The following is a 57,671-nucleotide window of genomic DNA, read 5'->3' on the forward strand; positions in this document are numbered from 1 at the left end:
TGTCTGGTGACAATAGCATTGTGGTCCCACCTGATCCCATCCCGAACTCAGAAGTGAAACGCAATCGCGCCGATGGTAGTGTGGGGTCTCCCCATGTGAGAGTAGGTCATCGCCAGACGCCTAACAAACAAAAAAGCCCTAGCATTTAGCTAGGGCTTTTTTGTTTGTTAGGCGTCTGGCGAGAACGACTTAACATGCAGCCCAAAGCTGCTTACGCAGTGCGGGCCCCTCAGCTCGCAGCCAAGCTGCTTCGCGCTACAGCCATCTATCAAGCTGTGCTTGATGAGCAGATGTCTTTCGCCTGTGGAGATATTGAGAATGGCTCGACCCGTTTGTTTGGTCAGATTCATCCAGTCTCTGGAGCACAGAGATTTAACCCAACCGGTATCCTCAATAAAGGTACTCGTGGCTTCTTTGGGTTTGGAACCTATGGATTTTGCTTAGCCCCACCCCATTCATCCTGCTCGTGATATCTACTACCCCTTATTCAGGCGAAAGCCGCTTTGGATTGTTTGCCCTTAGCATTCCTTGGTTATTTAAGCTTCCTACCTGCATTACCAGACAGCGTCTTTGAGCACGAAAACAATTTTGAAGTTAGACTCTTTGCCTGTAAGTTAATTTGCCGTTAGCATTAAGCGTTATGTGTGCCTTCTTGTCATGAGCATCAAGGATTTCATTTGTGAAGATGCCAAGGCCTGCCATGGCCTATGTTGTTCCTTTTTGTGTATTTTTTATTTATCTCTGTCTTGTTGCCGGGGAGTATTTCTATGAGCGTCAGTCACTGGAGTCTGAGGCTGCTTCGGTTCAGATAGAACAGCTCAAGAAAGAGCTGTTCAGGATGCAGCATCTTGTTGAGAAGGCTGTAGGTAACCACAACCTGGATAGCGTGGCTGAAGAAATATCTCTGGCGGCAACCGACTTCAATATAATGGTGTATATCCTGCTTGATGACACCAGCCTTATTCGCCACGCCAATCATGTAGTCTGGCGCGACAGCCGGGCTTTGCAGGTTATCGATGGCTATTCTATGGAACTGCAGCGGCAAGTGGTCAACTCAGGTAAACCCTTGATATTTGCCAATCCGGATCGACTATCGATACAAGCCTATTACCCTATTGCAGCAGAAGCACCCGTGGGCTTTGGTGAAAAGGTCGAGCTAATCTACCTGGAATATGATTTGTCACCGGCAATGGCTAAGGTGACAGATGCTCTCAATGTACGTTTTATGCGGGTTTGGGGCTTGGGAGCCTTGTTCGTTTTGGGCTTTATGCTGGTGTTGCACTTTATGCTGATCCGCCCTTTAAGAAGCCTGGTTTGGCAGGCCCGGAAAGGTGAGAGCAGTTCTTTTCATATAGATAGTCCGTGGCTTTTCAGCGAAATACGGGTGCTGCAGGATTATTTACATCAGAGTCAACAGAAGTTGCAGCGAACCCTGAAACAATTGAGAGACAATGAACAACGCTGGTTATTTGCGGTGGAAGGAACCCGCAATGGGATCTGGGATTGGAACATCGCCAGCGGCGAAGTTTTTCTGTCGGACCGCTGGAAAGAGATGATAGGTTATGGCCCTCATGAGCTTGAAGGGCTTTATTCTACTTGGGAAAGTCGACTTCATCCCGATGATAGAGAGGCGGTGCTGTCGTCTCTACAGGCCTACCTCAATGGTGAAACCGAGGCGTTTGAGAGTGTTCACCGTCTGCGCCATAAAGAGGGGCACTATATCTGGGTGCTGGACAGGGGAATGTTGGTTGAATGGGATGAGCAGGGGCGCCCTTGCCGGATTATCGGTACCCATGCTGATGTGTCGGATGATGTACGTAATCAGCAAGCTCTGGCCCATTTAGCCAATCATGATGCATTGACTAACTTGGCTAACCGTCGCGCCTTGATGGACGCCTTGTATGAGCAGCAAAAGCACTGTCACAACAGCTTGCAGTGTGCAGCGCTGTTTCTTATCGACTTGGATAATTTCAAAACCATTAATGACACTCTAGGACATCACTTGGGAGATCGGCTGTTGATACAGCTGGCCGCTCGTTTCTCGGGCTATTTTACTGCCAATACTTTGGTTGCCAGGTTAGGGGGAGATGAGTTCGTTATCCTGGCAAAAGACCTGACCCAAGACAAAACCACAGCGGCAAGGCGGGCCTTGGCGTTGGCCAGTGAGATCAGGCAGTTGGTTGCCAGACCCTTTAATATCAGTGACAAGCAGCTGCACGTTTCTGCCAGCATTGGTGTCTGCCTGTTCGATGATCAGGATGATATTGATGCCGAGGAGCTTTTGAAACGAGCCGATATGGCTATGTTCCAGGCCAAGGAAGGCGGAAGAGATAACTGCATGATCTATAACTCCGAGATGGAGGTTAAGGCTCACCAGAATCTGCTGATCCAGAATGAGCTGCGCTATGCCATCGAGCGGCAACAACTCTCTTTGGTTTATCAGCCAATAGTCGATTCCCAGGGGCAATTGACAGGGGCAGAGGCGTTATTACGCTGGCAACATCCGCAGCAGGGGAATATTTCGCCGGCGGACTTCATTCCCATTGCGGAAGGCAGCGGCCTTATCAGTGAGATTGGCCATTGGGTCATTCTTGAAGTTTGTCGCTTCATTCGTGAGCAGCAGGCCAAAGGCATAAAAGTGCCTAAAATTGCCATCAACCTCAGTGCCAGGCAGTTTAACCAGCCTGAGTTTGTGGAGCGCCTGATCGCCTTGTTGAAGGCCCAGGGGATTGCTACGGATGCATTGGAGCTGGAGTTGACTGAGTACGCCCTGTTGGCCAACTTGTGCATCATGAATACCCGAATCGATCTGTTGAAGAAGGCTGGGATATCTGTGGCGATAGATGACTTTGGCACAGGTTACAGCTCGTTGAGTTATTTACAGAACCTGCCTCTATCCAGACTAAAGATAGATGCCTCTTTTGTGCAGAAGATAGGCTCAGGGCGTAGTGCGGATGCTATAGTCAGGGCCATAGTCGAAATGGCCCACAGCCTGGAGCTGAAAGTGGTTGCAGAAGGGGTTGAAACAGCTCAGCAAAGAGCCTTTTTGAACCAGCTCGGCTGTGACAGCTTCCAGGGATATCTGTTCAGTCAGCCTCTGTCTGAGACTGAGTTCGCGACTCTGTTGCATGCGCCAAAGCATGAGTTACTGTGTGCTGCGCCAGGAAGTTGAAAATAGTACTCAGCACCTGCTCACGTATTGCATCGATTTCAATAAAGAGTTCATGCCTGGCTCCCGTGATCTTTTCCAGTATTACCTCGGGGCCAATTGCAGCGATTTGCGCCTGGTTATCGACGATAGTGTCCTGCTCAGCTTGTAGAATGAGGATCGGGACCTTGGACTCCCTGGCTGCGGTGATGGTCTTCTCGCAAGCATCCAATGCTTCTATCAACCACTGATTGGTGGGCGAGCCCAGTTGGATCTCCGGACGTTGCCGGCATAAATCCAGTAAGGCCTGATACCGGCTTTCGCTGTGGGTCAATTGATTATCTTTAAACTCGAGTGGACGATAATCATGGCCGGATAATACGTAGTTGGGCTCGGTATGCGGACCATAACTATTGAGTTTCCCCGCCAACCAACGTACGAAGTTGCGCGGCATTGGCAAACGGATCCCATACATGGGGGCAGAGAAGGCCGCGGCAGTAAATCTCTGGGGATATTGCTGCAAGTACAGAGTCCCTATCGCTCCTCCCATGGAGTGGCCTACCAGAAAATACTGTTCATATTGGTTTGAAACTACTACTTGCTCAACGAAACAGTGCAAATGATCCACATAGTCCTGAAACTCATCTATGTGCCCTTGGTGAGGATTGGCGGTTAGCCTGCTGGATAGCCCTTGCCCAATGTGATCCAAGGCGTAGACACTATAACCTTGCTGATAGAAGTCATGGATCAGCTCCCGATACTTGAGATAACTCTCAACCCGGCCATTGCTGATGACGACGGCCTGTTTCGCCTTTGGGTGGCAAATATAACCGTAGGCCAGCTCTTTACCGAATCCCACTGCCAGCTTGGCATGGGTGACACCTTGCCAGAAAGTCTCCAATTGAGACTGGGTTGAAGCGGGTTCTGTGTTGCGGGCCTGGGTCGTTACCATCCAATATTTCCTGATCTAAAAAAGCCAGTGCTCAAAGGCACTGGCCGAGTGTATCAGAAACAGGGCTTCATTGCTGTGAGGCGATAAAATCGGCTATCTGTTGTTCCAGCACAGACATGGGCACTGAGCCCTGTGCCAAAACTGCATCGTGGAATTGGCGGATATCGAACTTTTCCCCCAGGGCGTCTTCTGCCTGCTTTCGCAGACGTTTGATAGTCAGCTCGCCAATCTTGTAGGCCAGCGCCTGCCCAGGCCAGGAGATATATCTGTCTATCTCTGTGGTGACATTGTGCAGCGACAGAGCCGTATTGCCGACCATAAAGTCTATTGCCTGCTGACGGCTCCAGCCTTGGGTGTGCATACCTGTATCGACTACCAAGCGAGCGGCGCGCCACATCTCGTAAGTCAGGCGTCCAAAGTTGCTGTAGGGATCCTGATAAAAACCCCCTTCCAGCCCCAAATATTCACTGTATAGTCCCCATCCCTCGCCAAAGGCCGAGATATAGCTGTAGCGGCGAAAATCGGGCAGTTGCTCCAACTCCTGATTGAGGGAAATCTGCAGGTGGTGACCCGGAACAGCTTCATGCAGGGTGAGTGCTTCCAACTCATAGAGAGGGCGCTTATCCAAGGCATATGTGTTCACCCAATAAAAACCCGCCACAGTCTCCGAGTTGGAGCCGGAATAGCGCCCGGTTGTATATTTGGGGGCAATTTCTGCCGGTACAGGGGCTACGCCATAGGGTTTGCGTGGCAGCTTGCCAAAATAGCGTGGCAACATGGCGTCGGCTTTTTTGGCAATATAGGAGGCCTCTTTGAGCAGTTGCTCCGGCGTGTTCACATAAAAGCGTTTGTCGGTGCGCATAAAATGCAGAAACTCGGCAAAGCTGCCTTTAAAACCGGTTTGTTTGATGATCTGTTCCATCTCGGCGCGGATCCGTTTTACTTCACTCAGCCCCAGTTGATGGACTTGCTTAGGCGTCATATCCAGAGTGGTGTAGTACTTGACCCTGTTTTCATAAAAGGCCCGACCATTGGGCAGAGCTGATGCGGCAATGCTCTGACGGGCGCCAGGGATATATTCCTCGGTCATAAAGTCGTAGAAGGCTTGATAACTCGGTAACACATGCTGCTCGACACTGACGTACCCGGCATGGCTCAGTTCCTGTTTAAGATTGGCAGAAAAGTGTTCTGGAAACGTCTCAAACGGCTTGAAATAGCTGCTTTGCTGCACTGGTACCATATAGGCCTGAATACTCTGTTCAAACCCTCTCAGCACAGATTGCGGCTGAGTGATGCCCTCGGCAAGCCCTTGGCGCATCCAGTGTATCTGTTGCTGGAAATAGCGCGGCAGAGATCGCAGCTTCTGCAGGTAATGACGGTAATCGGCTTCTGTCTTGAATGGCCCGGAGGCCATAGAAGCAATATAAGCATGAAAGCCACTCTCTGAGGTAATCGGCAGGTAATGGGCCTTGAACCTGAAGCTATCCACGCTCTCCTGCAATTGGTATTCGAGAATACTGGCATTGATGGCGGCTTCTTTGCTCAGCTGTTCTCTGGGTATGGCCTTTAGCTGTTGCAAAAGTGCTGAATTGGCCGCCGCATCGGCCGCTAGAGCTTCTGCTGACAAGTCTGCTAACTTACCCGCGGCTGAGTCATCGCCAAACTGGAAGGCCATCTGTGGGCTTTCTGCCAGCCTTTGCTGCCAGGCATCGGCTATTAACTGCTGGAGTTGGCCATCGGCTTGGGATAGTTGCTTGCCTATTTCTGGCGTGTTGGCTTCATGAGTAGGGTGTTGGCAGGCGCCCAAGAGTCCGGTGAGCAATAGGGGTAGCAGGAGTTTTTTCATTTGATTTTGTTCCTTTTTTATCCTTGAGAACGGATTATGCCTCAAGCTTGGTGGCAGCCCCAGCCATTCGAGCTCACCTTTTGGTAACAAAGCCTGTCTGCAGACTAAGAGGTGTTAACAAAAGGCGTGTTACACTTAAGCGTCCCCAGACCAAAAAATAACTAAATTGGCGGGGTAGTTCATACAGGGGTTATTTTTATGATTGATACTTTAATTCCGTTGGTCGATTTACATCGCCATCTGGACGGTAATGTCAGGGTTGAGACCATATGGGAACTGGGTCACCAACATGGCATTGCCTTGCCGGCGGCCTCGCTTGAGGCCTTGGCACCTTATGTACAGATCCAGGGTAAAGAATCCAGCCTGGTGGCTTTCTTGAAAAAGCTGGACTGGATGGTTGCCGTGCTGGCCGATTTGGATGCGGTAAAGCGGGTGGCCTATGAAAATGTCGCCGATGCGGCATTGTCCGGGTTGGACTATGCCGAATTAAGGTTCAGCCCTTACTACATGGCAATGAATCACAAGCTGCCGATAGAAGGCGTGGTGGAAGCCGTTGTTGATGGCGTAAAAGCCGGGCTCAAGGACTATCAGGTTAAGATAAAACTGATAGGTATTCTGTCTCGTTCATTTGGTCAGCAGGCTTGTACTCAGGAGTTGGATGGCTTGCTCGCGCACTGGGAGTCTCTGGTCGCGGTTGATTTGGCCGGTGATGAATTGGGCTTCCCCGGTGAGTTGTTTAACGAGCATTTTAAGCGGGTACGCGATGCCGGGCTTCAGATAACGGCTCACGCCGGAGAAGCCGCCGGTGCCCAAAGCATGTGGCAAGCCATCAAGGAGTTGGGGGCGACTCGCATAGGCCATGGGGTCAATGCTATTCATGATCCCAAATTGATGGAGTATCTGGTGGAACACAAGATAGGTATCGAGTCCTGTCCCACCAGTAATCTACATACTTCCACTGTGAGTAGCTATCAAGAGCATCCGCTGCGAACCTTTATGGAAGCCGGTGTGCTGGTTGGCTTGAATACCGATGATCCAGGCGTCAGTGCCATAGATATCAAGCATGAATATCGTGTGGTTAAGCAGGAGATGGGCTTCACCGACGCTGAGTTGGCCAAGCTGCAGCGTAATGGCGTGGAGATGGCCTTCCTCTCAGACAGCGAGCGCCGGGAACTTTACGCCGCTAAAGCATAAAAGTTTGGTTAAGACACAAAAAAGCCGATGAATCATTCATCGGCTTTTTTATTCTACTCAGGGTTAAATTACCCGGGAGAACTGTTGCTGACGTGCCTTTTCTCGGAAGTAGACATCGAAACAGATACAGATATTACGGATCAACAGGCGCCCGGTTGGGCTGATGCTGATCTGACGGTTTTCAATGTTAACCAGTTTATCGTCGATAAAGGTTTGCAACAGCTTGAGATCTTCGGCGAAGTACTCTTCAAACTGGATCCCCAGTTGTTGCTCCATCTTGGCCATATCAAGCTCAAAGTGGCAGATAAGCTGCTTGATCACCGCGCGACGGATTTCATCATCACGATTGAGTTTACAGCCTTTCCACAGAGCGTGGCCCTGCTCATCTATGGCTTCATAGTAAGGGCGAATATCTTTCTGGTTCTGCGCATAACAGTCACCAATCTGACTGATGGATGACACCCCTAGTCCAAGGAGGTCGCACTCTTCCTGGGTGGTATAGCCCTGGAAGTTACGGTGCAATCGGCCTTCTCTTTGCAGCTTGGCCAGCTCGTCATCGGGTTTGGCGAAGTGATCCATGCCTATGTATTGATAGCCGGCGCCGGTCAGGGTCTCAATAGTCTGATGCAGCATGTCCAGCTTCTGTTGTGGGCTGGGCAGGTGCTCATCTTTGATTTTTCGCTGGGCCGCGAAGCGGGCCGGCAAATGAGCATAGTTGAATACAGACAGACGGTCTGGAGACAGATCCAGAATTCGCTGAATGGTTTCGGCAAAGGTTTCCGGTGTTTGATGAGGCAAGCCGTAAATCAAATCGACGTTGGTAGAGACAAAGCCCATCTCTTTGGCCTTTTTGATCAGCGCAAAGATGAAGTCTTCATCCTGTTCACGGTTAACTGCTACCTGAACCTCTTTATTGAAGTCCTGCACTCCTATGGATATACGGTTAAACCCTGCCTCTTTGAGGGCATCCAGCATAGACAGTTCGATTTCTCTAGGGTCGACTTCAATAGAGTATTCACCCTGCTCGGCAAAGTTGAAGTGACTCTTCAATAGTGACGATAACTTGATGATTTGCTCTGGGTTAAGGAAAGTCGGTGTGCCGCCGCCCCAGTGCATCTGAGTCACAGTGTAGTGCTTGAACAGAGGCGCCCGCTTGACGATCTCGGCTGCCAGGTACTCTATGTACTGATCGGCTTTGTGCTGATGACGAGTGATTACCTTGTTACAGCCGCAGTAGTAGCAAAGCTTGGCGCAGAAAGGGATATGGATATACAGAGACAGTTTGTCGCTTTTGCTGCCGGCTATGGCCGACAATAGATCGCCTTCGGTGAATGAGTCGTCAAACTCCAGCGCCGTTGGGTAGGAAGTATAACGGGGACCGCTGTAGTTATATTTCTCGATCATTGATTGATCCCAGCTGATATGAGTGGGCTGCTTCAAGGCGTGTCCTCCGACAGTAAATTAGCAATGAGCGAAGTATGCAGGGTTATAGCTCAAATAACCTTGATCCAGGTTGTAAAAATTACATGTACACAACTGGACGTTAGGGAATATCCATGAAAACGCTTTCGATGTCTGTTGTCTTATTGAGGTTTTGTGCACCGACTCACGCCGGGGAAGGGATTCAGCGGGCTCGATAGCTACTCGGCTGAATAGATAGAGGGTTATTAACCCACTATCTATTAAACTGACATGTTTGGGCCAAGAAGGCCATATGGGCAGAAGGTTTGAAGAGCGTTAGTGTAGAAAGCGCTGCCGACTGCTGAGAAGCAAGCCGGCAGTTGAAACCTTAGTGGGTTGGCTTTAGCTGAAACTCGGAGAGTTTCTTGGCATCGGCCAATATGCCTTGTTCCAGCTCGGCTTCAGACTTCATTCTGGCCAGGTCGAGCCGCATCCGTTCTTGCTTGGGCAACTGAGCCCTGGCCTCCAGAATTGGATGATCCTTGATGCGCTCAAAATGCATAAACACATCCGGGTAATCACCACTGACTCTTTCTGTCAGCGACAGCAGATCGAACAGTTTAACGATTCTGACCACTCCTTCAGACAACTCACAACGCTCTTCTGTCATTGCGGCAGCAATATAGCGAATATCGGCAAGCAGGGATGCCTGTTTAGCTTCCATAACCGCCTTTTGCTCAGCCATCGCTTGTTCTCTGGCTTGAGTTTGTTTCCTCAGACGCAGCAGCAACACTGTGGCATAGGCACTGAGGCCTATGATGATCAACATGGCTAAGGTGATAAGGATAAACTGCATCCCGGCCTCCGTTAGTTGTCTTGGTATTGTTTCAGAAGCTCAGCACCGGATTCGAATTTCTCCAGCAATTCGTCATCGCTATGACCCTTGCTTGGGGCTTCATCGGCCTGATCCAAATCGGTAATGCCAAGTTTTTCCATCAACTTCTCTATCTTGGCCAATTGCCGCTCCAGCCATTGCTGGTCATCGGCGGCCAGTTCCCGTCCTTCTTCCAGCTGATCCAGCAGCTTATTCAGGCGCGGATCTTCCTCCAGTTGCAGCAGCAACTGTTCATCGGTCAGTTTGGGTTGTTTGGGCTGTGCAACCTTTTCTTTGACTATATCCAGAGCGACAGGCTTTTTACTGCCAAGGCGGATATCTTGTTTGTCAGAGCCTGCCCGCTTTTGCCCCTTTGGAGCAGCAGGGTTTTGGCGGCTGCCCGCCTTATTGCCTGAATCCTGTTTCTTACGGGCCGGAGCGCGCTCAGATTTCTTGGTTCTGGGGGCTAGTTTGGGGTTGTTCTCGCCGACTTTACGGGTCTTTTTACTACGGGACATAATTCTCTCGATAAAAAGTAGTTGGTTGCGTCCGAACCGTGCCGGGTTCAGTCTACAAGCGGCGGTTCTGCATCAAGGTCGCGTGTTATAGCAGATCCTGATGTTTTTTGCATCAAGATGAAGTCCTGCGCTGCAAATATTAGCTTAAATTTACCCAGAGATGCCAAGTAAGCAAAAGTCTGCTGCTGGTAGAAGCTGACATGAGTCGGATTGTTCTTGTAATGCCATTTGGCAAACGCCGTCAAAGATGTCAGTAGCGGAGTGGATATGGCCAGCCAACCCCCTGGTTTCAGCAGCGTTTCGATTAAGCTCCACTCTTTGGCAGGGGTTCTGAAGTGCTCGAACACCCGAAAACAACAGATAAAATCATATTGGTGGTGTAGTAGCTGGTGGTCTGCCGCAAAAAAGGGATCGAATTGTTGTAAATGGTGGCCGGCGTTGCTGATCTGCTGCAGTCCTTCTTCGCTTAGCACCCGGCCGAAGTTGAGACCAAATAGCGGCGCGGGTTGCAAAGATTGAAGTTGTTCCAACAATGGGTGGATAAAGCGTGCCAACTGCTTTTGCTTTCCTGCTTGGCGGGCTCTGCCGTAACGCTGTTTCTCGGCATCGGGTAACAAATAACTGCTGGAATCTGCAAACAACAGCCGACATTCGGGACAGAGATAAAAACCTCGTTTCTTATCCTGAAAGCTGAGTTCAGCATGATCGTTATGACACAGTGGGCAACGACGCATGGACTAATTAATATCTGCTCAACGGTGGTTAATAAATTATGCCATAAAAAAAGGCGGCAGTATGGCTGCCGCCTTATGATGGTGCTAACTAACACCTGATTCTGATTTCAAGTTTCCTTACTTGCTATGCGACTTTCCCGGTCGATATCCTTCTTTTTTTGACAGCTTTCCCTGCAGCTTTTCTCGTTATCGGTCTTCCAGACACTTTCTTGGGTTTCCTGCAAATAGCGATAGCCAAATTGGCTCATCATTATCCAGTCGTCTTCTGTGACGCCTAACAGACCATCCTTGTCTACTAAGTACCTTCCAGTGATAACAAGCTTCCAGCCAGTGCATCCAAAGCGCGTTGCTTCCTGTGCCAATGTTTGAGTCCTGCAAACATCTTCCTGTTGGAGCAAGTTCCCCTGTTAATTCGTAAGGACAATGCTAAAAAGCGGTTTGGCAAAATCGCCGGTTCCTTACTTTTATTGACCTGGATTTCAAACTGAAATCTCGACTCGTTATTATTATTTGCGAGTGGTCTTAGTAGTCTTATTGTTATTGGATTGCTTTATTCTTATATCTTGAATGTAAATTATACCGAAACCTGAATGTTGTTGGTAAAGTTTTTATACAAACAGATGGGTTTATCTCGGTACGGGCACATTAAACCTAAATCTGTGATCTGTGTCAAGCATTAATGTTTTCAGTTTACGTAAACGTAAACTTTATGGCTTAAGAAAAGGGTGAAACGTCACCCCTTTCCAAGCTACAGCAAAAATTACTTCAGGCTGGAGATGTACTTGGCCAGCGCTTCAATGTCTGCATCATTCAGCTTTTTAGCTGTGTCCTGCATCATTCCGTTTAAGTCGTTATGACGGCTCTGATCACGGAACTTATTCAACTGGATCTTGATGTAGTTGGCGTGCTGCCCAGCAACTGCCGGGAAACCGGCCAGTTCACTGCCTTTGCCTTCAGGACCGTGACAAGCGGAACAAGCGGCTATGCCACGAGACATATCACCACCCTTGAACAGCTTCTCGCCGGCATCAGGAACATCCTTAACTTCAGCAACCTGCAATGTTTGGCTGGCAAAATAAGCTGCAACATCGGCAATATCCTGATCGCTCAAGGCTACCGCCATGCCGCCCATGATAGGATCCATACGGCCATCTTTGCCACCGGTTTGGGCTGCACTACGAAACTCCCGCAGCTGTTTTTGCAGATAGGTTGTGTGCTGACCAGCCAACTTGGGATACATGTCGATCATGCTGTTGCCATCAAGGCCATGGCAGGCAGAGCAGACAATGGCTTTGGTTTTTCCCGCTTCAGCATTACCTTCAGCAATCGCAGGTGAAGATATGGCGGCGACTACAGACAGCGCAAGGGCTAACTTTTTCATGGCGTTCCAACTTCTTTCGTTAAATTATTGTCCTGAGCTTACTAGGGTGACCCGCAAGCGTGGTAAAATACAAATAATGTGATCGGGCTAATATTTTACACGAAAACGTGGAAAAGTAAGCAAGTCTTCAATATTTATGCTATCACCCAGCAAAATTCCGGAGTCAGAAGTGACAGCAACTCGTATCGATTTTCGCAAGACAAAATTCCTTATCAGTGCGCCTGATATTGCCCATTTGGACAAGCACTTACCGGGCGACACCGGCGTGGAAATCGCCTTTGCCGGTCGCTCAAATGCCGGTAAATCAAGCGCTTTGAATGCTTTGACCGAGCAGAAAAACCTTGCAAGAACCAGTAAAACTCCAGGTCGTACTCAACTGATCAACGTGTTTGAGCTCGATGAGCAGCGCCGTTTGGTGGATTTACCCGGCTATGGTTTTGCTCAGGTACCACTGGCCATGAAGCTCAAATGGCAAGAGTCGCTGGGTGAGTATTTACAAAAGCGTGCTTGCCTGAGTGGTGTGGTGGTGCTGATGGATATTCGCCATCCGTTGAAAGACTTGGACTTGCAGATGATTGAATGGGCTGTTGCCAGTGAGATCCCTGTGCTGGCACTGCTGACCAAGGCTGATAAGCTGCCACAGAGTGCCAAGATGAAGACGGTCAATGAGGTACGTAAAGCGCTGGCTGACTTTGGTGATTGGGTCAGAGTCGAGCCTTTCTCATCACTTAAGGGAACCGGGAAACCTAAGGTTCTGGCGATTCTGGATGAGTGGTGCCATCCAGCCTGGTTGGAGCAAGAAGAGAACGAACAAGAGTGATGGACTCAAACTATGCAAACGGCAGCCATATAGGCTGCCGTTTTTGTATCTGCTGTGTGTGCCGGGAGAATTCAGGACAAAAAAAACCGGCGACTCAGTCACCGGTTAAATTAGCTCTTTTGGGGAGAAGCTAAAATTTCAACAAGACTCAAGTACCATCAAACTTGGACTTCGATGGCTCTCAATGGCGGTAGCATAACGCGAACTGAATCAGTTTTAAAGTAATTACTCTAAAAAATATTGCAGACGAAAAAAAGCCCCAGCAAATGATTGCTGGGGCGCCAGAATTTGGCTGATCACTAAAAGTGAAATAAAGGTCTGAAAGATAGAACATCTTAACCTCTGTACCCTACGCCGAGAATAATACTGTATTTATCTCTAATGGGAAAACTGTTTTTTCAAAAAGACGACAATAATGTGGAGTCGATCACAAGAATCGTTGGCTAGAAAAGCGCCTTTTGATCTTTAAATTACAAAAATGAGCTTAAAAAGCAGGCTTTTAGCGCTGGTTTGTCGATTTTTTGCCAAAAATTGTTGTTTTTAGTTCAGGTAGGGTAGCTAATGACGGGAGCAGATGCGGATAATCATAGCCTTGTGTTCAAAACACAAAAAAGCCATCCCGAAGGATGGCTCTTGATGGAATAGATAGATTATCAGTGAGCCTGATCCCAGCTGTCACCCAAGCCGGCTTCAGCCAGCAAAGGTACATCCAGGGTAGCGGCTTCAGCCATGAGTTTGCAGATCTGGTGTTGTAGCTCTTCGGCTTTCGCTTCATTGACTTCAAACACCAATTCATCGTGAACCTGCATGATCATGGTGATTTCCCCCTTGGTATCAGAGGCTATCCAGTCGGCAACTTTGATCATCGCCTTCTTGATGATGTCGGCTGCTGTTCCCTGCATAGGAGCGTTGATTGCAGCCCGTTCTGCGGCTTGACGCCGCATGGCATTGCGATCACGGATTTCCGGCAGATACAGGCGCCGACCAAAGAGTGTGGAGACATAACCTTGCTCGGCAGCGAGTGCCCTGGTCTCTTCCATATACTTGAGCACGCCGGGATAACGCTTGAAGTAGGTATCCATATAGCTTTGTGCTTCAGTGCGGGGAATATCCAGTTGGCGTGCCAAGCCAAAGGCGGACATGCCATAGATAAGACCGAAGTTAACCGCCTTGGCCCGTCGGCGCTGCTCTGGAGTGACAGTTTCAAAAGCCACATCAAAGACTTCAGCCGCCGTTGCTCTGTGAATATCTTTACCCTCGGCGAATGCCGCCAGCAGGCCGGCATCCTGGGACAGGTGAGCCATGATCCTGAGTTCAATCTGTGAGTAGTCGGCGGCCAGAATCTTGCGCCCTGAAGGTGCGATAAAGGCCTGACGAATTCTGCGCCCCTCTTCGGTGCGGATAGGAATATTCTGCAGGTTAGGGTCGCTGGACGACAAGCGGCCGGTGGCAGCGTTGGCTTGATGATAGCTGGTATGCACCCGGCCGGTTTTGCCATTGATCATCAGCGGTAACTTATCTGTATAAGTGCTCTTGAGCTTGGTCAGGCTGCGATGCTCGAGAATGATCTTTGGCAATGGATAATCCAGCGCCAACTCTATCAATACCTCCTCGGCGGTTGATGGCGCGCCTTTTGGAGTTTTCTTGATCACCGGATAACCCAGCTTTTCGAAGAACAGCGCCTGCAGCTGTTTGGGAGAACCCAGATTGAACTTCTCTCCGGCTATCTCATAGGCTTTTTGCTCCAGCGCATCTATCTTTTGTGCCAGCTCATCACTCTGCTGCGACAGTTGCATACTGTCGATCAACACTCCGTCGCGCTCCATCTGTGAGAGCACCTGAATAAGCGGCAACTCAAGTTCGGTGAAAACGTTGGCTAACTCTTGCTCCCGCTCAAGCCTTGGCCACAGGTGTTGATGTAGCCTGAGTGTGATATCGGCATCTTCGGCGGCGTAAGGCGCCGCTGTTTCCAAAGGGATCTGGTTGAATGTCAGCTGCTTGGCGCCTTTACCGGCAATATCTTCGAAGCTGACACATTTGTGCCCCAGATACTTGAGCGCCAGGCCATCCATGTCGTGTCTGGATGCTACAGAATTGAATACATAGGATTCGAGCATGGTATCGAAGGCGACACCGGCCAGTTTGATACCGGCATTGGCCAGAATACTGATGTCATATTTCAGATTTTGACCGACTTTCTTTATCTCGGGATCTTCGAGAATAGGCTTGAGTTTGGCCAATACCCCTTCTCTAGGCAGCTGCTCGGGGGCATCCAAGTAATCGTGTCCCAGTGGCAGATAGGCGGCTTCTCCAGCCTTGACGGCAAAGGATAAACCCACCAGTTTGGCGTCCATATAGTTGAGGCTGGTGGTTTCAGTATCTACCGCCATCAGTTCGGCATCGGCCAGTTTTTTCAGCCATTTTTCCAGTGCGGTTTCTGTCAGTATGGTTTCGTATTCTGTCTCTATAGTGACTTGAGATGGAGTTTCTTCCTGAGTCTCTGGCGCTGCTGTGTTGGCCGCCTTGGGGTGCGGCATCTTGTTGTCCAGAACTTCTGCCAACCAACGCTTGAACTCCATCTCGCCGTAAAGCTGTGTCAGTTGGTCTTTATTGGGCTCGGTAATATTGAGTTGATGCCAATCCAAATCCAGCTCGCAATCTGTTTTGATAGTTGCCAGATCGTAGGATAGTTGCAGCATCTCAGCATTGTCGGTGATTTTCTTGGCCATGGTCTTGGCACCACGGAAGCCAAGTTCCGTGACACAATCCGGTTGCTGCAGTAGCTTGGCGACACCACCAGCCCCTGTCAGCATGGCCAACGCGGTTTTCTCACCCACACCAGGCAGTCCCGGGATGTTATCGGCCTTGTCGCCCATCAGTGCCAACAGGTCGATGATAAGCTCGGGGCCGACGCCAAATTTACTGGTGACCTCTTCCGGTCCCATTATGGTGTCTGTCATTGTGTTGATCAGGGTGACATTGTCATCCACCAGTTGCGCCATATCCTTATCGCCTGTGCTGATCAGAATGGCACGGCCTTCCTTACTGGCCCTGGAGGCAAGAGTGCCTATCACGTCATCGGCTTCAACCCCGGGAATACAAAGGAGTGGCAGGCCAAGAGCCTCGATGATGGCATGCAGGGGGGCTATCTGACTTCGCAGATCATCAGGCATTGGTGGCCTGTGGGCCTTATACTCGGCGTACATCTCGTTACGAAACGTGGGACCCTTGGCATCAAAAACAACCGCCATCTGTTGTGGCTTGTATTTGCCCAGCAAGCTGCGCAACATATTGACTACGCCATAAACAGCCCCGGTAGCTTCACCCTTGGAATTGGTCAGGTGAGGTGGTGCATAGTAGGCCCGATAGAGGTAGGAAGAACCATCCACAAGGACGAGGGGGTTTTCTGCTATTGTTGGCATAGTTTTGTTTCAATCTAAGCTGTCTTAAGTGCTGCTAAGCATGCCATATCAAGGCATTTTCGGCCATGACAAAATCACCCACAGCCTGTGGATAAGTCTGTGAGTGAAAAAATCAACATAGAGAAAGGCGGTAGAGAACAACATAAAGTTGTTTTTATAACTTGTTGATATTTATTTGTTATTTGTTTTTTTGTGAGTCAGGTAAAAGTTTTACTAAATCTTATCGGTTGTGGATTTTTTAAATTCCTTTTCCAGATTCGCACCTTGGTAGCGGTAAAAATCGCCTCTTAGCAGAGACGATGAATTAAGTTAGCATGATTTTTAATCAGATCAACCAGTTTGTAACTGGTTTGTTAAACCCAAATGACATAAGAGGGAATTTTTAATGAAAAAAATCGCAGTTCTTCTCAGTGGTTGCGGTGTCTTCGATGGCAGTGAAATCCATGAGGCGGTGTTGACCCTGCTGTCCCTGTCTCGTTCGGGCGTGGCTTACCAGTGTTTTGCCCCTGATATTCCTCAAATGCATGTGGTCAATCATCTCAAGGGTGAAGTCGTGGAGACTGAGCAGCGCAATGTGTTGGTGGAGGCTGCTCGAATTGCCAGGGGTGATATCAAGGCGACTTCTGAACTGAATGTGGCTGACTTCGACGGCCTGATCATTCCCGGAGGCTTTGGGGCCGCCAAAAACCTCTGTAACTTTGCCGTGAATGGCAGCAATAGTGAGATTGCCGCTCCGGTACGTGAATTTATCAGCCGTTTTATCAGTGCAGGCAAGGTGGTGGGCTTTATCTGTATCGCGCCTGTGATGATCCCGGGCCTCTATGGTGAAGGGGCCAGAGGTACCATAGGGACGGACGCTGAAACCGCAGCGGCCTTTGTTGCCATGGGCGGTGAACATCAAAATGCCAAGGTAGATGAAATTGTGGTCGACAGTGAGCGCAAGATAGTCAGCACCCCAGCTTACATGCTGGCAGGTTCCATTGCCGAGGCCAATAGTGGCATTGAAAAGCTGGTGGCCAAGGTGTTGGAGCTGGCCTAAGCCCTGTCCAAGTTACTTTGATCCTATTCAAGAGGGAGCCTGAGCTCCCTCTTTTTACTGTTGCCGGCTGTGCAGAGTGACTTTGGTGTGTACAAACCTGAGCCACATAGGATTATCTTTTCCCGCGGTTGTCGAGCCAGCCTTGGGCCAGCCCGACCAAGAGTCCACCCAGATGCGCGCCGTTGGCTATCGAAAGGCCAAACACATCCATAAAGCCAAGTACCAGCCACAACAGCATAAAACCCATCAAGGCCGGTGGCAGACCTATGCCTTTCTCTGGGCTCATGCGGCCGCTGACCCAGGTATAACCCACCAGGCCATACACAACCCCGGAAAGACCGCCGAAGTTGGGACCACTGAGATAGAACTGCACTATATTGGGCAAAGTGCCGGCGACCAACAGCAGAGTCAGTAAAGGAGCAAGACCGATACGGTTTTCTATTTTGCCACCCAAGACCCACCACCAGAGTAGGTTAAAGGTGATATGCAGCGCCGAGAAGTGCAGCAGGCTCGGGGTAAACAAGCGCCAGAATTGGCTGAAACCGGCATCCGAAGTGGCGCCGAAGAAGGCCAGGGCTTCGAATACCTGATTGCCGTAGCCCAGGTTCATGGCTGCGAAGATAGCTATGCAGACCAGTAGAATGATCAGCGTCAGCGGTCCGGCGCCGGTAATAAATTGACTCAGCAGTTGCAGCGATGGCGCGCCATAGTCAAAGCGGATTCGGTTGTCGCCATGATCCCAAGAGGCCTGCAAGTACTTGGGGTTTAACGGATCTTGGACAAAGTCGAGAAATGCTTTGCGCCCCTTGGCTTGGTCTGTGTCCTCGATAACATGGATGGCCACTCCCTGTTCCAGATGTGTGATGCGACAGGGGATCCCTTCACCCTTGAGGTAGTCTATCAGCGCCTGGGCAGCACGTTCATTGGGGAGGCGGCCGATTTCCATGCCTCAGTCCCTCGGCCAGGCAGCGAAACCGCCATCCAGGCTGTAGACCTCATCGAATCCTTGATGTTGCAAATATTCCGCTGCGCTTTGGCTGCTGATGCCATGATAACAGCAGACAACCAAGGGCTTATCCATATCAGCGTCCCTGAGATAGTCGGCCAGATTGTCATTGCCGAGGCGGACGGCTCCTGGAATATGGGCCGTCTCGAAACTGGCAGGATCGCGAATATCGACTATCTGCAACTCGGCATCTTCGGCCATCATTTGCTGGAGTTGAACGACAGAAAGGTGTTGGTAACTGGACATACTTTGCCTGTAAAAGAGGTGATGCTTGTTAACAGTGTGCATCAGGGCGCTGCATGAGTACAGCGCCCTGTTTGAGGATCAATCCCAGCTGAGAATGACCTTGCCGGATTGACCCGAACGCATGGCATCGAAGCCCTGCTGGAAGTCATCCACCTTGTAATGGTGGGTGATAATAGGCGCAATATCCAATCCGGACTGGATCAAACTGGCCATCTTGTACCAGGTTTCAAACATTTCCCGGCCATAGATGCCCTTTATCACCAACCCCTTGAAGATGACCTTGCTCCAGTCTATGGCCATATCGCCACCCGGGATCCCCAACATGGCAATTTTGCCACCGTGGTTCATGGTATCCAACATGGAGTGGAAGGCCGATGGTACACCGGACATTTCCAGGCCGACATCGAAGCCCTCTGTCATGCCGAGCTCACTCATCACATCTTCGAGTTTTTCCTTGGCCACATTGACGGCTCGGGTCGCTCCCAGCTTGCGCGCCAGTTCCAGACGGTATTCGTTGACATCTGTGACAACTACGTGGCGGGCACCGACATGGCGGCAAACCGCGGCGGCCATAATGCCTATGGGACCGGCTCCGGTGATCAGCACATCTTCACCGACGAGATCAAACGACAGCGCAGTGTGTACCGCGTTGCCAAAGGGGTCGAAGATAGCGGCCAGATCGTCGCTGATATCATCGGGGATCTTGAAGGCGTTGAAGGCCGGGATCACCAGATATTCGGCGAAGGCGCCTTCGCGGTTAACCCCAACCCCCACTGTGTTACGGCACAAATGAGTACGGCCACCACGGCAATTACGGCAGTGACCACAGGTGATATGACCTTCGCCTGACACTCGGTCACCAATATTGAAGCCACGAACTTCCTGACCCATATCTACCACTTCGCCGACATATTCATGGCCGACAACCATAGGAACCGGGATGGTCTTTTGTGACCACTCATCCCAGTTGTAGATATGCACATCGGTACCACAAATGGCGGTCTTGCGAATCTTGATCAGCAGATCGTTATGGCCCATTTCAGGTTTGGGCGCGTCTACCATCCAGATGCCTTGTTCAGGCTTGAGTTTACTCAGTGCTTTCATCATGTTACTCCATGGGATAGGTATCAGATGATACCCATCTCCTTACCGATTCGGGTGAAGGCTTCGATGGCCTTGTCCAGCTGTTCACGGCTGTGAGCCGCCGACATCTGGGTACGGATACGGGCCTGTCCCTTGGGTACTACCGGGAAGGAGAAGCCGATGACATAGATGTTTTCCTGCAGCAGGCGGTTGGCGAAGTCACTGGCCAACTTGGCATCACCCAGCATGACCGGCACTATGGCGTGATCGGCACCGGCCAGGGTGAATCCGGCTGCAGCCATTTTTTCACGGAAATAACGGCTGTTTTCCCATACCGCTTCGCGCAGTTCCTGGCCCTCTTTGAGCATCTCCAGCACCCGAATCGAAGCGCTGACGATGGAAGGCGCCAGTGAGTTGGAGAACAGGTAAGGGCGTGAACGCTGACGCAGCCAATCGACAACTTCTTTGCGGGCCGCTGTGAAGCCGCCGGAAGCGCCGCCCAGCGCCTTACCCAGGGTGCCTGTGATGATGTCGATACGCCCCATCACATCGCAATATTCGTGGGTGCCGCGACCGTTCTGGCCGATAAAGCCAACGGCGTGGGAGTCATCGACCATGACCATAGCGCCGTATTGGTCGGCGAGATCACAGATACCCTTGAGGTTGGCAATAACCCCATCCATGGAAAACACCCCATCTGTCGCTATCAAGATATGGCGGGCACCGGTATCGCGGGCGGCGATCAGTTGGGTTTCCAGGTCGTTCATATCATTGTTGGCGTAGCGGAAACGCTTGGCCTTACACAGGCGGACACCGTCAATGATAGAAGCGTGGTTCAGGGCATCCGACACTATGGCATCTTCCGGGCCCAGCAGGGTTTCAAACAGACCGGCGTTGGCATCGAAGCAGGAGGAGTAGAGGATGGTATCTTCCATGCCGAGAAACTCGGACAGATTGGCTTCCAGCTGCTTGTGAATGTCCTGGGTTCCGCAAATAAAACGTACCGAGGCCATGCCGAAGCCATGGTCTGCCAACCCGGCCTGCGCCGCCTTGATCAATTCAGGGTGATTGGCCAGGCCCAGGTAGTTGTTGGCGCAGAAGTTGATAACTTCTGCTTCGTTGACGCGAATGGCTGGTTGCTGCGGAGAAACTATTACACGCTCGCTCTTGTACAGGCCTTCGGCCTTGACGTCGGCAAGCTGTTGGTTGATCTGATCGTAGAATGAGGTAGATGCCACCTTAAGTCTCCTTGATTGGATTATTCTGTTTATTGGAGTGGTGGCATTTTAACCCTAAAGCCAATGGCCCAACACTCTTTTTTAAGCTGAGCCGACAGGGATAAATCAGATTAGGGCTAGTGCTTGTTTCAGATGAGAAAAACTAAGGAAGTCGAGAAGGAGAAAGGCACCTGAATGACAGATGCCCAAGGCTGCAGTGCTAGTCTTGCTGGTGAGCCAAAGTTTGGTAGTGCTGCTCCAGGCGCTCGAAGGTCGAGGTGGAACTGGGAGTGGCGTAGGCCTTGAAGATCATCAGTACCCTGAGCAGGCCTTCATAGAGTGAAGACTTGGTAATATTGGCTATGCTGGATTGGGTCAGCTGATAGCTGATCCAGAAACTGACTATCATCTTGATGGTATCGGCCAGGCTGGAGATCTTGTCTTGCTCCAGCTGCAGAAATCCATCCTGGCATAGTAGCTGCAGCACATGGCTAGAGCGGGTCAGCACCTTTTGCTGGGCTTCCAGATAGCGCTTTTTCAAGGCCTCATCGCGGCTGAGGATGTCGGCCAGGTTGGCGTACATAAAGCGAAATTGCCACAGGGTATAGAACATGGCATCGAAATAGCCAATCAACAACTCGACATCGACTTGCCTGTCTTCATAGGGTTGAAACCCCAGTTCCAAATGATTTTCATACTGGGCGAAGATGCAGCGAATAATGTCTTCCTTGTTGCGGAAGTGATAATAGAGATTGCCCGGGCTGATTCCCAGATGGGCCGCGATATGATTGGTGGTGATGGAGCGCTCGCCGTGTTCGTTGAAGAGTTCCAGACTGGCCTGGATGATTTTATCGCGGGTTTTCATCTGAGTCCTAAATGGTTGCGGCATCATCCGCAATCCGGCGAATGGCTCTTGGTTATGCTGCTTCGGGTATTATGCTAGCATTGTGACAATCCATCAGGCAAAACTCAATTATCCCGCCAATGAACCTTAGCCGTTACTCACTCTTGCTGTATCTGTTGTCGCCACTGTTGCTGCTCTACCTGGCATTTAGGGCCTTGAAGAGCCCGGATTATCGCGGCAGGTGGGGCGAGCGATTCGGCTTGTTCAAGGCCAGGCCGACAGACTTGTTGATCCACACAGTCTCCATGGGGGAAACCCTGGCGGCGGTCCCGCTGATCAAGGCGCTGATGCTAGCCAACCCTGATTTATCTGTCACGGTAACGACCACCAGTCCCACAGGTTCCCGCGAGGTACTCAAGGCGTTTGGCGACAAAGTACAACACTGTTATTTGCCGTTCGATCTTCCCTGGTGTGTGCGGCGTTTTCTGAACAGGCTCAATCCTTCGAACCTGATTGTGATGGAAACCGAACTCTGGCCTAACTTGCTGCATCAGGCCAAAAAACAGGGCGCCGGCATCATGCTGGCCAACGCTAGGTTGTCAGCCAAGTCGGCAGCCAAATACCAAAAGTGGGCCGATCTTAGCCTGCCTATGTTGCAATTACTGGACAAGATAGCAGTGCAGACCCAAGCCGAGGCCGAACGCTTTATCGCCCTCGGGGTTGCCGGCGACAAGTTGAGTGTTTGCGGCAGCCTCAAGTTCGACCTGCAACTGGATCAGCACAAGATAACCAAGGCCAGAGGGGAAAGGCAGTTGTGGGGACGCGCCTCGTCCCCGGTATGGGTTGCCGGCAGCGTTCATCCGGGGGAGTTTGCCGCCATGCTGGAGTGCCATAAACGCTTGTTGGCGCTGTGGCCTGAGGCTTTATTGATCATGGTACCGAGACACCCGGAGCAGTTCGATAATGCCGCCACGGCAATCAAGCAGGCCGGGCTTGCCTATGTGCGGCGCAGCAGCGGCCATGAGCTAGCTGCCGAGACTCAGGTGCTGCTGGGGGATACCATGGGGGAGCTGCTGGGGTTATATGCCTGTGGCGATCTGGCCTTTGTCGGCGGCACCTTGATCACCAATGGCGGGCATAATCCGCTGGAGCCGGTAGCCTTGGGCTTGCCGGTATTTGTTGGCCCTCATCATTGGGACTTTGCCGAGATAACCCGTCTGCTGCAAGATGCCGGAGCCTTGCAATTGGTTGAAGATGCTTCCTCGTTGGCGAGTGGCATAACGGCACTGTTACAGGACGGCGATGCGAGACGCCGCGCCGCCCAAGCCGGCTTGGAAGTGGTTAGCAGCAACAGAGGAGCACTGCAGAAGCAGTTGCAGTTGGCTCAGGCCTTGTTGTCAGGCACTCGCTGAGCCGCGGTAGCCTTCCAGCAGCCACTGCCAGTTCTCTTCGGCAAATTGCAGCTCGGGCTGTTTGCGTTTTTCCTTGTTGAAGGAGCGCAGCAGCCGACTGAGATTGGCCTGTTGCCAGCCATCGGCTGGGGTTCGCAGCTCACCTCGGTCAAAATCAATCAGATAAAAGCCCTGGTCGCTGCTGAGAATGTTTTTGGCGTTGAGATCGGCATGGTAGACACCGCGCTGATGAAAACGGCCAATCAAGGCACCGAGTTGTTGCCACTGTGGGCGGGACATAGCCTGTTTTTGCAGCAGAGCCACCAGATCCTCGGCACCATGAATGCGGCGGATCAGAATGTCGGCCCGGTACCAGAGCCCGAAGCGTTCCACTTTGGCGGCAATCGGCTCGGGCACAGGTAAACCTTCTTCAAAGAGTTGCTCCAAGAGCGCCAGTTCTGCCACGGCGCGGGTCTTGGTGAGGCCGGTGAACAGGTAGGCGTCTTTGCTGAACTTTTCCATCAAGCCACCGCGCCAATAGTGGCGCAATACCCATTGCTGTTTCTCATGCTCAACAAACCAGGTGGTGTAACGCCCCTTGGATGAGCCGACAATCGCTTGCTGTTGCCGCCAAAAAGACTCGTCAAACCAGGTTTCATTCAGGGCTTGTGGGGCGGCAAGGCTCAGTGCCAGGCAACCCTTGGCGGTGTTTTTAATCTGCATCGGCTATTTGTTCGTTATAAGCGTGGAACCTGGGTCTATTCTACATTAAGATCTGGGGTTTGCACCCAAGAAGCCGATTCTGTCCATGAGCCTTGACCCCGCGAAAATTCAATCTCTCTGTTTGCTGCGCCTGTCGGCGATTGGCGATGTTTGTCATGCCGTAGCCATGGTGCAGGCGATTCAGCGCCAGTACCCGCAACTGGCCATCACCTGGGTGATAGGCAAGATAGAATATCAGTTGCTCAAGCACCTGCCCGGAGTTGAGTTTGTGGTGTTCGACAAAGGCCAAGGCTGGAAGAGTTATCTCAATCTGCGGCGGGCGCTCAAGGGACGTCGCTTCGATGTGCTGTTGCACATGCAGGTGGCGCTGCGGGCTACCATAGCCTCATTGATGATCCCCGCTAAGGTGCGCATAGGTTTTGACCGGGCCAGAGCCAAAGAAGGGCAGTGGCTGGTGACCAATGAACAGGTGGCTCCGCTGGCAACGCCACACGTGCTGGAAGGCTTTATGGGGTTTGCCGCCAAATTGGGAGTAACAGATTTGAGCCCCAGTTGGCATATCCCGCTGCCGGAAGAGGACAAGGCGTTTGCTCGTCAGTGGGTCGCTGATGATGACAAGACTTTTATCATCTGCCCGGCGGCGAGTAAGGCCGAACGCAACTGGTTGCCGGAGCGGTATGCCGCCGTGGCCAACCATGCGTTTGAACGCGGGTTCAAGGTGTTGCTCTGCGGTGGCCCAAGTGCATTGGAAAAACAGCTGGCTGAGGATATCAGTGCCCAGTGTCAGCAGCCGCCAACTAATTTGATTGGCAAAACATCTCTGGTGCAGTTGCTGGCTGTTCTGGAGCGGGCCAGCCTGGTGTTGGCTCCGGATACTGGTCCGGCGCATATGGCGGTGACCCAAGCGACGCCGGTTATCGGTCTCTATGCTCATTCCAATCCGGGGCGCACCGGGCCATACACTTGGAAGGAATATGTGGTGAGTGCCTATGAGCAAGCGATAGCGCAGCAGTTCCCGGGCCATCAGGTTCCCTGGGGCACACGAGCCAAAGGTGAGCATCTGATGGAGTTGATCTCTGTGGAGCAGGTGTGCAGCATGTTCGATCGCGTGGTCGCCGACTTTCGTCTTTGAAGTATCAGTCTATGAATAAGCCTATGACAGCCCAATCCGCAGTAAAGTTTTTGTTTGTGCCCGTGTCTTCTGCCGAAGGCATGGGTGAGTATATGCGCTCATTGATCATCGCCGATGAAGTGAAGCGGGTTTGGCCACAGGCGGATATTCGCTTTGTTCTCAGCCGGGAAGCTCCCTACGCCAAGACTTGTCCCTATCCTGCAGATTTGCTGGCCCGGACGCCCACTAAGGAGGTCAAGGCGGTCAACGGCATCATGGATGAGTTTGCTCCCGATGTGGTGCTGTTTGACGCTTCAGGCCGTAAGTCACAACTGAGCCATGCCCACAACTTGGGTGCCAAGGTGATCTTCTTCAGCCAGCACAAGCGCAAGCGCAGCCGGGGTATGAAAATAGGGCGCGCCAGGGTCACAGACAGCCACTTGGTCGTACAGCCTGAGTTTGTTATCGGCCCTATCAGCGCCTGGGAAAGTATCAAGCTAAAGCTCATTGGTAAGCCGGAACCTGTGTGTATCGGCCCTGTATTTACCCCGCCGGATGAAGCGCGGCAGCAGACTTTGCTGCAACAGTATGGCTTGAATGAGGGCGAATTTTTGCTGTTCAACGCCGGTTCCGGCGGCCATAAACTCAATGACAAGCTGGCAGCCGATTATTTCTTTGCCGCCGCCGAGGCTTGTTACCAAGCCTCGGGTATTCCTGTGGTGATGGTGTTTGGCCCCAATTATCCCAAGGATTTACCGCAGGCTCCCGGTGTCATAGCTATTTCCTCGTTGGCCAATGCCGACTTTATCAATTTGCTGGTGGCTTCGCGCGCTGCGGTTCTCAGTGGCGGTGATACCCTGCTGCAGGCCATAGCGCTGCGTAAAAATACCCTGGCCGTTGCCGTGTCCAAAGATCAGCCTGCGCGAATTCGTGTCTGTTCAGACAAGGGGTTGGTGCTGCAGGCCGAGGCCGAACAGATGAGTTCGGCAGTACAGGCCCTGTTGTCGCCGGATATGGGGCAGAAGTTGCAACAAGCCATGGCCGCAGAACCGGACATGAACGGGCTACAGCTCACTATAGATGCGCTTAAGGCGTTGCTGGAGAATCAAGCATGACAGGCAGAAGAATCGCCATTGCCATAGACAGTCTCGCCGGTGGCGGCGCCGAAAAAGTAATGCTGACGCTGGCCACAAGCTTGAAGCAGATGGGACACGAGCCTCATCTGCTGGTGCTGCATAACGACTGTCACCACGAAGTGCCCGCCGCCCTGGCGGTGCATTTCTGTTTCGATGCCAAAGAGCGCAATATCGACAGTTTCTGGCGCCTGAAATCATCGGTTGCCAGAGTGCAGAGCTGGATTGCACAACTACAGCAGCAACATGGCACATTCGAGTTGTTTCTCTCCAATCTGGACAAGACCAACCTGTTGATGACTCGCGCCTGTGTGGCGCCACTCTACTGCATAGTGCACAACTCGATTGAAGAGGAGTTGCAAAGGCAGCGCAAGTTGGGGCCATTTGCCTACCTGAGTATGCTCAAGGCCAAGAAGGCGCTCAATGGCCAGAAATTGGTGACGGTTTCCAAAGGGATCGCCGGGGAGATAACGCAAGTGGGCCGGATCAAGCCCGCTTCGGTGCAGACTATTTACAATCCGTTTGAGCTGGACAAGATCCAGGCCTTGTCACAACAAGTGCCAGCAGATATGCCGACAGGGGATTATATGATCCATGTCGGTCGTTTTGCCCGGCAGAAACGCCACGATGTGCTCTTCGCTGCCATGAAGCAGATGAAAAACCCTATGCCATTGGTATTGTTGTGTAACAACAAGAAGAAGGCACTCAAGGCGGCGCATAAGTTTGGGGTCAGCGACAGGGTGATCATCCCGGGATTCCAGACCAACCCCTACCCCTGGATCAAAAATGCCCGTCTGTTGGTGCTCAGTTCCGACTATGAAGGCTTGCCAACGGTATTGATAGAATCACTGGCAGTGGGAACCCCTGTGGTGAGCAGCGATTGTCGTCATGGCCCGAAAGAGATTTTAACCGGGGAGTTTAGCCGTTATCTGGTACCCCGTAGGGAACCTGCTGCGCTGGCCAAGGCCATGGATGCGGCGCTGAATGATTATCCGGACTGTGCTTCGGCCGAGATACTGCAGCAAGTGGGTGCCAAGCGGGTTGCTGAGCAATATCTGGCATTACTCAACGGGCCTGACTCAGAGTAACAAAGATTAAAAAAAGGGCTGATTCTGCCCTTTTTATTTAGGATTGTACGAACGAAACCGGCCTGCTCTCTGGCGTGCAAGGGCTATTTGCCGGAACCCGTTAACCGAGTCTGAACTTGAGGTAGCTGAAAGGCATTTTCAGCATGCGTCGCCATCCCAGAGTACTGAACAGGGCCAGTTTGGAAGCCGGAAACTTAGGGTCACAATAGCGCTGGTAGAGCAGTTGCCAGTCGAGATGACTCATCTCGTTGGGGCGCTTGCTCTTGGGGATAAAGCGCTTTATCAGACCAAGCCCAATCTGCTCAGGCTCCAGCACCAGTAGATTGGAAGCCATAAATCTATCCCACTGCTCATCCATAGCGGCATCAAAATGGTGCCTGTGCTCCAGCTTGGGCCATGCGGGATCCAGGCGTCTCAGCCAGATATCACAATAAATCTGCTCTGCATGGGGGCAGGTCAAAGGGGCGCCATGATATTGCGCCTGGCCGCTTCTCGAAGGGTCGTATTCGAGATCGGCAAACAGTGGCAGGTCCCATATCTTCAACAGATCTTCCTTGAGCCCAAAGTGGAAAAAGTCACTCGGGTGCCTGACGACTCTCTGCCCTTCGGCATAACGCCGAAAGTAGCTGGTATTGACTACGACTCTTTCCTGGAAATAGCTGTCGACGGCATTGCGGACGGGATACTTGCCCTGGGCTGCCACAAAACCCTTGCCGGTCAGGAAATTGTCCGAGCGCAGTTTGACGGCATAGCGGGTTTCTACCCGTTTAAGCCCTTCGGCGGAGGAGACAATTTGGCGGTTGAAGTTGAGTTTTTGCGGTTTGCCGGCGGCATCATAGGCCACTATATTGCCACCCGGGTCCTGATTGAGCAGCAGCAGATCCGGCTCCAGCCCACTGCAATCCTGCCCCTCCCAGGTGGAGAGAATAATCTTGGCACCGGGCAGGTGCTCTCTGATGCTTTGCAAACACTTATGGGTAATGCCTGTTTCCTGGGCCCTTTCCTGGTAGCTTTGAACCGGGCCTTGCACTACCACTGTGATATCGCTGAAATTGATTGCCATAATTAAGCGTCTGAATTGTAGTCGAAAGGAGCCTGGCTAATCGGCTTGTGCCAGCAGGGATAGATATTCTTCAGGAACACCACAAAAAATCACTTCATCGCGTTCAATCAGATGGAAATGGATCTGCTTACCCTGACTTATCAGGTAGTTGTATAAAGGCGCTATATACAGCTCCTGCTTTTGCCACTCACTGGCGGGCTTGGCGGCCTCCTGGGTATAGGCTACGCAAAAATCGGCGGCATGGCGGAAGTAGTACAGACCTGTACTGCACAGATTGGAAATCGGCCTTTTTTCTGCGGTTTCAACGACGAGCGTCGAATCTACAGCGGCAGGTTTGGCGTATGACCAGTTACTGCCTTCACCCTTGAACACTTCAAGATAGCCGTCGCAATGCTCTGTGATGGCAGGAAAGCTAAAGCCCGGGCGGAAAGTATCGATATTGAAGATGGTCAGCGGGGTTTGCGGGTCGACATCCGTTAACCCCAAATAGACGGTTTCGGCCTGTCCTCGAGTCGCTTCCGTGAGCGAGACGATACGGTAATCTTTGATCCCCAGTTGCCGGCAGCGTTTTTCAACAAACTCTGGAGTGTTATAGACATCGCGCACGATAAATAGAAACGGCATGGTCGCAAAATAGCGGCTGAAACTTAGCAGCGCATGGTCAAATAAAGGCTTGCCATGGGCCGGCAGCATATATTTGGGTTCCTGGTAGCCGGCTTTGAAGAAACGGGAACTGAGTCCGGCCATGGGGATGACTATCATAATTGGGCTCCTGTGCAGCTTTGCAGGCGATCATACAGGCGATAGGCATTGCCGATAAAGCCCAATTGTCTGTCGGGTCTGTCATTGTGCAGTGGCAGCATGGACAGAAATAGCTGGATCTGCATGGCGTAGAGCTGGCTCTCGCTGACACCGAATTCACTGGCCATCAGTTGGGTGAAGTCGGCCATGATCTGTTCCCGTCTCTCCGTCACCGCAATATCGAAGTTGAGCGCTTGACCGTCGAGCTGCGCCCGAAAGTAGCCGGCGATAATGGAGTCGTACAGTCCCATCACTGAATGGGCCAGTTTGGCGATGTCGTAGAGGCTGTTGCCATATATGGTTTGCTGCTCGTCGCCGTCTATGCCGCGAGGATCTATCACCTTGATATTACAGGTGCGAAAGTCGTAGAGAATATTACTGAAGCAAAAATCACCGTGCAGCACATTGAGTTGACCACTGTCACCAGGAAGTTGCGCCTGAGTCGCTTCGGCCAGTTGATAGATGCTGGGCCTGAGTTGGCCGTTAAAAACGATGGGCTGGTGGAGATCCAGAGGCGTTTGCTTGGCAAACTCCTTGAGGCGTGAGCGGGTCTTGGCCATAAACAAGCCATCCAGGGTCGGCTTGGGTTGCGCCTTTTGACTGGCGGCATCCTTGATAAACTGGCTGCAGGCTCTGAGTATTTTACGCCAGGCAAAAGCCGGCAGTTGGCTGAAGACGTACAGCTCGTTGAGCGCCGTCAGATGCAGATATTCTATGCTGTAGCCAAAGGATTCAGTGGTTTCCTGGGTGCCGAGTAATTGTGGGATATAACTGCGCAGCGGCCCTGGTAGTTCAGTGTACCAGTTGGCCTCGGCAGCCAGTTTACGCTTTTTATGGCTGTATTTACTGACCACCTGTCCCTGAATCGACATCTCATTGAAGGCTCTCTGGGTGGTCATTCGGCTCTTGGACTGATAGTAAGTATGACTGTGGCCGAAGTCATACCAATGCTCGAAGCGCTCGGCGGTGAGGCCTTTTTCGGCAATATAGCCGTTGAGTCCGGCGATAAAGTCCCACTTGCATTGGGTGATATGGCGGATCAGGGCTCTTGGTGCAGAAAAACTGAAAAAACCATTGGCGATCAATTCACTGGATGATGGCTGATCACTATGGTGTTTATTGAGCATACCGGTATCCGGATTGAATTCGGCCCAATCATAGTTGTCTTCAACTTGGCTCAGGCCGAGCAGATCCGGGGTCTGTGGCAGGGCATCGAACAAGGTGTCTCCATGCAGCACATACAAGGGCTCGGTCGTGGCAAATTCCAGCAGATTGAGGGCATAGACTATAGACTCCCCCAGACTCAAGTGAGTCGGCAGGTACAGGAGTTCTACCTGCTTTTCTGCCAATGCCTGGGTATCATAGGGCCCTGGAATAAAACCCTCTGGCAGTGTCATCACCACTCTTGCGCCCTCGGGAAGCAGGGCCAGTTGATGGTGAAACAGCCGTTTATTGCCTACCGGTAAAAAACAGGGCGGCAGTGGCCCGAATTCAGACTGGAGTTCAGATGCCACGAGTGCTGCAGAAGTTATCAGATACATGCTTGGCCCTATGCTTTGTCGTCCGCCAGTAACTCTTCTATCTGCTCCCGGCTCAGCTTGGCAAATTCTGATGGTCTTATCGCCCGGTCATCAATATAGAAACCCTCATGACCACACCAAGGCTTACCCACCAGAATTTCATCGTAGGGAACCTGGTGCTTATCGAGCCAAGCGGTGATCACCGGCAGGGTATGAATATTGATCTTGCCAACATTCCCCTCAAAGGTACGCATATTGCGAGCGGTGGAGATAACAATGTCAAACCCCTGCGCCTGATATTCACGCAATTTGGCTATCACATCCAAGCGCGGTGACACCGCGCTGTAATCCTTGCTGTCACCTTGGGTAAGGGTGCCGTCAAGGTCGACTATGAGTCGTTTCATCTCTGCCCCAATAGGATAAAAACCTTATTGTACTGTGCGAGGCCAGGCTGAGCCAGTTGCTTGCGGACTTTGCACTTGTCGGCTTTGGGACTTAAGTTCCCGTATCTCTTTGGACATATCTTGCTTGAACTTGTCCAGATGGTGCACCTTTTTGATGTAGGCAATGGCTTCCTTGGCCAGGGTCTGGCGTTTGGCTTCATTCTGCAGCAACTGCTCAATCCCTTCGATGAACAGCGGCAATTTGTCGAAGCCATCCCCCAAAACTTTGCCGGTATAAATGCCGAAGCGACTGGTCAATTCATCCGGGTTTTGACAACTGACCAATAAGGTTCCGTATGACAAGGCCTCGAGAAATGACACGGGCAAGGCTTCATGAATAGAGGTATTGACCAGCAGCTTGGCATCTTTCAGCAGCTGATTTTTACGCTCGCCTTCAACGTGACCGACAAAGTGCAGGTTGGGTATGTCTTGATACTTGGCCATCACGGCGTTGTTCTCATCGGCCTGTCTATGTGCCTGCCCCAACATGTAGAATTGGTACTGCGGCATGGCTCGGGCAATTTCGGCAAACAACCAACCGCGTTTTACTGATTCTATTCGGCCAAGGAACAAAATATTGTCTTGTTTTTGATGATAATCCGGGTCGAAATTTTCATCTATTTCAATAGGGTTGGGCAGATACTGAATCTCGGTATCTGCCGGCAGGCGATACAAGTCTTTGGCTTTTTGGTCTAAACATCTGGCCTGACTGATAAAACGAATATTGCCCGTCTTAGCGTATTGATGTACAAAATCATAGACTTGTTGATCCCAATAGCAGGGTTCTGGAAACAGCTTGACGGTATTTATTTCATCCCATTCATAAGTGGGACGTGGATCCTGAATCCAAAACAGCAACTTCTTATTTTTACCAGGGGCCTTGCTGAATATACGATATGAGTGAGTCGTCATTTCAATAGACAGGAAGACATCATACTGCTTTTTTTTCAAGAACAAATAGTTAATAAAATCGAAAGCCCTGGCGGCTAATTTATAGACTTTGATACCGTCTATCATATGGCATTTGGGAATGAGCCTGACTTTACCACAGTCTTTTTTAAGCAGCACTTCGACATCAATATCATCACCGGGCAGATATTTGGCAACCAAATGGCGGGCAAGAAAACCATATCCCCCAAACTTTGTTTTGGCTCCACCAAAATACTCATCAACCAGAAGTGCTACTCTTAACTTACTCATCAGACTTGACCCAAATATATATATTGCTGAAGACGGCATTTTAGTTAGCCAAGACAACTAATTCAAAATTTATATCTGGAATAAAGCCTTGTTGTTTTTAATAAGATAATGATGTTGCTTTTTTATTTTTAATGTTTGCCATTTGTTGTTTTTTTGGTTTGGTATTTGCCTTGTTTTTAAGGGCGTAAATACTGTAATTGTTGAATGGGTTTCAATGTTTTCTGTCATGGGAAAACATTTTTTATTATTCCCCACAGCCGAATGCTATTCCGGGTTAACTATATCTATAGTGGCTTTTGGCGTTATTTGATGTAGTACAAGTAGGAAGTATCGAGGACTTATTCGCACTTTCATGAATAATAAGTCATAGGTTCAGTGGCTTATATTTCAGTGTTTCGCTCGTTACACCACTCTCAAATTTATGTAGTCATAAAGAGTTTCAGTGTATGGAAGCCTTAGGGAAGGTGCGAACAAGTCCTCGTGGCACTCTGGCTTACACAGCAGCCGGTTCTCTGCGTTATCCGACTTAGGCAGGCCTTCAGTCAGATGCCTTGAACGTCAATGGCAAGCTACTCTCTACAAAAGAGAAAGCCACAAGGACTTTACCAAGCACAAAAGTTGGGTAGATCTCAGGTCGTAGAGGACTGACTGGGGTTAGCTTGAGCCGTAAGCCGTTATTTGGACGCCTAATACGTATTCACAAACACAGTGCGAGCGGTTAGGATCTGGCCTCTGTATTCGAGTAATATTACGTCGGTATCCTTATGCTCACACGCGCCATCTATCCCGGAACTTTTGATCCCGTTACCAATGGTCATGCGGATCTTATTCAACGTGCCGCGGCACTGTTTTCTCACTTGGTGATAGGCGTGGCAGCCAGTCCATCCAAGCAGCCTTGCTTCACTCTGGAAGAAAGGGTCGCCATGCTAAATGAGGTGACTGCGCACCTGGATAATGTGGAGGTGGTTGGTTTCACCGGGCTACTGGTCGATTTTGCCAAAGAACAAGGCGCCAATGTACTGGTTCGTGGGCTGCGTGCGGTTTCTGATTTCGAATATGAGTTTCAATTAGCCAATATGAATCGTCGGCTCCACCCAGAACTGGAGAGTGTCTTTTTGACTCCGGCGGAAGAAAACTCGTTTATTTCATCTACCCTGGTTAAAGAGGTCGCGCTGCATGGCGGCGATGTCAGCCAGTTTGTTCATCCGGATGTTGCCAAGGCTTTGGTTGCCCGAGTCAAAAAGCAAGGAAGTTAAAGTTAATGAGAAGTCTTTTGTACAAGAGCCTGATGCTGGCCGCAGGCCTGGGTATGAGCGCTGCGAGTCATGCGGCACCTTGGGTCGATAGTTCAGACATTTATTTGAGAGCCGATATTCAGGCGCTGGCTGATGCCGGGGTGATCACGGTTCCCGTTAATACTTACCCCTTGATGTGGGCCGGTATCGGTGCCGATTTGGCCAAGGTTGAGCCGGCAACCCTCACTCCTGCGCTGACAGATGCTTTTTCCAGAGTGAATTTTTACTATCGTCAGGCGATAGAAAATCGTGGCAACGCTGTCATCAAGGCGACGGCAGCCTCGGATGCCGCCCGGTTTCAACATTTTGGCTCTGATTACCGTGAAAAGGGCCAACTGAGCGCCTCATATGAATATGTCGGAGAACGTTTTGCCTTCAAGGCTGCGGGTACCGGCGCCTATGACGCCCAGGATGATGAGAGTGCCCGTTTGGATGACTCCTACATGGCGCTGGTGCTGGGCAACTGGATAATGACAGCGGGTGCCGTGCAGCAGTGGTGGGGCCCTGGGTTTGATTCGGCTTTGCACAAGTCAAACAATGCTCGCCCTATGCCATCTATCATGCTCAGTCGTAATAATGCTGCCGGTTTTGAAACCCCTTGGCTATCCTGGATTGGCCCCTGGACCCTGACCGCAGGTGTCAGTTGGATGAATGACGACAGAGCAGTTGAGGACACCCTGCTGTGGAATATGCGCGGCAGTGTCAGGCCCTTCAAACAGTTGGAAATAGGCCTTTCCTGGACCACACAATTCTGTGGAGAGGGGCAGGATTGCGGCTTTGGTTCATTCTGGGATGCTATTTCCGGTGGAACCGAGTGTGCTGATGGTGACCCGAACTGCGACCCTTCGATGAATACCAAGATAGGTAACCAGATGGCGGGTTTCGACGTTCGTTATGCCGATACCCTGTTTAATGTGCCTTTTGGTCTCTATCTGGAGCGCACCTGTGAAGACTCCAGCGGTTCGGCGCCATGGCAGATTGCCGACTGCGCCGTGCTGGTGGGTGCCGATACCCGCTTCAACCTGGCGCAGCAGCAATATAAGCTGTTCTTTGAGTATACGGATACTCTGGTTGCCTGTGGTGGTGATCCCAATGTGTTCAACTGTTTCTATGAGCACAGCACTTATTTGAGTGGTTCCCGTTATTACAAACGTTCTTTGGGTTCTACCTATGACAGCGATGCCAATGTCTACGTTCTCGGCTTGGTGGGTCAATTTGCCGACAGCCATGGTATTAACGCCTACCTGCGCTATGCTCAGCTCAACAAAGACGGTAAGTCACCTTCGCACGGGTGGGCACCTCAACCACCGAAGGAAGACCTCCTGATGTTGGAACTCAGCTATCGTATACCCTTGCTGAAGGGGATGATGACTTTTGGTGGCACAGCTTCCCGTTCAGAGTTTGAAACTTATAACGATAACGATGCCAGTTTGTTTGGTAGTTATGAGTACAGGTTCTGAGTGACAACTACTTAACTAAGCCGGCCTAGCCGGCTTTTTTATGCTCGTAATGAAAATGTTACCAAGTTTAAACAGAATGATTGCGTGAAAAACGGCATTGACGTAATTTGGCCTTAAGAAACTACAGCTATATTGCATCCAGACCTACTTCCTGTGTAGGTTGTTTTTTAATCAGTTCCAAGTTTGGAACCCGGGAGCTTATTTTTGATTTCAGTCGTAATACCCGCCAAAGACGAAGCCGGCAATATAGGCCCTCTCATTAATGAGATCTGTCAGGCCTTGGCAACGACAACCCCTTTTGAAATTCTGGTTGTAGATGATGGCAGCAGCGATAATACTGCCGACGAAGTGTTGCAAACTGCAAAGCAAAACAGCTGTGATGCCAGAGTTATTCGCCATAAACGCAGTACAGGCCAGAGCACGGCTATCTGCACAGGTGTGCGCGAGGCCAAGGGGGAATATATAGTGACCCTGGATGCCGATGGTCAAAATGATCCTGCTGACATTCCCGCCATGATCCGGCTGATCCCGGAAATGAACAGTGCTGATTTTTGCATCGCTGGTTATCGAAAGCACCGTAAAGATACGGCTTGGAAACGCTTTCAATCCCGTTTTGCCAACAGGGTACGCGATGCCTTATTGCACGATGGCGTTCCGGATACCGGCTGCGGTCTTAAGCTCTTTCCGCGAGCCAGTTTTCTGAAACTCCCCTATTTCAACCATATGCATAGGTATATTCCGGCGCTTATCCGACGTATGGGCGGTGATGTGCGTATTTCTGTGGTTAATCACAGAGACAGGCAAGCCGGTATTTCCAAATATACCGCCTGGAATCGACTCTGGGTGGGAATCGTCGATATCCTCGGGGTGATGTGGTTGATTCGCCGGGCCAAAATTGCCGAGATAGACAGCATTGAATACAGCCGCCGGGACTAAGCTGAAGCGCCTGCTAAAGACGCTGTTGTTGATCTCCGTCTTGCTTGGGCTGATGTTGGCCGTTCAGGCCGGCTGGTTTGAGCATCTCACCGACAGTAACTGGGTCGCTAACTTTATTCATCGTCAAGGGCCTGCCGGAGTGGCGTTACTGTTTGCAGTGGGCGCTCTGTTTACCGCAGTGGGCGGCCCGAGGCAGATCATCGCATTTGTTTTCGGCTTCGCGCTTGGTGGTGCTGTGGGCGCCCTGTTTTCCACCTTTGCTGCCTTGGCGGGTTGTCTCCTCAGCTTTTATTGTGCCCGTTTGACGGTGCGCGAGTTTCTACAGAAGCGCTTTGGGTCGCGGCTGCAACGTTTTGAACGGCTGATCATTCATCGCACCTGGCTTAAAGTTTTAATGATCAGGCTGTTACCCATTGGCAGTAACCTGTTGACCAATCTCTTCGCCGGGGCAACCCGGGTGCCTGCAGGCGGTTTCTTAATCGGCAGTTTCATCGGCTACCTGCCGCAGATGCTGATCTTTGCCTATGCGGGAGCCGGCTTGGGCTTGTCTGATCAGTATCAACTCGGTATCAGCCTAGTGTTATTGCTGCTTTCCAGCGCCATAGGAACTTACCTTTACCGTAATCGTCTGAGCCGTCAGGTGGATGATTTGGTTACAGATAAACAGGGGCTTTGATGAATTGGCTACGTAGCTACTTTGACAGTGATGATTACACAAAAGTGTTTTGGGCACTGTTCTGGCTGACCCTGTTTATTATGTTGTTGGGAATAGGATTCCGCTCTCCCTGGCCTGCCGACGAGCCTAGATTTGTCGAAGTCGCCAGAGAAATGGTCAGCAGCGGTCAGTGGTTGTTTCCCAGCCGTGGTGGCGAATTCTATCCGGACAAACCGCCGGTTTTCATGTGGGCCATAGCACTTTGTTACGCCTTGATTGGAGACCTCAAGCTGGCTTTCTTACTGCCCAATGCCCTGTGTGGTTTGCTGACCGTGATGCTGGTGTACGATCTGGGCGCAAGGCTGTGGAATGTTCGCACCGGGCGCAACGCCGCTCTGCTACTGATGTTGGTGCCGCAGTTTTTGATGCAGGCCAAGAATGCCCAGATAGATGCCATGGTGATGTGCTGGATAACTTTAGGGTGCTATGGCTTGCTGCGCCATTTCCTCAAGGGACCCAGTTGGGGCTGGTATTTTGCCGCCTGGGGCTTTATGGGGCTGGGAGTTATCACCAAGGGAGTTGGTTTTCTGCCCTTGCTGCTGTTATTGCCGTTGGGGGTGTACAGTTGGCAAAAGGGCTTGTGGCGAGAGAGTTGGCGCTGGCGAGTAGTATTGGGGCCGGTTGTTATGCTGGCCGTAATTGCGCTCTGGTTGGTTCCCATGGTGCTGACGGTTCAAGCATCTGCCAGCCCGGAACACCTGGCATATATGAACAATATTCTGTTTAAGCAGACGGGTGAGCGTTACGTCAACGCCTGGCATCATATCAAGCCTTGGTATTTCTTTGTTTTCAGTGTCATTCCCTGGCTCTGGTTTCCGCTGCCCCTATTGGCATTGGCTTACGGAAAGCGACTCTGGGCAGCTATCAAGGCCGACCCTGGCATTGCCGTTTTGCTGTTATGGGTCTTGCTGGTGGTGGTGTTTTTCAGCATCAGCCCAGGTAAGCGTAATGTCTATATTTTGCCGGCACTGCCGATGGCCGCGCTGGCCATTGCAGCAGCACTGCAGGGAGCACAGTTGTGTCTATGGTTTGAGCGCTTGGTTTCCGCCTTGCTGTGGTTGTTGGGGGGCTTGCTGCTGACTCTGGGCGTGCTGGCATTGCTGCACCATCCCAAATTGCTCGAGAGACTGGCTGATTATACCAATGATCTCACTGGTATCGGTTATCTGTTTATGGTGCTCGGTTCCTCCTGGCTTATTTTGCTCTGGTGGTTAAGGAAACAGCCTTCGCTGCTCCGCTCCGGCGTGGTGACTATTCTGGGTTGGGCCTTGGTCAGTAGCTGGGGCTATCTGTTGCTCGACGAAATACGTACTCCCAAGGCCTTGATGCAGCACACTGCCGAGGTTATAGGTGAAGATGCCGAGCTTGGGCTGATCCGCTTTAAGGAGCAGTTTATTCTGTTTTCTCCCATGAGTATTACCCACTTCAGTTATCTGGCTTCCATTGCCGAGCAGGAGCGCAGGGCCTGGCAGTGGCTGCAACAAGGTAAACAACGCTATCTTCTGGTTCCCGGTGGGATAACGCTTGATTGCTTTGATATGAGCAAGGGCCAGAACATGGGCACGGCCCACAGAGAGGAGTGGTATTTACTTGGGGCTTCGGCGAGTTTGCCCGAGTGTCAGGCCCCCAAGACCATGGTCAGTTACCACACGCCGCACCCGGGACAGTGGATGCGGGAGTGATTGTGCTTCAGCGTGTCTGGCACAGGCTGCAAAACACTGTGGTGCGCTGTCCCAGGCGTATTTCGGATAACAGATGGCCGCATTGGGTACAGGTTTCCCCACCGCGGCCATAGACATGCAGCTTCTGGGCAAAGTAACCCGGTTTACCTTCGGCATTGGTGAAGTCTTTCAGTGTGGTGCCGCCCTGTTTGATGGCCTGGGCCAGGATCAGCTTTATCTCGGCGACCAGCACTGTCAGCCGCTCTTTATCCACTTTACCAGCCTCGGCCTGCGGGTGGATCCCTGCGGCAAACAGGGCTTCGTTGGCATAGATATTACCGACACCCACCACAATGGCATTGTCCATCAGACAGAGTTTTATCGCCTTCTTCTTACCTTTGAGCGCCGCGTGCAGTTGCTCGACATTGAAGGCATCCGTTAAAGGTTCGGGGCCCAGTTTGGCCAGCAGAGGATGTGCCGTTTCCGGCAACTCGCACCAGAGCCAGGCACCGAATCTGCGCGGATCGTTGAACCTCAGCACCCGGCCGTTTTCCAGCTCCAGATCTATATGATCGTGTTTCTCCGCCGGTGTGCTACGGGGCAAAATCCGCAGGCTACCGGACATCCCAAGATGCACTATGCAGGTACCGGCATCTGTATCCAGCAGTAGGTATTTGGCGCGGCGGCGCACGGCTCTGATGGTCTGTCCTATGATATTGCGGGCCGTTTCGGGTACCGGCCAACGCAGTGAAGGATTACGAACGATAAGGTTACTGACGGTCTGATCAACAAGATACGGCGCAACCCCGAGGCGGGTCACTTCCACTTCCGGCAATTCTGGCATAAGGCTCTCTGCTCTATCAGCTTGTGGATACACTCAGCAGAGGTACAACACCACTTCTGAGGCTGGGGGGAATAAGATACCAGTTCCCGGCGGCAGATTTAAGCAGTCCCTGATGGGGATAGAACAGCCAAAGTTGTGGCTCGGCAGCGCCGCTGACTTTCAGCAGCAACTCTCGTGGCCGCTCATCTTGGGTGAGTTCAGGTTTACTTGCCAATGGTGATACCCGAATGCTGAGCCAGGCTTGACTCCAGTCGGCGCAATTGAGCACCTTGGGATCACACTGCCATTGACCATTGGCGGCCTGTGCCAACCAGATCCCGCCCAGTTGCAGCTGCTGCAGTTCAGTATGGCTGTCAAACAGCTCGCGGGTATCGGGCACTGAGTTCATGCGTTTATCCAGCAAGGTCAGTACCGACACCATCAGAATGGAGGCCAGAATAATGATGTTATTCCACTGTTTGCGGGTCAGTGCCATGGGCAAGAATGTTTGGTTGAGATCGAATCGCCAGTGTAGCACGGTGGCAGGTATCAGCCACCTGTGCTGTTCATAAACCTCAGGATCTGCACCTGATTGGGATCGTCGAAGTGATGCTCTTTGGGCTTGCGCTGAATTGCCTCGAAGATAGCCTGCTTCAATACGTCTATATCACCAGGATGGCTGCGGATGATCTGCTTCAGATCCAGCGAGTGTTCATTCCCCAGGCACAGTAGCAAGCGGCCTTCGGCCGTGACTCTGACCCGGTTGCACTCATGGCAAAAGTTATGGCTGTGGGGTGAAATAAAACCTATATGGATAGGGCTGTCGGCCATGCTGTAGTAACGTGCCGGGCCGCCGGTACGCTTGGATGACAGGCTTAGTGGCCAGCGTTGATTGATAATTTCCCTGACATCACTGCTGCTCATGTGTCTTGGCAGAGAACGCTCTTCCATAACACCCAGAGGCATCTCTTCGATAAAGGCGATGTCCAGCTGCTTTTGACGGCAATATTCCAGCAGATCGATAATTTCGTTTTCGTTGCGGCCCTTGAGGATCACGGCGTTGATCTTGATCCTGTCAAAGCCGGCCGCCTTGGCAGCATCTATGCCCTTGAGCACCCGCTCCAGCTTGCCGTTGCGGGTCAGGGTGGTGAAGAGTTCGCTCTTTAGGGTATCCAGGCTGATATTGAGGCGGTTCAATCCGGCAGCTTTAAGCGCCGGAGCCAGCTTAGCCAGCCTGGAGCCGTTGCTGGTCATGGAAAGATCCTTGAGCCCGGGTAGTGCCGCCAGCTGCGCCACCAAGCGGTCACAATCGCTGCGTACCAAGGGTTCGCCGCCGGTGAGGCGTATCTTGCTGACGCCAAGCTCGGTAAAGGCGCGGCCGATAAAGGCCAGCTCCTCCAGGCTCAATACCTGTTCCCGCTCCAGAAAACAGGGATCTTCACTCATGCAATAGATGCAGCGAAAATCACACCTGTCGGTAATGGAGAGGCGCAGATATTCTATTTTGCGGCCAAAGCCGTCACTCAGGCTGTTCAAGGGCAGGCTCAGAGCAGGTCTGCAAAAGGGTGTACATAGACGGTTTCACCCGCCTCTATGCGTTCATCTGCCTCGCCGATAATCACCAAACAGTTGGCCTTGACCATGGAGCTGAGCATGCCTGAGCCCTGGGCACCGGTCGTGCGTACGTGCAATTGGCCGTCATCTCCCAGGGTCATGATGCCGCGGCTGAATTCGGTGCGGCCGCTGCGGCTGCGCATGGCTTCATCGGCAATCGCCGGCAAAAGTCTTGGCTGCCAGCTTGGTTCGCCGGCCAGTTTACGCAATGCCGGTTGAACAAACATCAGGAAAGAGACCATCACGGCCACAGGATTGCCGGGCAAGCCGAAGAACAATGTTTGGTCTATCTTACCGAACGCCAAGGGGCGTCCCGGGCGCATATTGATGCGCCAGAAGTTGATTTCCCCCAGCTTGGCCAGCACTGTCTTGATATAGTCGGCATTGCCGACAGACACCCCGCCCGAGCTGATGATCACATCGGCCTGAGTCGCCGCCTGGCTCAATGTTTGGCTCAGAACCGCTTCCGAGTCTTCGATGATCCCCAAGTCCAGCACTTCACAGCCCAGACGTTTGGCCATCGCCTTGATGGTATAGCGGTTGGAGTCGTAGATGCAGTTGGCCTTGAGCTCAGTGCCAGGTTGGCTGACTTCATCGCCGGTGGAGAATACGGCAATTCTGGGGCGGCGCTTGAGGGGCATCTCAAACAGCCCCAGCGAAGCCAGCAGGCCTTGCTCGGCAGCGCCCAAACGAGTGCCACTGCCGAGGGCAACGGCGCCTTGGGCTATATCTTCACCCGCCAGACGCACGTGCTGGCCGCGATAGATTTTGCCACTGAAGCTGACCTTGCCATCGGTTTCGGTGGCAAGCTCTCTGGGTTGAATGGTATCTGCACCCAGAGGAACCGGCGCACCTGTCATAATTCGTACCGCTTCACCCGGCTGCAACTGGCCAGAATATTGATGGCCGGCCAGCACTTCTCCTTTCAGCTCAAAGGGTTGTGACATGTTGTCTTGAAACGCGAAGGCGTAACCATCCATTGCCGAGTTGGTCTGCTGCGGTACGTTCACCGGCGAGATAGCATCTTGGGCCAGAATACGATTGTCGGCTTCATCGAGCGTCAACAGTTCCGTCTCTGTGACGGGTTTGACTTGCTCCAGGATATGGTCGATGCCCTGACGTACCGACAGATTCTGTTCACTGCCGAGCTCACAGGCGCTCAAGGGCAGGGCTCTTGCTGCAGAGGGCTTGGATTCGGGGCGATAATCGCGGACATACTGCTGCACAAAATCAGCAATTTGCGCCACATTGTTGAGATCCAGGCGGCGGATCTCTCCCGGCAGCTTGGTTTCATCACAGCAGGCTATTGCGAGGATATTGGGATCCTCGGTATGGATAAAGGGTTTGCCATGGGCGGCTCTGTGTAATTCAATCTTGGGCAGCGCCAGTTTCTTGAAGCCTTCCACCAACACCAGATCGGCCTTGTCCTGTTCCAACTGGCCGAGTAGATGCAGCAGGTCCGGATCTCTGTCCAGCGGATCTTCAGTCATCAGGGCCCAACGCACGTGGGAGGCCACCAACATCTGTCTGGCGCCTGCTTTGCGCATCTCATAACTGTCTTTGCCCGGCTCATCAATATCAAAGTTGTGATGGGCGTGTTTGATCACTGCCAGTCTCAAACCACGACGATTCAGCTCAGGGATCAACTGCTTCAACAGTGTGGTCTTGCCTGTGCCGCTGTAGGCACAGAAGCCCAACACGGGAATGGACAGGGGATTGGTAAAGACAGTGCTCATAAAAACCTCTTAAGCTTGGGATATTTCCGCCGCGAGTTGTTGTTTTTGTTCGTTGGTATTGACGTTAATAAAGGCGCTGGGTTGATCGGCGAATGATTCAACCACTACCGGGTGTTCACTGTACCAGAGATCGATACGGCGCCTGCCGGAATCGAGAAAGGCCTGCATCGAATCCCTCACCGTCGGTTTGAGCAGCATAACCACCGGCTGCTCCCGCTCGCCGTCGGATGCCACGGCGAGAGCCGCCTCTGACGCCTGCAGCTTTTGCGCCATACGCTCGACCAGGTCTTTGGGCAGCAAAGGGCAGTCGCAGGGCACCACCAACAGCAGATCGGCATTTGTCTTATCCAGGGCGCTGATCATTCCCGCCAACGGCCCGGGATAACCCTGTTCCAGGTCGGCAATGACAGGAAAACCGAACTCAGCATAACGTGTTTGATTGCGGTTGGCGTTGATCAGGATCTGATTCACCTGAGGTTTTACCCTGTCGATAACATGGGCAATCATGGGGCGCCCCAGCAGGTCCACCAGGCCTTTGTCTTCTCCGCCCATACGCCTTGCCATGCCTCCGGCGAGTATCACCGCATCAATGCGCTGCGACATAGTTGTTCTCCTGCAGTTCTTCCGTGGCCAGGGTCAAATTGGCTGAGGTTGTCAGTTGTTGTGATTCTATATGCCAATGTTGATGACAAAGTGCCGTTAGTTCTGAGTGCTGGTGGCTACTGATAAGCAGTCCTGTACCTTGTTGCTTTAATTCGGCAATCATAGCAAAAACGGTTTGCTGCGATGCCCTGTCCATATTGGATATGGGTTCATCGAGCATGAGTAACTTGGGTTTCAACAGCCAGGCTCTGGCCAGTGCCAGCCGTTGCCGTTCACCGCCGGACAGAGTTGAGGCGTTGGTCTTGAGCAGTTTCCCCAACTGGGCATGTTCTATCGCGCTTTGCATCCTAGTGTGCTGTTCGGTCTTATCCAGGCTGCTGTATTTCTGCGCCAGTTGCAGATTGTAGCTGACATTGCCTTCAAACAGGTACGGGTGCTGATGCAGGTAAATAGCCTTGCCGAGCAAGGTATCGCGTCGCCACCAGGGCGCAGGCGGAAATCCTTGGGTATAGATGGTACCGGCACTGGGTTTGAGTAAACCGGCAAGCAACTTCATCAGAGTGGTTTTACCGCAGCCATTGTCACCTTGCAGATAGATGACCTCGCCCTGGCAAAACTCCAGTTGCCGGGTGCGAAATAACAGGCGTTCACCAAAACGCATCTCAAGATCTTGGGCTATCAGCTTTATCATCAAGCGTCCTAATGGCTTCTGGGATTGGCCCTGCCACGCAGAGTACCCAGAGCAAAATTCAGTATCAGTGCCAGCACCAGCAGCACCAAGCCAAGGGCTATCGCCTGGGCAAAGTCGCCTTTACTGGTTTCCAGTGAAATCGCGGTGGGAATGTTACGGGTGACATGGGCTATGTTGCCACCAACCATCATGGAACAGCCGACTTCAGTAATGATACGGGAAAACGCGGCGATAATCGCCAGTAACAGAGGTACTCTCAGCTCGCGGCAAACCACCCAGATGGCCGAGGTCCAGCTGGCGCCCAGAGTTCGGCTGGTTTCCCAGGCGCGGCGGTCTACACTGGTGAAGGCGGCATGGCTCATGGCTATCAGTACTGGGGCGCAGATCATCATCTGCCCGAGGATCATCCCCTTCTGGGTAAAGAGCCAGCGAAGATCACCCAGAGCACCGTTACGGGTCAGCAGTAAATAGGCCAACAGGCCTACCACCACAGTGGGAATGGATTGCAGGGTTTGCACCAGATTGGTCACCAGCCAGCGGCCGGGGAATTGCACAAACGCCAGGGCGAACCCCAGTATCATGGACGGCAGCAAGGTGATCAGCAGCGCTGCGAAAGATACCGAGAAAGAGACGGAGATAATAGACCAGACTTCGGGGTCTCTGGAAAACAGCAGGCCTAGGGCCTGCTGTATAAGGGCTAACCAGCCTTCACTCATTTGCCGTAAGTTGCCTTGAACAGTTGTTCGCCTTGAACTTTATAGCTGTTGATCATGCTTTGTGCTTCTTTGCTAATCAACCAATCACTGAAGGCACGTGCACCTTTGTGATTCAGATCAGGGTATTTGGCAGGGTTGATCAGGATAACCTGGTAAGGGTTGGCCAGAGTGGCACCGCCGTCGAAGTCGATGCCCAGGTCCAGTTTGGCTTTGTAAGCCACGAAAGTACCACGGTCAGACAGAGTGTAACCTTGCAGTTCGTTGGCCATCAGCAGGGTTTTGCCCATACCTTGACCTACAGAGGTGTAACCTTTGAAGTCTGGAGTCACGTTGGCGGCTTTCCAGATGATCAGCTCTTTCTTGTGAGTACCTGAGTCATCACCACGGGATACGAAAGGGATGCCTGACTTGGCGATTTTGGCGAAGGCTTCTTCGGCATTTTTGCTGTCACGGGCCTTGGCTGGGTCGTTCTTGGGGCCAAGGATAACAAAGTCGTTTTCCATGATGCCGCGAGGCTCAACACCGAAACCGTCGGCGACGAACTTGGCTTCTGCGCCGGGAGCGTGAGTCATCACCAGATCCACATCACCCTGGGAACCCAGTTTCAGAGCCTTACCTGTACCTGTGGCAATCACTTGTACCTTATAGCCTGATTCAGATTCAAATTTTGGCAGCAGGTAACCCAGCAGACCTGAGTTTTCAGTACTGGTGGTAGTGGCCAGCTTGATGGTTTCCTGAGCGGAAGCCGGGGCAGAGATCATCAGGCCTGCCGCAATGGCAAGACCCAGCAGTTGTTTCAAGTTCAACATTATTGCTCCTTGGCGTGATTTTAATAAGTGGGCCTAACCCATAAGCCTGCGGGCCACGGCCTTGTACTCGCACCCATTAAAGCAATTTGGGTGCCAAAAACGAATGTTTGCTATAAACCGATATTGAGGGATCCAATATGTGAACTGGATCCCAAGCTTGGTAAATAAGTATCAGACAAATTGTCCCAACCGGCTTTTTCTCTGGTTCATAGTGACCAATTTTTACCGTATCAATGATAGAATCTATTTCAATTGAGTCAAAATGTCCTGAAGCCGACAATATGAGCCAGATAGAAAAGCCACTTAAGTCTAAGCCAATGCCTTCTGCCGTGTCCGTGTTGATCGTCGACGACGAGCCCGGTATGCGCAGTTTCCTCAACAAAGCGCTGGCAAAGAAATTTGCCCTGGTAGAAACCGCTGCCAGCATAGAAGAAGCCGAACAACTGCGCAGCCGTTGTCACTTCGATCTGCTGATTGTGGATATACGTCTGCCCGGCCGCTCAGGTATTGAGTGGCGTGAGGCGCTGGATGATCAGGAGCGGCGCTCCGACATCATCTTTATGACTGGCTATGCCGATATGGAAGTGGCGATTCAGGCACTTAGGGCCGGTGCTTCCGACTTCATCATGAAGCCTTTCCATCTGGAGCAGATGATGAAGGCGGTCGATCGCTGCATCGAGCGACGCTTGCTGAAGCGGGAAAACCTGATGCTGCGCCGGGAAGTGTCCAGCGGCTACTCCTCCACCATCATAGGCAACAGTGATGCCATGATGGAGGTCAAGCGGGTGATAGAGCGGGTGGCACCAACCAATGCCGTAGTGCTTATCGAAGGTGAGTCCGGCACGGGCAAGGAGCTGGTGGCCAGGCAACTTCACCTGCTCAGTGGTCGTCAGGGGCCCTTTGTACCTGTTAACTGTGGTGCCATCGCTCCCGAGCTGCTGGAGAGTGAACTCTTTGGTCATACCGCTGGCTCTTTTACCGGTGCCAAGGGCAATCGCGAAGGTCTATTCAGCTTTGCCTCCGGAGGCACCATTTTCCTCGATGAGATCGGGGAAATGCCGCTGAAAATGCAGACGGCCTTGCTGCGGGTGTTGGAGCAAAAGGCGATTCGTCCGGTTGGCAGTGAAAAAGAAGTTAATATTGATGTCCGGGTGATAGCGGCAACCAACCGTAAGCTGGCCGATGAAGTGGAAGCCGGGCATTTCCGCCGCGACCTCTTCTACCGTCTCAATGTGCTCGACATAGTGATCCCGCCATTACGGGAAAGACCGGATGATGTGGTGGAATTGACCCATCACTTTACCCGCCAGTTGGCTGCAGAGCTCGGGGTGAAAGAGGTGGTCTGGAGCCATGAGGACCTGCTCAAACTGCAGCAACATCAGTGGCCTGGGAATATCCGCGAATTGCGTAACATGATAGAGCGCTGCATTCTGCTGGGTAAACCACCGGCGGAATACTGGAAAGAACAGCCCAAGGCCGAGCTGAATGCCCAGCCTGGCTATCCCCACGACTGGGCGCTCAAGGATGTGGAAAAAGACCATGTCACGGCCGTGGTTGACTCCCACGGCGGCAATAAGTCGGCGGCAGCCCGGGTGCTGGGAGTGTCTCGTAAAACACTGGATCGTAAATATAAAGAGTGGTTTGACTGCGAGTCGGAGGTCTGAGCTTGTCACTGTTCAAACGGCTCTTTGGCCTGAGCTGGCAGCAGCTGCAGGCAAAGGTGCGTTATCGCATTCTGATCCTGACTCTGTTGCCTATCTTGCTGACGTTGGTGAGCTTGGTGTTTATCACCATATACTGGAACATCAGCTACACAGGCAAACAGCTGTTTATGAAGGTCAAGGCCGACCTGACAGTGGCCAACAACACGCTGGCTGCGGTGCAGGAGCGTCAGGAAAAGCAGCTCGAACATGTGATGCAGTCCTTCGATTTCCAGACCCATTTTCGTTCGATACTCGAAGGTGAACAGCAGAAGCAGAAAGATCTCAATGCTTTTCTGGATCAACAGCGCAAGGCGTTGGATCTCGATTTTCTGCGTTTGGTCAGAATTGCCGATGCTGCGGCCGATCCTGACTTGCGGCAGATGCTGCCCTTGGTTCAGGGGCAAAGCGCCTATTCAGGGCTGATGGTGCTCTCCTCCTCGCGGTTGGCACGAATCGATCCCGAGTTGGCCGAGCGTGCCAAGATCCCGGTGAAAATGACCTTAAGGGCACAAAATCCCGACAGAGAAGTGGAAGAGCGGGGCATGCTCAGCCGCAGCCTGCTGCCGGTAGCCGATGAAAACGGCAAGGTCGGCTGGTATCTGGATGGCGGGATCCTGTTTAATCGCAATACTCGCATCGTCGACCATATTCGCGATCTGGTCTATGACAAGGGCACACTGCCTGAGCGTTCCATAGGCACTGTGACCATCTTCCTCGACAATATCCGCATCAGCACCAATGTGCCTCTGCATTTCTTCCCCAAAGAGGATGAAAATCGTGGCCGGGCATTGGGCACTCTGGTGTCCGAGGAGGTACGTCAGCAGGTGTTGGTCAAGGGCCAACTCTGGGTCGATAGAGCCTTTGTTTACAACGACTGGTTTATCTCGGCCTATGCGCCGCTGACTGATATTCGAGGCCAGCGGATAGGCATGATCTATTCCGGGTTTTCCGAGTCGCCTTTTATCCACAACTATCTGCTTAATATCATAGAGTTGGGCACCATTTTGATGTTGGTGTTGCTGGTTTCCGGACTCTTGGTTTATCGCGGCGCTTACAGTTTGTTGCAACCGATTGAACGTATTCACCAAGTGGTTAAGGCGGTGCAGTCCGGGCGTAATCTGCGTATCGGCGAGCTGGGACTGGACAGAGACAATGAGCTGGCCAACCTGGCCGAGCAGTTCGACCGCATGCTCGATTTATTGCAGCGCCGCAATGCGCAAATTCAAGCGGCGGCCGAGCAACTGGAGATGAAGGTCGAGGAACGCACCCGTAGCCTGCAGGAAAAAACCGAAGAGCTGCAGCGCAACGTGCAATTACTGAACGAAACCCGTCAGCAGTTGGTGACCAATGAAAAGCTGACAGCCCTTGGGGAGTTGACCGCTGGGATTGCCCACGAGATCAACAACCCTACCGCCGTAATCCTTGGCAATATGGAACTGCTGCGGGTGGAGCTTGGGGATAACGCCGAGCTGGTCGAAGAGGAGATAGATCTGATCATCCAGCAGGTGGGGCGTATCAGCACTATTATCCGCAGCTTGCTGCAGTACAGCCGTCCCGGCGAGTTCAATGCGCCGCTGGAGATGCATCAAATCACACCTATTATCGAAGAGATGCAGCTGTTGGTACGTCACTCATTGGGTAAGCAGGAAGTGGTGTTGTTGCCTGAGCTGAACGCCAGTTATCCGGTGCAGGTGAATCGTCCGCAACTGCTGCAGGTGCTGATCAATCTGGTGGTCAACGCCGCTCATGCTATGGATGGCAAGGGGCGGATCTGGATCCGCACCTATGACTGGGTGGAACAGGACGAACCTGTGGGGATCAAGATAGAGATTGAAGATGAAGGTTCTGGGATCCCGCAAGAGCAGTTGAGCCGGATATTCGATCCCTTCTATACCACCCGTAAGGATGGTACCGGGCTGGGCTTGTCGCTGAGCTACGGTATTATCAAACGCATAGGCGGCACCATAGAGGTCAGTTCGACTGTAGGTAAGGGGACGCTGTTTACTGTCAGTATTTACCATATGGCCAAAGAGGATCAGTCAGGCCCCTATGATGGTTTGCTGTTCGGGTAGGTTCTTGGCTTGGCGTGAAAAAACAAAAAAAGAGCCGGGTAATTAACCCGGCCACAAAGAGTGTGTGAGCAATGTCGTGCTTTGCAAACTCAGGAACACCATAACTCTCAGCGGGTACTGCGGGCCTAAAGCTAAGGATGAGTTTTGGAACGCAAGTTAACGATAATCGTTCTCATTTATGTTTGCAACTATTTTTTGACCTTTGGCGATAAAATTTTCCAGTGCTATTCCTCCTTTCTTGGATGTCCGACCCGAAAATCTACCTAACTTATTAATTTTAAATTAGTTTAAATCTAAGGTGCAGGCCGGTAGTCATTGGTAGTTTTGGGGCTTAATCCAGATGGCTGCACCTTCCTTAGTGCCTGACTCCCTCTACATTGGTTTGTTAGAGAGGGGCATCAAAATTTAAAAACAGCGGCGAGGGATGAAAATAGTTGGCGGAGAGGAGGAGCGTAAAGCTCTGACAATAAGAATCAGCCAAAAAAAGGGCCGGGTAATTAACCCGGCCTAAAAGAGTGTGTGAGCAATGTCGTGCTTTGCAAACTCAGGAACACCATAACTTCAAGCAAATCTCAGTCGACTAGCGGTTAACTGACTCTCAGTTAAGGATGAGTTTTGGAACGCAGAACAAATGATAATGGTTCTCATTTTCGATTGCAACTGTTTTTTGTCTATATTCAAGACAAATTTATCTCAGGCCTCAGATACGATTGTCCCCTGTGCTACAAGCCAAGATACGGCTGATGGCGGCCATGCTCCTGCCGCAGCTCTGTTGCCAATGATTGAATACAGCTTGTACCTGGGCCAAGCCGCTCTTTGAGCTGAAGCCTGCGTCCACCAGTTTGTGACTCTTGAGATAGTTTTGAACATCAGCGGTCAACAGGAAGCTGTCTTTACCTATGCCACGCAGAAAATAGGGGCCGGTATTGCCACCCAAGCGTGCACCACGGCGTTTGAGTTCCTGCCACAGTGAGGTGATCTCCTCCACCGGCCAGAGGGCGATATATCGGGCCAGGCTGCCGTGTTCTCTGGCAATATCCTGCACCATGAGCGCGTTATCATAAATGGCCTGGGTCTTTTTCTGGTGGCGAATGAGGCGACTGTCCTCACCTCTGGCCTGCAACTGCTCAGGGGAGAGCATCAACACTTTCATGGGTTCAAAGCCAAAGAAGGCCTCTTCATAGACCGGCCATTTGTGTTCCACTACCTTCCAGACAAAGCCGCTCTGAAATACCTGTTTGCTGAGTGCTGAAAGCAACTCGGCATCTGTATATTCCAGCAATTCTTCCGTGGAACAGACTCTGGGTAACAGGCTCTCCAGTCGCTCGGCGCCGCCTTTGCGCTCGCAGGCTCTGGCATAGATGGTGGCAAAATCTTCCGGCTTGCTCATGTGCTTTCCCTTTTGATTCAATTACTGCTGCACCAGTGTAATACCAATCGGGATAAAGATGGGAGTGATCAATGATGATTAACCATCACAGCCCCTCCCAGGCAAAGGGAGGGACTGTGGCACGCGATATCGGGTATCAGGATCGAGTGAGGCTCTGTTCAAACAGGGCCTTAAGTGAATGCCCTGGGCGCCCCAGCAGACGTTCCAGATCTGCGCTTTGCTGCTGATATTCACCATCGGCTATCGCCTTGGAGTTGTTGGCAAACGCCTTGGCCATAAAACCGGGGAGGCCGATCCCGAGGAAAATCTGCTCCAGCTCTGCGACTGAAATGTTTTGCAGCCGAATGTTTTTGCCACTCACCTGCGACAGGTATTGTGCCACCTGGGCCTGGTTCAACAGTTCCGGGCCTGTCAGGGTATAGGTTTGCCCAAGATGGCTGCTTACAGGCGATTCCGATGAGAGAATGCCGGCGATGGCCTCTGCCAGATCGGCCTTCCACACAGGGGCAAACAAACCATTTTCACCGGCATTGAGCATGGTTTCTGTTGCCAGAGTGTGCTCCAACCCAGCCAACTGCAATTCGGCATAGGGACCGTTACGCACCAAGGTGTAAGGCACACCTGAGTGAACTATTGCTGCTTCTGTCGCTGCATGGGTGCGGGCAAAGTCGAATGCCGAGTCCAGGGTCGCCAATTGGAAACTGGTATAAACCAATTGTTCGACAGCGGCGGCCTTGGCGGCGCTGAGCACATTCATGTGCTGCTGCAGTCTCTGATCATTGGGTGCGTCACCCGAGATCAATAACAGGCGTTTGACGCCCTGCATGGCTTTCGAGAGTGAAGCCGGGTCACTGTAATCGGCAAAGGCCTTCTCTACATCAGCAAACTCGTTCAATTGTTCGGGGTGGCGACTTGCCAATCTCAACTGTTTGGCAGGAACTTTTGCCAATAAGGCTTGGCTGACCAGACGGCCCAATTGGCCGGATGCACCTAAGATAAGGATCATGTTTTTTACTCCAGTAGGTTTATGGCATCAGTGTATCCCCGTGGCAAAAATTGATAATGAGTGCTTTACTTATCACTTTGGTTATTGAAATTAAACAAAGGTGAGAGATGGATGCGGCACAACTCTATCGTATGTTGGTATTCGCCACTGTAGTGGAACAGGGATCGTTAACGGCGGCCGCAGAAGTGCTGGGGATCAGCCGCTCCATGGTGAGTCAACATTTGAAGAAACTGGAACAGCGTCTTGGCAGCCGTTTATTGCACAGAACCACGCGCAAGATAGGCTTGAGTGAAGATGGTCAGCAGTTCTATCACTATTGTGCCGAGTTGTTGCAGCTGGCCAAGCAAGCCGAGGCCGTGACTCGCCCCAGTGATGAACAGCTACATGGCAGCTTGCGGATCACGGCACCTGTGGGGGTCGGTGAACTGTCACTGCTGCCCTTGATGGGCGAGTTTCACCAGCGCTTCCCCCATATCCGGCTGACACTGTTGCTTGAGGACAATAAGCTCAATCTGCTGGAGCATAAGATAGATATCGCCATTCAGGCCGGCTGGCCGGAAGATTCTGAATTCAAGGCGATAAAATTGGGCGACTTCGAAGAGTATCTGGTGGCTTCGCCCGAGTATCTCAGTCGCCACGGCAAGCCGCTGCATCCGGATAACCTGCATCATCACCAATGGCTGATGCATGCATCGAGTCATTTGCCTCGCAGCTGTACTTTGCACAATAGTCAGGGCGAACAGTTTCGTATTAGGGTTACCCCCTTTATCAGCTGCAACAGTACCAATGCCATCGCGGCTCTGGCTGCTCAGGGGCTTGGCATAGCCACCTTGCCGGATCATCTGTTGCAAAGGCAATTGGACTCGGGAGCGCTGGAACGTCTGTTACCGGATTATCATCTGCGTGAGGGCGGTATCTATGCCATTCACCCTTACCGTGAGGGGATGCCACCCAGGGTCAGGGTCATGTTGGACTTTCTCAAGCAGAAGTTGGGTCAAACAGAGGGTGGATAATTCCTTGCAGCACTCATGGTAACTGTTCACGCCTTCCCTAAGCGGTAGCCAGCAACTAAAGTTAAAGTTGGTAACCATGGGGATCCCTGTCTATGGAGCTTTACTACCATCCATTGTCGCGTTATTCGCAAAAGGTGCTGCTGGCACTTTATGAAAAGCAGGCAAACTTCTTTCCCCGGGTAACGGATCTGCAGGATCCATTGGAGCGCCAACACTATCTGCATTTCTATCCATCCGGTAAGCTGCCACTCTTGGTGTGTCAGGACGGCAGCCTGTTGTCTGAATCCAGCATTATTATAGAGTATCTGGACAATAAAATGGACGCCGGCACCCGGCTGTTGCCCAAGGAGCCCGAGCTCAATCTGCAAGTGCGTCTCTATGACAGAATTGCCGATAACGACCTCAACAACAGTCTCTATCAGCTGGAGCAGCAATATAGCTTACCGGAAGAGCAGCAACTTCCTCTGGTGCAGCGTCAAATTGAAAACCGTCTCAGACTTTGCCTGCGGGCGTTGGACTTACGCCTGGTTGAGCATCATTGGCTTTGCGGAGATGGGTTCACTTTGGCCGATTGTGCCTTAATCCCTTGTCTTGGTTACCTGCAGCGCAGTTTTAACTTACTGGACTACCAGCATTTGGGGCGCTACTGGCTGCAGGCGCAATTGCGGGGTTCCTGGATGTTGGTGCAGGATGAAGTGACTCTGGCTCAGGAGGAGGCCAGCAGCGGGCTCAGGCCCATCCCCTGAGCAAGAATTCAGCTGTTGCGGGCCTTTTTGAGATCCAGGAACGACTTCCACTTGATGATTTCTGCCGGTAACTCGGGCGTGGTCTCATCGAACCCGGCTTCCGTCAACAGGTTTTCCGTGGGTACCGGCTTGCGTTTGCAGACGAACAAACCTCTGACATGCACTATGGCATGCAGGCCTCTGTCCGACAGGAAACGCTGCTCTATGTAGAAATACTTTTCATCCCAGCCAACCACGCGAGAGGCAATTTCAAACTGCTGTAATGGCCTGATATCCCTTACATAGGTGAACTCGGCAGCATTGACTATCGGCATCCATTTCAGTTTTAGAAAGCGCTTCAGCAAGCCCATTTCGGCCATCATATAAGTGCGGGCCAGATCCATAAATGCCGGGTAGCGGGAGTTGGTCAGGTGTAGGTTGATGTCACAGTCACTCGGTAAAGCCCGATAACGGATGCGGCTGGTGCCGAGAAAACCGATATCGTTTGCCCGGCGTACTCGCCAGAGCAGCAGCCAAAACAGGCGAAAGTAGAGGTTCATCAAAGGGTCCAAGAGTTGAGAGGAATTAAAGGCTATCAAAGGTCATACCAGACGGCAAGCGAGAACTGGCTCACAAAAAAGGCGCCCGCAGGCGCCTAATCAATTGCTTCTGCCTCAGGCTTGGATCCCTGAGTGACGCAGCAGTGCGTCTATGCTGGGCTCGCGGCCACGGAAGCGGGTAAATAGCACCATAGGCTCTTCACTGCCGCCCATCTCAAGTATGTTGTGCAGGAAGTCGCGTCCTGTGCTCTCGTTGAAAATACCTTCCTCCTCGAAGCGTGAGAAGGCATCGGCAGACAACACCTCGGCCCACTTGTAGCTGTAGTAGCCGGCGGCATAACCTCCGGCAAAGATATGGGCGAAACCGTTCTGGAAGCGGTTGAATTCAGGCGGTGTGACCACTGCCACCTGGCGTCGAACCTCACCCAACATCTGTTGAATATGGGCGCCCTTGGCCGGATCAAACTCCTGATGCAGGCGGAAGTCGAACAGAGAAAACTCCAGTTGCCGCAGCATCATCATGCCGGACTGGAAGTTCTTGGCGGCCAGCATCTTGTTCAGCATCGCCTTGGGCAGCGGCTCCCCGGTCTGATAATGGCCGGAGATCTCCGCCAGCGCCTCTTCGGCCCAACACCAGTTCTCCATAAACTGGCTTGGCAGCTCCACGGCATCCCAAGGTACGCCGTTGATACCGGAAACCCCGCCGACATCGATGCGGGTCAGCATATGGTGAATACCATGACCAAATTCGTGGAACAGGGTAGTGACTTCGTCATGGGTAAACAGCGCCGGCTTGTCACCCACAGGGCGATTGAAGTTACAGGTGAGGTAGGCTACCGGCTTTTGCAGGCCTGTGGCCGTCATCCGCCGGGTTCGGCAATCATTCATCCAGGCGCCGCCCCGCTTGCCTTCTCGGGCATAGAGGTCCAGATAGAAGCTGCCTCTGTGTTCGCCCTCGGCATCCAGGATGTGGAAAAAGCGCACATCTTTATGCCACTTGTCGAAATCCTGCTGCTCTTTGACCTCCATACCGAACAAGCGCTTGATGGTGTAGAACAGGCCGCTGAGCACCTTGTCTTCGGGGAAGAAGGGACGTAGCTCTTCCTGAGATATCTCATACTTGTGCTGCTTGAGTTTTTCGCCGTAGTAACTCAGATCCCAGGCCGCCAACTCGGTTACACCATAATGCTCCTTGGCAAACTCCTTGAGTTCGGCCAACTCGGCCTTGGCTTGAGACTTGGAGCGCAGTGCCAGCTCATTGAGGAAGGCGATAACCTGCTCGGGCGATTGCGCCATCTTGGTGGCCAGGGACTTATCGGCATAGGTATCAAAGCCCAGTAATTGTGCCAACTCATGGCGCAGGCTCAGGATCTCGTCCATCAGCGGGCCGTTGTCGAACTCACCGGCATTGGGGCCTTGATCCGAAGCGCGGGTAACAAAGGCGCGGTAGCACTCTTCACGCAGACTGCGGTTGTCGCTGTAGGTCATGACCGGTAGATAGGATGGAAAATCCAGGGTGAATAGCCAACCTTGCTGTTCTTTGGCCTCGGCCATCGCCTTGGCGGCAGCAATGGCAGACTCTGGCAGACCGGCCAATTCGGCTTCATCGGTAACCAGCTTGCTCCAGGCATGTGTGGCATCTAGCAGTTGATTGGAATAGGTGCTGCTGAGTTCGGACAGGCGCTTTACAATCTCTCCATAGCGGGCTTTTTGTTCATCGTTCAGACCTATTCCCGACAGTTCGAAGTCTCTCAGGCTATGTCCTATCACAGTCTGTTGTGCCTGGCTGAGCTGGGCAAATTCCGCCGATGCCTTGAGCTCTTTATAGGCCTGATACAGGCCCTGATGTTGGCCGACAAAGGTGCTGTACTCAGACAACAATGGCAGGCAGGCATCGTGCGCGGCGCGCCACTCTTCATTGCTGAGTACAGAATTCATATGGGAAATCGGCGACCAGATCTGGCTCAGCTCATCGTCCACCTGTTCCAGGGGGGCCACCAGGTTCTCCCAAGTGTAGGGGCCTCCTGCGGCCAGCACGGCTTCTATCTTATCGCGGCATTTGGCTATGGCCTGTTCGACCGCCGGTTGAATGTGCTCGGCCTTGATACTGGAAAAGGGCGGCAGCTCCTGTGCTGTCAGCAGCGGATTGGTCATTGTCTGTCCTCTCTTTGGGCGTGGGCCATAGGGCCTGCATTGGATGCCTGGTCTTGCCGCCATGGCGGCGAATATTCAGGGGCGTGGCTAATAGATAAGGGTTCCGCTTTGATTTATCAAGGTGATAAAAGCGATTGGTGCCATAGCAGTGGCACAGATGTGAAACATAGCCGCCAAACTCGGCAGTGAAATACCCGTAAGTTACGAGTCACTGCTGCCGAGGAAGAGAGCCTACCGTCAATGCACAAAAAAATCATAAATGATAACTGGATCTAAAACACGATTCGTTATCATTTACATAATAGGGTGGTGGAATAAAATAAACTTTACTTTGTAAGTTTGGTACGTTTTATGCGCTATCCGCTCTTGTTGCTGACACTCCTGTGCTGCAATCCATTATTGGCCGATGAGGCCACTGAAACCCAACTCATGCTGGGGTGGGACAGCCGCTATGTTTCCGAGGGGCGTGACAACTTGTCTGCGGGCGGGATTGCCTGGAGTGGCATTCACCATAGCCGTGATGGCCTGGGGGCCTTCGTGTTGTTTGGCCGAGCCGACAGTGTGAACTACGCCGAGCTCAATGCCGGGGTGGAATACTGTTTCAACCCACTCGAATCAGTGGAAGCCGGTGTCGGCATGCAGCGACTGGAGTTTTACGGTGATGAGCGCGCCCATGACAATGAGGTGTACGCCTATCTCGCCTATCAGGGGCTGAGCTGGCTGACACCATCGATTAACTATACCTATGCTACTGAAGCCTCTGGTTATTTTGTTGAGTTGAGTCTGCACAGCCATTGGCAAGTGAACGAGCAACTGACTCTTACCCCCTATGTGACCCAGGGATTCGACTTTGGTTATGCCAGCCAGACTCATGATGGCCCCAATCATCTGCAGCTTGGTGTAGAGGCATGCTACTCATTAACCTCTTCTTTGGTGGCCTCCTTGCATTTGAGTCACAGCATAGCGGAGGATGATATCAAGCAGCAGGCGCAAGAGGAGGATTGGCATGGCGACCTGGATCAGTCTTATGCCGGCTTGCATCTGGAGTGGCAGTTTTAAACTGGCTAACATTCACCGCAGCTTCTAGACTCTGATGTGAAGACAAACAGCGTCGAAGGACCGATGCGGGAGTACAGGGAATGTTAATCTACAGAATCGGCGGGCTTTGCTGCCTGCTCCTTTGGTTGGGAGTCGCCCCATTGGCTGAATCCCAGGTCGAATCAAGCTCAGACCTGAATCCAGACCTGAAGCTAGTGTCGAGTTCAGAGCCCTTAATAGATAAGCAACTCAGCAACTCGGACAAAGAGCCTGGTTCGCTCCCTCTGGGGTTAGTGCTCGACAGCGAGGGCAATCCTATTGCCATTCCACAGCAGTTTGAAGCCGCACTTGAATATGAGTCTGCGCCCTTGCCCAAGACTTCGCGCGACAGTAAACCAACGAAATCCCGAAAAAAGAAGGCATCCAAGCCTCGCCGCCAAGTAGCCGATGATCCCAGTTGTCGCTGGTTGGATAAGCGAATGACAGAGCTGGAGCGGCGCCTCAGGCAAAAAGATTCCCACACTGCCAGATTTTTGCAGGCTGAACTCGGCGAGCATCAACAGCAGTTTCGTTGCCTCAAGTGCTCGGGTTCAGGGCCTGAGACCCAGGATTATTCGCGCTGCACCTTGTATCACTGAAATTTTTACCGGCAGACTCTGGTCTGGTCACTTGATCTGAATCCCCCTACAATGGCTCACAAGTATCCCGCCAGACGGGAGGTCGCCCTGTTGGGCGAAAGAATCTGTATCAATC

51 protein-coding genes and 1 rRNA gene are annotated in these 57,671 nt (G+C 52.0%); 20 read left to right on the top strand and 32 right to left on the bottom strand.

Features of this window, described 5'->3' with window-relative positions; translation table 11 throughout:
• The first annotated feature begins 2 nt into the window (after positions 1 to 2).
• Both rrf and N512_RS0110930 read left to right on the top strand, forming a co-directional pair.
• Positions 3 to 118, top strand: a 5S ribosomal RNA gene (gene rrf, locus N512_RS0110920).
• Positions 119 to 685: 567 nt separating this feature from the next.
• Positions 686 to 3,172, top strand: coding sequence for a putative bifunctional diguanylate cyclase/phosphodiesterase (locus tag N512_RS0110930; RefSeq protein WP_037474834.1), 2,487 nt, complete (start codon positions 686 to 688; stop codon positions 3,170 to 3,172).
• Here the strand turns inward: N512_RS0110930 and N512_RS24065 are convergent.
• Together N512_RS24065 and N512_RS0110945 are read right to left on the bottom strand one after the other, a co-directional pair.
• Positions 3,087 to 4,100, bottom strand: a complete 1,014-nt coding sequence (locus N512_RS24065; protein ID WP_081737145.1) for an alpha/beta fold hydrolase — start codon at positions 4,098 to 4,100, stop codon at positions 3,087 to 3,089. The two genes, N512_RS0110930 and N512_RS24065, sit on opposite strands and share 86 nt — an antisense overlap.
• 67 nt (positions 4,101 to 4,167) lie before the next feature.
• Positions 4,168 to 5,946, bottom strand: a complete 1,779-nt coding sequence (locus N512_RS0110945; protein WP_028780361.1) for a DUF885 domain-containing protein — start codon at positions 5,944 to 5,946, stop codon at positions 4,168 to 4,170.
• A gap of 198 nt (positions 5,947 to 6,144) precedes the next feature.
• Here N512_RS0110945 and add point away from each other — a divergent pair, with 198 nt between their 5' ends.
• Complete coding sequence (add, locus tag N512_RS0110950) at positions 6,145 to 7,140, top strand: adenosine deaminase (RefSeq protein WP_028780362.1); 996 nt, start codon at positions 6,145 to 6,147, stop codon at positions 7,138 to 7,140.
• 63 nt (positions 7,141 to 7,203) lie between these two features.
• Here the strand turns inward: add and hemN are convergent, their stop codons facing one another.
• The 6 genes from hemN to N512_RS0110980 all read right to left on the bottom strand — a co-directional run bounded on the left by hemN (position 7,204) and on the right by N512_RS0110980 (position 12,048).
• Positions 7,204 to 8,580, bottom strand: a complete 1,377-nt coding sequence (gene hemN, locus N512_RS0110955; RefSeq protein WP_081737146.1) for an oxygen-independent coproporphyrinogen III oxidase — start codon at positions 8,578 to 8,580, stop codon at positions 7,204 to 7,206.
• 349 nt (positions 8,581 to 8,929) lie between these two features.
• On the bottom strand, positions 8,930 to 9,397 hold the full coding sequence (locus tag N512_RS0110960; RefSeq protein WP_025009062.1) for a DUF2489 domain-containing protein: 468 nt from the start codon (positions 9,395 to 9,397) through the stop codon (positions 8,930 to 8,932).
• A gap of 11 nt (positions 9,398 to 9,408) precedes the next feature.
• On the bottom strand, positions 9,409 to 9,933 hold the full coding sequence (gene yihI, locus N512_RS0110965) for a Der GTPase-activating protein YihI (RefSeq protein WP_025009063.1): 525 nt from the start codon (positions 9,931 to 9,933) through the stop codon (positions 9,409 to 9,411).
• A 47-nt stretch (positions 9,934 to 9,980) separates the two neighbouring features.
• On the bottom strand, positions 9,981 to 10,667 hold the full coding sequence (locus tag N512_RS0110970) for a methyltransferase domain-containing protein (RefSeq protein ID WP_025888988.1): 687 nt from the start codon (positions 10,665 to 10,667) through the stop codon (positions 9,981 to 9,983).
• 107 nt (positions 10,668 to 10,774) lie between these two features.
• On the bottom strand, positions 10,775 to 11,029 hold the full coding sequence (locus N512_RS0110975; RefSeq protein WP_028780364.1) for a hypothetical protein: 255 nt from the start codon (positions 11,027 to 11,029) through the stop codon (positions 10,775 to 10,777).
• Between the two features lie 398 nt (positions 11,030 to 11,427).
• Positions 11,428 to 12,048, bottom strand: a complete 621-nt coding sequence (locus N512_RS0110980) for a c-type cytochrome (RefSeq protein ID WP_025009066.1) — start codon at positions 12,046 to 12,048, stop codon at positions 11,428 to 11,430.
• A gap of 169 nt (positions 12,049 to 12,217) precedes the next feature.
• Between N512_RS0110980 and yihA the strand changes: the two genes are divergently transcribed.
• Positions 12,218 to 12,868 (top strand): ribosome biogenesis GTP-binding protein YihA/YsxC, encoded by a 651-nt coding sequence (gene yihA, locus N512_RS0110985; protein WP_025009067.1) that lies wholly within the window; start codon positions 12,218 to 12,220, stop codon positions 12,866 to 12,868.
• Between the two features lie 653 nt (positions 12,869 to 13,521).
• Here the strand turns inward: yihA and polA are convergent.
• Positions 13,522 to 16,290 (bottom strand): DNA polymerase I, encoded by a 2,769-nt coding sequence (polA, locus tag N512_RS0110990; RefSeq protein ID WP_028780365.1) that lies wholly within the window; start codon positions 16,288 to 16,290, stop codon positions 13,522 to 13,524.
• Positions 16,291 to 16,675: 385 nt separating this feature from the next.
• On the opposite strand from polA, the gene elbB reads away from it, so the two are divergent.
• Entirely contained in the window at positions 16,676 to 17,329 is a 654-nt protein-coding gene (elbB, locus tag N512_RS0110995; RefSeq protein WP_028780366.1) for an isoprenoid biosynthesis glyoxalase ElbB, read from the top strand.
• 112 nt (positions 17,330 to 17,441) lie between these two features.
• On the opposite strand, the gene glpG is transcribed toward elbB, so the two are convergent.
• The 5 genes from glpG to N512_RS0111020 form a co-directional block, all read right to left on the bottom strand.
• Positions 17,442 to 18,275 (bottom strand): rhomboid family intramembrane serine protease GlpG, encoded by an 834-nt coding sequence (glpG, locus tag N512_RS0111000; protein WP_028780367.1) that lies wholly within the window; start codon positions 18,273 to 18,275, stop codon positions 17,442 to 17,444.
• Positions 18,276 to 18,278: 3 nt separating this feature from the next.
• Positions 18,279 to 18,581 (bottom strand): thiosulfate sulfurtransferase GlpE, encoded by a 303-nt coding sequence (glpE, locus tag N512_RS0111005; RefSeq protein WP_025888989.1) that lies wholly within the window; start codon positions 18,579 to 18,581, stop codon positions 18,279 to 18,281.
• 78 nt (positions 18,582 to 18,659) lie between these two features.
• The gene (tdh, locus tag N512_RS0111010; RefSeq protein ID WP_025888990.1) at positions 18,660 to 19,685 is read right to left on the bottom strand and encodes an L-threonine 3-dehydrogenase; all 1,026 of its coding nucleotides are present in this window, start codon (positions 19,683 to 19,685) and stop codon (positions 18,660 to 18,662) included.
• Between the two features lie 23 nt (positions 19,686 to 19,708).
• A complete protein-coding gene (locus N512_RS0111015; RefSeq protein WP_028780368.1) occupies positions 19,709 to 20,902 on the bottom strand; it encodes a glycine C-acetyltransferase in 1,194 nt (397 codons plus the stop codon).
• A gap of 199 nt (positions 20,903 to 21,101) precedes the next feature.
• Positions 21,102 to 21,746 carry a TetR/AcrR family transcriptional regulator gene (locus N512_RS0111020; RefSeq protein ID WP_025009072.1) on the bottom strand — a complete coding sequence of 215 codons (645 nt, stop codon included), beginning with the start codon at positions 21,744 to 21,746 and terminating at the stop codon, positions 21,102 to 21,104.
• Between the two features lie 119 nt (positions 21,747 to 21,865).
• On the opposite strand from N512_RS0111020, the gene waaA reads away from it, so the two are divergent.
• A complete protein-coding gene (gene waaA, locus N512_RS0111025; RefSeq protein ID WP_028780369.1) occupies positions 21,866 to 23,137 on the top strand; it encodes a lipid IV(A) 3-deoxy-D-manno-octulosonic acid transferase in 1,272 nt (423 codons plus the stop codon).
• Here the strand turns inward: waaA and N512_RS0111030 are convergent.
• The gene (locus N512_RS0111030; protein ID WP_028780370.1) at positions 23,123 to 23,839 is read right to left on the bottom strand and encodes a 3-deoxy-D-manno-octulosonic acid kinase; all 717 of its coding nucleotides are present in this window, start codon (positions 23,837 to 23,839) and stop codon (positions 23,123 to 23,125) included. The two genes, waaA and N512_RS0111030, sit on opposite strands and share 15 nt — an antisense overlap.
• A gap of 85 nt (positions 23,840 to 23,924) precedes the next feature.
• Here N512_RS0111030 and N512_RS0111035 point away from each other — a divergent pair, with 85 nt between their 5' ends.
• From N512_RS0111035 to N512_RS0111045, 3 genes are read left to right on the top strand one after another with little or no spacing between them, the layout of a single operon-like run.
• The gene (locus N512_RS0111035) at positions 23,925 to 24,971 is read left to right on the top strand and encodes a glycosyltransferase family 9 protein (RefSeq protein ID WP_028780371.1); all 1,047 of its coding nucleotides are present in this window, start codon (positions 23,925 to 23,927) and stop codon (positions 24,969 to 24,971) included.
• A gap of 23 nt (positions 24,972 to 24,994) precedes the next feature.
• The gene (locus tag N512_RS0111040) at positions 24,995 to 26,065 is read left to right on the top strand and encodes a hypothetical protein (RefSeq protein WP_028780372.1); all 1,071 of its coding nucleotides are present in this window, start codon (positions 24,995 to 24,997) and stop codon (positions 26,063 to 26,065) included.
• Entirely contained in the window at positions 26,062 to 27,171 is a 1,110-nt protein-coding gene (locus tag N512_RS0111045; RefSeq protein WP_028780373.1) for a glycosyltransferase, read from the top strand. Before N512_RS0111040 ends, N512_RS0111045 begins: the two co-directional genes overlap by 4 nt.
• Positions 27,172 to 27,271: 100 nt before the next feature.
• On the opposite strand, the gene N512_RS0111050 is transcribed toward N512_RS0111045, so the two are convergent.
• Genes N512_RS0111050 through N512_RS0111070 form a run of 5 tightly spaced genes read right to left on the bottom strand, consistent with a single transcriptional unit; the run spans position 27,272 to position 32,237 of the window.
• Entirely contained in the window at positions 27,272 to 28,234 is a 963-nt protein-coding gene (locus N512_RS0111050; protein ID WP_037474813.1) for a WavE lipopolysaccharide synthesis family protein, read from the bottom strand.
• 36 nt (positions 28,235 to 28,270) lie between these two features.
• Positions 28,271 to 28,996, bottom strand: a complete 726-nt coding sequence (locus N512_RS0111055; protein ID WP_028780375.1) for a glycosyltransferase family 2 protein — start codon at positions 28,994 to 28,996, stop codon at positions 28,271 to 28,273.
• Positions 28,993 to 30,549: a phosphotransferase gene (locus N512_RS0111060; protein WP_197021450.1), complete on the bottom strand. Its 1,557-nt coding sequence runs from the start codon at positions 30,547 to 30,549 to the stop codon at positions 28,993 to 28,995. The genes N512_RS0111055 and N512_RS0111060 overlap by 4 nt, the downstream gene beginning before the upstream one ends.
• Before the next feature lie 35 nt (positions 30,550 to 30,584).
• Positions 30,585 to 30,959 carry an HAD hydrolase family protein gene (locus N512_RS0111065; protein ID WP_025888998.1) on the bottom strand — a complete coding sequence of 125 codons (375 nt, stop codon included), beginning with the start codon at positions 30,957 to 30,959 and terminating at the stop codon, positions 30,585 to 30,587.
• 24 nt (positions 30,960 to 30,983) lie between these two features.
• Positions 30,984 to 32,237: a glycosyltransferase family 4 protein gene (locus tag N512_RS0111070; protein ID WP_231473568.1), complete on the bottom strand. Its 1,254-nt coding sequence runs from the start codon at positions 32,235 to 32,237 to the stop codon at positions 30,984 to 30,986.
• A 725-nt stretch (positions 32,238 to 32,962) separates the two neighbouring features.
• Here N512_RS0111070 and coaD point away from each other — a divergent pair.
• The 5 genes from coaD (at position 32,963) to N512_RS0111095 (ending at position 38,286) form a co-directional block, all read left to right on the top strand.
• The gene (gene coaD / locus N512_RS0111075) at positions 32,963 to 33,454 is read left to right on the top strand and encodes a pantetheine-phosphate adenylyltransferase (protein WP_025009078.1); all 492 of its coding nucleotides are present in this window, start codon (positions 32,963 to 32,965) and stop codon (positions 33,452 to 33,454) included.
• Positions 33,455 to 33,459: 5 nt separating this feature from the next.
• A complete protein-coding gene (locus N512_RS0111080) occupies positions 33,460 to 34,953 on the top strand; it encodes a capsule assembly Wzi family protein (RefSeq protein ID WP_028780378.1) in 1,494 nt (497 codons plus the stop codon).
• A 204-nt stretch (positions 34,954 to 35,157) separates the two neighbouring features.
• Positions 35,158 to 35,889 carry a glycosyltransferase family 2 protein gene (locus N512_RS0111085; protein ID WP_028780379.1) on the top strand — a complete coding sequence of 244 codons (732 nt, stop codon included), beginning with the start codon at positions 35,158 to 35,160 and terminating at the stop codon, positions 35,887 to 35,889.
• Between the two features lies 1 nt (position 35,890).
• On the top strand, positions 35,891 to 36,565 hold the full coding sequence (locus N512_RS0111090) for a TVP38/TMEM64 family protein (protein WP_028780380.1): 675 nt from the start codon (positions 35,891 to 35,893) through the stop codon (positions 36,563 to 36,565).
• The gene (locus N512_RS0111095) at positions 36,565 to 38,286 is read left to right on the top strand and encodes an ArnT family glycosyltransferase (RefSeq protein ID WP_028780381.1); all 1,722 of its coding nucleotides are present in this window, start codon (positions 36,565 to 36,567) and stop codon (positions 38,284 to 38,286) included. The genes N512_RS0111090 and N512_RS0111095 overlap by 1 nt, the downstream gene beginning before the upstream one ends.
• A gap of 7 nt (positions 38,287 to 38,293) precedes the next feature.
• On the opposite strand, the gene mutM is transcribed toward N512_RS0111095, so the two are convergent.
• Genes mutM through N512_RS0111135 form a run of 8 tightly spaced genes read right to left on the bottom strand, consistent with a single transcriptional unit; the run spans position 38,294 to position 45,257 of the window.
• Positions 38,294 to 39,109 (bottom strand): bifunctional DNA-formamidopyrimidine glycosylase/DNA-(apurinic or apyrimidinic site) lyase, encoded by an 816-nt coding sequence (mutM, locus tag N512_RS0111100; protein WP_028780382.1) that lies wholly within the window; start codon positions 39,107 to 39,109, stop codon positions 38,294 to 38,296.
• A 16-nt stretch (positions 39,110 to 39,125) separates the two neighbouring features.
• Entirely contained in the window at positions 39,126 to 39,584 is a 459-nt protein-coding gene (locus N512_RS0111105) for a hypothetical protein (protein ID WP_028780383.1), read from the bottom strand.
• A gap of 53 nt (positions 39,585 to 39,637) precedes the next feature.
• Positions 39,638 to 40,624: a GTP 3',8-cyclase MoaA gene (gene moaA, locus N512_RS0111110; RefSeq protein ID WP_028780384.1), complete on the bottom strand. Its 987-nt coding sequence runs from the start codon at positions 40,622 to 40,624 to the stop codon at positions 39,638 to 39,640.
• Positions 40,625 to 40,632: 8 nt separating this feature from the next.
• Positions 40,633 to 42,438 (bottom strand): bifunctional molybdopterin-guanine dinucleotide biosynthesis adaptor protein MobB/molybdopterin molybdotransferase MoeA, encoded by a 1,806-nt coding sequence (locus N512_RS0111115; RefSeq protein ID WP_028780385.1) that lies wholly within the window; start codon positions 42,436 to 42,438, stop codon positions 40,633 to 40,635.
• Between the two features lie 9 nt (positions 42,439 to 42,447).
• The gene (gene mobA, locus N512_RS0111120) at positions 42,448 to 43,041 is read right to left on the bottom strand and encodes a molybdenum cofactor guanylyltransferase MobA (RefSeq protein WP_028780386.1); all 594 of its coding nucleotides are present in this window, start codon (positions 43,039 to 43,041) and stop codon (positions 42,448 to 42,450) included.
• Positions 43,025 to 43,732, bottom strand: a complete 708-nt coding sequence (locus N512_RS0111125) for an ABC transporter ATP-binding protein (RefSeq protein WP_028780387.1) — start codon at positions 43,730 to 43,732, stop codon at positions 43,025 to 43,027. Before N512_RS0111125 ends, mobA begins: the two co-directional genes overlap by 17 nt.
• A gap of 8 nt (positions 43,733 to 43,740) precedes the next feature.
• Positions 43,741 to 44,448, bottom strand: coding sequence for an ABC transporter permease (locus N512_RS0111130; protein WP_025009085.1), 708 nt, complete (start codon positions 44,446 to 44,448; stop codon positions 43,741 to 43,743).
• Positions 44,445 to 45,257 carry a substrate-binding domain-containing protein gene (locus tag N512_RS0111135; protein WP_025009086.1) on the bottom strand — a complete coding sequence of 271 codons (813 nt, stop codon included), beginning with the start codon at positions 45,255 to 45,257 and terminating at the stop codon, positions 44,445 to 44,447. The genes N512_RS0111130 and N512_RS0111135 overlap by 4 nt, the downstream gene beginning before the upstream one ends.
• Positions 45,258 to 45,538: 281 nt before the next feature.
• On the opposite strand from N512_RS0111135, the gene N512_RS0111140 reads away from it, so the two are divergent.
• Together N512_RS0111140 and N512_RS0111145 are read left to right on the top strand one after the other, a co-directional pair.
• On the top strand, positions 45,539 to 46,921 hold the full coding sequence (locus N512_RS0111140; RefSeq protein WP_025009087.1) for a sigma-54-dependent transcriptional regulator: 1,383 nt from the start codon (positions 45,539 to 45,541) through the stop codon (positions 46,919 to 46,921).
• 2 nt (positions 46,922 to 46,923) lie between these two features.
• Positions 46,924 to 49,032: a sensor histidine kinase gene (locus N512_RS0111145; protein ID WP_028780388.1), complete on the top strand. Its 2,109-nt coding sequence runs from the start codon at positions 46,924 to 46,926 to the stop codon at positions 49,030 to 49,032.
• A gap of 700 nt (positions 49,033 to 49,732) precedes the next feature.
• On the opposite strand, the gene N512_RS0111150 is transcribed toward N512_RS0111145, so the two are convergent.
• Positions 49,733 to 50,422 (bottom strand): DNA-3-methyladenine glycosylase I, encoded by a 690-nt coding sequence (locus N512_RS0111150; protein WP_028780389.1) that lies wholly within the window; start codon positions 50,420 to 50,422, stop codon positions 49,733 to 49,735.
• Between the two features lie 136 nt (positions 50,423 to 50,558).
• On the bottom strand, positions 50,559 to 51,428 hold the full coding sequence (locus tag N512_RS22845) for an NAD(P)H-binding protein (protein ID WP_051472766.1): 870 nt from the start codon (positions 51,426 to 51,428) through the stop codon (positions 50,559 to 50,561).
• A 107-nt stretch (positions 51,429 to 51,535) separates the two neighbouring features.
• Between N512_RS22845 and N512_RS0111160 the strand changes: the two genes are divergently transcribed.
• Entirely contained in the window at positions 51,536 to 52,441 is a 906-nt protein-coding gene (locus N512_RS0111160) for a LysR family transcriptional regulator (RefSeq protein ID WP_028780390.1), read from the top strand.
• Positions 52,442 to 52,533: 92 nt separating this feature from the next.
• Positions 52,534 to 53,187: a glutathione S-transferase family protein gene (locus N512_RS0111165; protein WP_028780391.1), complete on the top strand. Its 654-nt coding sequence runs from the start codon at positions 52,534 to 52,536 to the stop codon at positions 53,185 to 53,187.
• 8 nt (positions 53,188 to 53,195) lie between these two features.
• Here N512_RS0111165 and N512_RS0111170 read toward each other — a convergent pair whose 3' ends face one another.
• Entirely contained in the window at positions 53,196 to 53,726 is a 531-nt protein-coding gene (locus N512_RS0111170) for a thioesterase family protein (RefSeq protein ID WP_025009092.1), read from the bottom strand.
• A gap of 114 nt (positions 53,727 to 53,840) precedes the next feature.
• On the bottom strand, positions 53,841 to 55,880 hold the full coding sequence (prlC, locus tag N512_RS0111175) for an oligopeptidase A (RefSeq protein ID WP_028780392.1): 2,040 nt from the start codon (positions 55,878 to 55,880) through the stop codon (positions 53,841 to 53,843).
• A 351-nt stretch (positions 55,881 to 56,231) separates the two neighbouring features.
• Between prlC and N512_RS0111180 the strand changes: the two genes are divergently transcribed.
• Together N512_RS0111180 and N512_RS22850 are read left to right on the top strand one after the other, a co-directional pair.
• Entirely contained in the window at positions 56,232 to 56,939 is a 708-nt protein-coding gene (locus N512_RS0111180) for a hypothetical protein (RefSeq protein ID WP_037474815.1), read from the top strand.
• An 80-nt stretch (positions 56,940 to 57,019) separates the two neighbouring features.
• The gene (locus tag N512_RS22850) at positions 57,020 to 57,556 is read left to right on the top strand and encodes a hypothetical protein (protein WP_051472767.1); all 537 of its coding nucleotides are present in this window, start codon (positions 57,020 to 57,022) and stop codon (positions 57,554 to 57,556) included.
• Positions 57,557 to 57,671: the final 115 nt, after the last annotated feature.

It is taken from the genome of Shewanella sp. 38A_GOM-205m, assembly GCF_000518445.1.
GTDB lineage: Bacteria > Pseudomonadota > Gammaproteobacteria > Enterobacterales > Shewanellaceae > Shewanella > Shewanella algae.

Excerpts from the sequence above, each read along its gene's own strand:
- N512_RS0110930 (WP_037474834.1), top strand. The coding sequence starts at position 686 with ATGCCAAGGCCTGCCATGGCCTATGTTGTTCCTTTTTGTGTATTTTTT.
- N512_RS24065 (WP_081737145.1), bottom strand. The coding sequence starts at position 4,100 with ATGGTAACGACCCAGGCCCGCAACACAGAACCCGCTTCAACCCAGTCT.
- N512_RS0110945 (WP_028780361.1), bottom strand. The coding sequence starts at position 5,946 with ATGAAAAAACTCCTGCTACCCCTATTGCTCACCGGACTCTTGGGCGCC.
- add (WP_028780362.1), top strand. The coding sequence starts at position 6,145 with ATGATTGATACTTTAATTCCGTTGGTCGATTTACATCGCCATCTGGAC.
- N512_RS0110960 (WP_025009062.1), bottom strand. The coding sequence starts at position 9,397 with ATGCAGTTTATCCTTATCACCTTAGCCATGTTGATCATCATAGGCCTC.
- yihI (WP_025009063.1), bottom strand. The coding sequence starts at position 9,933 with ATGTCCCGTAGTAAAAAGACCCGTAAAGTCGGCGAGAACAACCCCAAA.
- N512_RS0110970 (WP_025888988.1), bottom strand. The coding sequence starts at position 10,667 with ATGCGTCGTTGCCCACTGTGTCATAACGATCATGCTGAACTCAGCTTT.
- N512_RS0110980 (WP_025009066.1), bottom strand. The coding sequence starts at position 12,048 with ATGAAAAAGTTAGCCCTTGCGCTGTCTGTAGTCGCCGCCATATCTTCA.
- polA (WP_028780365.1), bottom strand. The coding sequence starts at position 16,290 with ATGCCAACAATAGCAGAAAACCCCCTCGTCCTTGTGGATGGTTCTTCC.
- elbB (WP_028780366.1), top strand. The coding sequence starts at position 16,676 with ATGAAAAAAATCGCAGTTCTTCTCAGTGGTTGCGGTGTCTTCGATGGC.
- glpG (WP_028780367.1), bottom strand. The coding sequence starts at position 18,275 with ATGGAAATCGGCCGCCTCCCCAATGAACGTGCTGCCCAGGCGCTGATA.
- glpE (WP_025888989.1), bottom strand. The coding sequence starts at position 18,581 with ATGTCCAGTTACCAACACCTTTCTGTCGTTCAACTCCAGCAAATGATG.
- tdh (WP_025888990.1), bottom strand. The coding sequence starts at position 19,685 with ATGAAAGCACTGAGTAAACTCAAGCCTGAACAAGGCATCTGGATGGTA.
- N512_RS0111020 (WP_025009072.1), bottom strand. The coding sequence starts at position 21,746 with ATGAAAACCCGCGATAAAATCATCCAGGCCAGTCTGGAACTCTTCAAC.
- waaA (WP_028780369.1), top strand. The coding sequence starts at position 21,866 with ATGAACCTTAGCCGTTACTCACTCTTGCTGTATCTGTTGTCGCCACTG.
- N512_RS0111030 (WP_028780370.1), bottom strand. The coding sequence starts at position 23,839 with ATGCAGATTAAAAACACCGCCAAGGGTTGCCTGGCACTGAGCCTTGCC.
- N512_RS0111035 (WP_028780371.1), top strand. The coding sequence starts at position 23,925 with ATGAGCCTTGACCCCGCGAAAATTCAATCTCTCTGTTTGCTGCGCCTG.
- N512_RS0111040 (WP_028780372.1), top strand. The coding sequence starts at position 24,995 with ATGACAGCCCAATCCGCAGTAAAGTTTTTGTTTGTGCCCGTGTCTTCT.
- N512_RS0111045 (WP_028780373.1), top strand. The coding sequence starts at position 26,062 with ATGACAGGCAGAAGAATCGCCATTGCCATAGACAGTCTCGCCGGTGGC.
- N512_RS0111050 (WP_037474813.1), bottom strand. The coding sequence starts at position 28,234 with ATGGCAATCAATTTCAGCGATATCACAGTGGTAGTGCAAGGCCCGGTT.
- N512_RS0111055 (WP_028780375.1), bottom strand. The coding sequence starts at position 28,996 with ATGATAGTCATCCCCATGGCCGGACTCAGTTCCCGTTTCTTCAAAGCC.
- N512_RS0111065 (WP_025888998.1), bottom strand. The coding sequence starts at position 30,959 with ATGAAACGACTCATAGTCGACCTTGACGGCACCCTTACCCAAGGTGAC.
- N512_RS0111070 (WP_231473568.1), bottom strand. The coding sequence starts at position 32,237 with ATGCCGTCTTCAGCAATATATATATTTGGGTCAAGTCTGATGAGTAAG.
- coaD (WP_025009078.1), top strand. The coding sequence starts at position 32,963 with ATGCTCACACGCGCCATCTATCCCGGAACTTTTGATCCCGTTACCAAT.
- N512_RS0111080 (WP_028780378.1), top strand. The coding sequence starts at position 33,460 with ATGAGAAGTCTTTTGTACAAGAGCCTGATGCTGGCCGCAGGCCTGGGT.
- N512_RS0111095 (WP_028780381.1), top strand. The coding sequence starts at position 36,565 with ATGAATTGGCTACGTAGCTACTTTGACAGTGATGATTACACAAAAGTG.
- mutM (WP_028780382.1), bottom strand. The coding sequence starts at position 39,109 with ATGCCAGAATTGCCGGAAGTGGAAGTGACCCGCCTCGGGGTTGCGCCG.
- N512_RS0111105 (WP_028780383.1), bottom strand. The coding sequence starts at position 39,584 with ATGGCACTGACCCGCAAACAGTGGAATAACATCATTATTCTGGCCTCC.
- N512_RS0111115 (WP_028780385.1), bottom strand. The coding sequence starts at position 42,438 with ATGAGCACTGTCTTTACCAATCCCCTGTCCATTCCCGTGTTGGGCTTC.
- mobA (WP_028780386.1), bottom strand. The coding sequence starts at position 43,041 with ATGTCGCAGCGCATTGATGCGGTGATACTCGCCGGAGGCATGGCAAGG.
- N512_RS0111125 (WP_028780387.1), bottom strand. The coding sequence starts at position 43,732 with ATGATAAAGCTGATAGCCCAAGATCTTGAGATGCGTTTTGGTGAACGC.
- N512_RS0111130 (WP_025009085.1), bottom strand. The coding sequence starts at position 44,448 with ATGAGTGAAGGCTGGTTAGCCCTTATACAGCAGGCCCTAGGCCTGCTG.
- N512_RS0111135 (WP_025009086.1), bottom strand. The coding sequence starts at position 45,257 with ATGTTGAACTTGAAACAACTGCTGGGTCTTGCCATTGCGGCAGGCCTG.
- N512_RS0111140 (WP_025009087.1), top strand. The coding sequence starts at position 45,539 with ATGAGCCAGATAGAAAAGCCACTTAAGTCTAAGCCAATGCCTTCTGCC.
- N512_RS0111150 (WP_028780389.1), bottom strand. The coding sequence starts at position 50,422 with ATGAGCAAGCCGGAAGATTTTGCCACCATCTATGCCAGAGCCTGCGAG.
- N512_RS22845 (WP_051472766.1), bottom strand. The coding sequence starts at position 51,428 with ATGATCCTTATCTTAGGTGCATCCGGCCAATTGGGCCGTCTGGTCAGC.
- N512_RS0111160 (WP_028780390.1), top strand. The coding sequence starts at position 51,536 with ATGGATGCGGCACAACTCTATCGTATGTTGGTATTCGCCACTGTAGTG.
- N512_RS0111165 (WP_028780391.1), top strand. The coding sequence starts at position 52,534 with ATGGAGCTTTACTACCATCCATTGTCGCGTTATTCGCAAAAGGTGCTG.
- N512_RS0111170 (WP_025009092.1), bottom strand. The coding sequence starts at position 53,726 with ATGAACCTCTACTTTCGCCTGTTTTGGCTGCTGCTCTGGCGAGTACGC.
- prlC (WP_028780392.1), bottom strand. The coding sequence starts at position 55,880 with ATGACCAATCCGCTGCTGACAGCACAGGAGCTGCCGCCCTTTTCCAGT.
- N512_RS0111180 (WP_037474815.1), top strand. The coding sequence starts at position 56,232 with ATGCGCTATCCGCTCTTGTTGCTGACACTCCTGTGCTGCAATCCATTA.
- N512_RS22850 (WP_051472767.1), top strand. The coding sequence starts at position 57,020 with ATGTTAATCTACAGAATCGGCGGGCTTTGCTGCCTGCTCCTTTGGTTG.